Below are 42,000 nucleotides of genomic sequence, written 5' to 3'. Positions count from 1 at the left end.
CTCTCACGTCGGGAACGCGGGTTCGACTCCCGCTGGGATCATTCGAACTGTTAAGTCCTGCGCCCGAACGCTCACCAAGCTGCTGAATACTTTGTAATTCCTACCGGGTGCGGGTATCCCGCAGGCCCAGGTATGCTCGCTTGCGAAATATGCCTGCAATTTCACGGAAACCGTCTCGCTGAAATGGCGGAAAGATCGAACTGCCTTCCAGCCGCCGTATAGATTTTTCACTCGCTCGCTGATCTCCACCTCGAATACCGAAAGCGAAAACGCGGGGCATGGATTGTGCTCCCAAACCACCGTGTACGCATTAGGCGAGCAGGAACTAGGACAGGTCGCGGTAACTTCGGCCAATTGCCGAGAGACCTTGGGTCAGGGAGATGGGATGAATACCTCGTGCATCGATGCCGGCTCCCATCTCCCGCCCAGAATTGCGCGGCGCTCTAGCTATCGAGGAGGTCGCAGATATGAAAAGCAGGAGCGAAATGTTTCTCGATGCCATCGCGCTGTCGCTCGGCCTGGCAGTGGGCGTACTGCCTTTTGCGCAATACGACAGCCTGAGCGCGAGCCCGTCGGCCAACAAAGCGGGCGACTCGCTCGAGCATGCGGGCGCGAATACGACGGATGCGATCAAGCATGATATCGCGGCGCGATTACCGCATTGATCGGCGCGATCATTTGAACATGGAGGAGAGACAATGAAACGGAGCATCAGCATCATGGGTAGTGTTCTGCTTGCGGTTGCGCTTGGCTCGCCGGCTTGGGCGGGACATGGCAACGGTAAGGGCAACGGCGGCGGAGAATCGCAGAGCGGTGGGCTGCCGGCGCTCGAGGATCGGGTCGACGCAGATGAAGCGTTAATCACCACGCTGCAAGGACAGGTAGCCACGCTGCAGGCCAACGTCAGCACCCTGCTCGGACAGAACAACTGGGCGGTGGTCAATGCCGATGGCAGCATTGCGCGCGCCAGCAGCACCTCGGTCGTGGAGGGCGACGCGCATGTCGCCGGTTCGGGAGTATACGAGGTCAATTTCGGCAAGGACGTGAGCAAGTGCGCGTACCAGGCAACGATCGGTGGAACGGCGACGTTGCCGGTGCCCCAGGGCGAGATCGTCGTTGCCGGCGATACCGATGGCGACAGCCCCAATGACGTTACCGTCACGATCTTCAACGCGGCCGAGACGTTACCGATGGATTCGTCATTTCACCTGACCGTGACTTGCCCGTAAGGCCGCAACGTCCCGAGTCGTACGCAGACGACCCGGTGCGAGACCGATAGACCCGATCTGAGGCCCGGCTGGTGGTTGAGGCCGGCCGGGCTTCGTCGTCCTCCATGGAGCTCGACGATCAGCCAATGCCTGGTTTGCTTTTCCTGTCCCGGAGGGTGAGTGGCGTCGTTTGCCGTATTGGCGACAAAGTAGTAACTGCAAAATTGATACTGAGACGCGGCTGTCAGCACACCGGTTCCGAATACAGGAGGAACCATCGTGAGCAGGTCATCAGCCCGCTGGCTAATCGCATTCGCGATCGCAGCAATCTCGATTCTCAGCGCGCGCGCATCACTCGAGGCCGAAAATAACGGCACCTACTCCGACTCGAGCTTGAGCGGCACCTTCGTTTTTCGCACTCGCGGCAGCTCACTGTTCACGCTGCCCGGTGAACTGACCTCCAATCCCGTGTACCTCGCGTCAATCGGTCTGGTCACGTTTGACGGCCGCGGACTGTTACGAGGCTCGGTCTCGAACAGCGCCACTCGCACCGAGATGATTCCCGCCGGCAAGTACATCGCGCCCTACAGCAGCCAGATTTTGTGCGACGCGAAGATGTCTGGGACCTATGATGTCGATACCGACGGAATCGGCACGATGACCATCACCTTTACGCCCACCAACACCGCTGCCACCTGCGGCGCGAGCACCGGAGTCTTCAATATAGTGATACAGTCGTCGAGCGAGGTGGAACTGGTGTCGTCGGGCCAGATGATGGCGGACCCGTCGAAGGGCGAATTCAATTCCTACGTCGTCGAGGGCGAGTTGACGAAGCGGGCGGGCGTCGAATCGAGCGCCAGGCGGCGTTAAGGTTTCACCTGCAACGCGTTTGGCTCCCCCCTCTATCTTCGCATGCGAAAGTAGCGTATCCTTACTATCTAACGCTCGGATTGTTCCATTCTCTAAGCCCGGGAATTAGCCCGGGTTTTCTGTACGAGAGCTTCCCGGCAAATACTTACGGAGGGCAAAAATGCCCAGCAAATTGTACGTAGGCAATCTGGCCTACTCGGTGTCCAACAGCGACCTGGAAGAACTGTTTTCACAAGCAGGCCAGGTTCAGAGCGTAGCGGTGATCACGGATAAATTTTCCGGACAATCGAAGGGCTTCGGCTTCGTCGAGATGTCGAATGCGGAAGAGGCTTCCAAGGCCATCCAGACCCTGAATGATACGGATCTGAAGGGCAGAAACATCAAGGTTAGCGAGGCCAAGCCCCGCGAATCGAGCTTCGGCGGCGGTGGCGGTGGCAACCGGCGCGGCGGCGGCGACAATCGCGGCGGCGGAGGCGGCGGCCGCTGGTAAGTTGATCTGAGGACTGAGCGGGCACACGATGCCCGCTCAGTCGCTTTCAGGCGCGGCGAGCGTTCCGAGTTTGCTACCGCTCGAATTTTCCAATGTCTTCGAACTCCCGTCGCGGGAGACGAAAGGCATCTGTATGTCCCACTAGGAGGCCCGGTGCCCAGAATATATGTAGGAAATCTCGCCGAGTCAGTTACGCGCGACGATCTTCGGGCGCTGTTCTCCAAAATCGGCCGGGTCGGCGGTGCGCTGGTGATCACCGACAAGCTCACCGGCAAATCGCGCGGATTCGGATTCGTGGAAATGGTCGAAGTCGAGGACGCGATTAACGCGGCCGTCTACTTCAGGGGCACCGAACTCGAGGGCCGCAAGATTCACGTCGATCCTTTCCGTCCACCGCAGGAACGCGGCGCACAAAAATACCGCGGCGAACGCAAGCGTCGCGCACCCGTCAAGCGCACCACCAGCAATGGCACGGCGTAATTAGTTGAAGAGAACTTTCAGGAGGCGATATGCGCGATGAAGGGTTGACGCCGTGGAGAACACACGACTGGAAGGTTCGCACGATCGAATCGATTGCTCCGGGCGGCGGCTCGCGGCTCGCATTTACCTGCCGAAGCTGTGGCAGGATATTCAATCAGACCACGATCAACAGCCGGACCTGGGCGGTTGATGCGGGCGGGACTGCGCTAACCGACGTAGTAACGAATCGATGGCTCGCGGAAAGTTGCCTGCGCCGCCCGGCGGACGGCGACGAGGACGACCGCAAGCAATTCAAGAACGGACCCACGCTGCAAAACTAGGATTTTTCTCGAACGATGGTGCGATTGAATCTGAAACTGAGAACAGTCGCGCTCGGCGCGCTGATATTGGCTGCATTCACCGGCGTTGCTTCCGCTCAAGCGGTGGCCCAGGCGTCGGTTCCGCCCGCTGATGCGACTGCGTCGGTGAAATCGATCATCGATCAGTCAATCGTCGTGTTTAAGGATCAGCAGATCTCCGCGGGGGAGCGCGAGCAGAAACTTCGCGCAATTGCCGAGAGCCACTTCGATTTTGCCGAGATGTCACGATCGGCAATCGGTTATCATTGGAAGACTCTCACGCCCGCGCAGCAGAGCGAGTTCGTGCCGCTGTTCACCACTTTCATCGAGGACGCCTACCTGTCGCGCATCGAATCGTATTCAGTCGAGAAGATTAACCAGCAGATCAAATCCTCGATGATTCAATTCACCAAGCAGACCAGCGACGGCCCCGACTATGCCGAGGTTTACAGCACCGTCGTATTGCAGGACCAGAAAGATCCGATTCCTGTCAACTACATGATGCGCCTGGACGTCAACGAGTGGAAAATCTACGACATCACGATTGACGCGATCAGTGTAATCGCCAACTACCGCAACCAGTTCAACCGCGTCCTGAACACCGACGGCTACGACAAACTCGTAAGCCTGATCCGCCAGAAGACCGCCGGCCTCCAAACCAACTAGCGAAATTGAGAGGAAGACGCGCGGGCATTGCGAACGATGCTGGTTCCCGAAATCCCGCATCCGCGCAAATGCGCCTTGACGCCGCTCGCCCGCGCGGGTTAAGCAGGCTTCGCGTTGACGCACCCCGCGGTCCGTGACACCCCGCTCTATCGCGGCTAGTATCTCTTACGCTCGAACGCGCGCGCTTGAAGGATTTTCGTCATGGCTGATGGACCGCTGATTGGTTTTCGCATTCTTGATCTAACCGCCGTTATCTCAGGGCCGTTCTGCACCCAATTGCTGGGCGATCTCGGCGCCGACGTCATCAAGATCGAACCGCCCGAAGGCGACTCGATGCGCCGGAATGTCGGGCCGCAGCGCGGCAGCCTCACCGCGGCGTTTCTCAACTTCAACCGCAACAAACGCAGCATCGTGATCGACATCAAAAAGGAGCACGGCCGCGACCTCGTCCGCCGCCTCGCGGTGAAGGCCGACGCTCTCGTCGAGAACAATCGCCCCGGCGTCGCCGACCGCCTCGGCATCGGCTACGCCGACATTCGCCGCGCCAATCCCAAGGTCGTCTATTGCTCGATCTGCGGCTTTCCCCCCAAGGGCCGCCTCGCAAATTTTCCCGCCTACGATCCCGTCATCCAGGGCTACTCTGGGATGGCCTACGTTCAGGGGCTCAAAGCCGGCCAACCGACCGCCGTCAAGATGGCGCTGGCGGATAAAGTCAGCGGGATGACCGCGGCGCTTGCCGTGGTGAGCGCCTTGCATGCAGCGCGCGCCCGCGGCGTCGGCCAGTACATCAAGGTCCCGATGCTCGAGGCAATGATGGCCTTCACGGCCAACGATTCGATTTACGGCTACACGCTGCTGCCTGAAGACGAGTTCAAGCACCTCGCGCCCAAGAGCACCACGCTCGATCCGTTCAAAACGAAAGACGGATGGCTCACGATCGCGCCGTTCACCGACGCGCAATCAAAGCGGCTGGCCGAGGCGGTCGGGCATCCCGAATGGTGGCCTGAGACATTGGATCGCAACGAACGCGCCGAGCGCGGACGTAACCTGATGCGCGGGCTGGCAAAACTCTTCCCCGAAAAAACTACGGCCGAGTGGTTGCCGGTGCTGGAGAACGCCGACATTCCATGCGGCCCGGTCCACAACTACGAGACCCTCCTGAAAGATCCCGAAATCGTCGAGAACGAAAGCTTCTCCCTTTACGACCACCCAACCGCCGGCCGCGTACGCGCAGTGAACCCCGGCGCGAGATTCTCAGAAACGCCGGCGAAGATGTGGCGCGTCCCGCCTAAGCTCGGCGAGCATACCGACGAAATCCTCCGCGAAGCCGGAATAGAACGCAGCCAGGTGGAAGAACTCCGCGCCGCCAATGTGATCGTCTGATCCTAACGAAGCTGCTCTTTTCTTAACACTGGGTGCAGGGGTCACCCCTGCCTACGCGAACATCTCCGGTTCGCGCGATCTCAACCACACCAGTCCGCGATACATATAATGTACAAACGACGCCGCGGTAACCGCGACCGTCGCTATCAGCAGCGCGTTGAAATCTTCAGGCCAATAGTTTCCCGCTCGCGCCAGCACCGCGAGCACGCATCCGAGCTGCATGAAGGTGCTCATCTTGCCGAGATAACTCGGCCGGACCGGCACCCGCTCGCCGGTGAAGAACGAAATCATCAGATAGCCGACGACGATCACGATATCGCGGATCATCACGACGCTCAGCAGGTAGCCGGGCAGTTCGCCGTCGATCGTCAGCACGACGAACGCCGACACCAGCATCAACTTGTCCGCAAAAGGATCGAGGAACGCACCCAATTCGGTGCGTGAGTCGAACCATCTCGCGACCGCGCCATCGAGCCCGTCGGTCACCGCTGCCGCCGCGAACACATACAGCGCCGCCGCATACCGCTGGCGCGTCAGAAATGTCAGGAAAATTGGAATCGAGCCGAGCCGGCACAGCGTCAGAAAGTTCGGCAGATTCACCAGATGCCCGTAGGATCCCGCGGGCTGCGTGTCGCGATGTGTCCGAATGCTGCTGGGTGAAGGCGCTGCCACGTTAGTCGGCTTCAACGCGAGCTCAGATTGCGGCGTCCGCAGCCTTGCGCAGCCGCCCTGCTACCGGCGCACTGACGCGGGCCCGCACCGAAACCAGGCCGTCGCGGTACTCCTCGCTTAGCACTTCTCCATCCCGTCGCGCCATTGCCACCAGGTCGCCGCGCCGGGCCGGAAACGTGACCGACACTTCCTCGCGCGAGCCGCCAAGATGCCGCTCGATTGCCTTGAGCAAGTCGTCGAGGCCTTTGCCCTTCAGCGCCGAAATTGAGACCGCGTCATGCGCCCCGTTTCGATTCGCTCCGTGCTCCGCCAGGTCGGCCTTGTTCATGACCACGATCCGCGGCGCCGCGCCCGCGCCGATTTCCTGCAGCACTTCGTCGACGATCGTCATCCTCTCAGCCGCTAGCGGCGAGCTCGCATCGACGACGTGCAGCAGCATCGTTGCGGTGCGCACTTCCTCGAGCGTCGCCTTGAACGCGTCGATCAGCATGTGGGGCAGGCGATGGATAAACCCGACCGTATCGACCAGCATGACATTCATCCCGCCCGGCAGCTTGAGACGCCGAATCGTGGGATCGAGCGTCGAGAACGGGCGATTGGCCGCCTCGACGCCGGCGTCAGTCAGCGCGTTCATCAGCGTGGACTTGCCCGAGTTGGTGTAGCCGACCAGCGCAACGGTCGGAAACGGAACCTCGAGACGGCGCCGGCGCTGAATCGTGCGCGTACGTTCGACCTGTCCCAGCCGAGCTTTTAGGCGAATGAGCCGTTCGCGCAGCCGCCGCCGGTCAACTTCGAGCTGCGTTTCACCGGGTCCGCGCGTACCAACGCCGCCGCCGCCAGCGCCGCCGCCGCGAACGCGCGAAAGATGTGACCACTGGCGCGTCAGCCGCGGCTGCAAATAACTGAGCTGCGCGATCTCGACCTGCAGCTTGCCCTCGAGCGTATGCGCGCGTTGCGCAAAAATGTCGAGAATCAACTGGCTGCGATCGATCACGCGAATCTTGAGTTCATTTTCAAGATTGCGCGCCTGCGCCGGGCTGAGCGCGTCGTCGAAAATCGCCAGCGACGCGCCTTTCGATTGCGCCAGATCGCGCACTTCGCCGGCTTTTCCCTTGCCGATAAAAGTACGCGGGTCCGGCGCTTTCAGCCGCTGCCGAACGACTCCAGCAACTTCCGCGCCGGCACTCTCGGTCAAAGCTTTAAGTTCGTCGAGCGATTCTTCGCTGCCAATCCCCGCCTCGGAACCAAGTTCGATCCCAACCAGGACAGCGCTCTCATGATGCTCGTGAGCAACGTCGTAAGACTTAGCCAGGTGATTACCTCGATCGCAGAAAAATCCAGGATCTCAGCCTATCAGATACCAGCAACCCGAGGTACGCCACCTCCGCCCACTAGCTTCCTGACAGGGACGAAGTCCCGCATCTTTATCCTTGTCATTGGGTGCAGGAGTCACCCCTGCTCAAGGAAGTGCGAAACCCACGGTGGGTTTCACATTAAATCAAGTGAATCCGTCCTACTTCAGCTCCACAGATCCCGGCGCAAATATCTGCTCCATCTCGGCGACGAACGTCTCGGTCGGCGTGACGCGATAGCTGTCGCCCAGCAGCATCACCGCTTCACGGCCATCATCGAGCGCCAAGTGCAGATACGTCATCGACTTGCCGCGATACCGCGCGAGCATCGCCTTCAGCGCGTCGAGGCCGCCGTTCTCGAGCCGCCGCATGGGCGCCGTGATCCGCACCTCGCGGATCGAATCGAGCAGCGCCGAATCCAGCGGCACCAGCCCTTCGAGGATTATCTGCGCGCGCTCGTCGTCAACGTCCAGCTTGCCGCGCGCGACCACTGGCTCGTCGCCCATGATGATCGCCTCGAACTTCTGATACGTCTCCGACCACGCGATCGCCTCGACCGCGCCTTCGCGATCTTCGAGCGAGAACGTCGCGTAGCGCTTGCCTGACTTGTTGTTCTTCAGCTTCACCGCGTGGATCACGCCGGCAATCTGCACCGGGCTGCCGTCGGGGGCAGACGATAAATCCGCGGTCGTCACCTTGCTGATACGCGCGAGTTCGCGTTCGTATTTGTCCAGTGGATGAGCCGTGATGTAGAAGCCGAGCGCTTCTTTTTCGAATTTCAGTTTCTCCCGCGCATCCCATTCGGGAATCGGCTCGCGCGCGGCCAGCTTCGGCACTTTGACCGCGCCGCCAAACAGACCAATCTGATTTTTCTCCGCATCGCTCTGCGCTTTCTGCGCGAGTTTGATTGCCTGCTCCGCCTCGGCCATCAGGGCGGCGCGCACTGCGCTCACTGAGTCGAACGCGCCGCACTTGATCAGCGCGTCGAGCACGCGCCGGCTGATCAGTTGCGTGCCCACGCGCATGCAAAAATCCGCCATGCTCTCGAACCGGCCGTTGGCCTCCCGCTCCGCGATAATCGCCTCGGCCGGTTTGGCTCCGACGCCACGGATTGCGGCCAGCCCAATGCGAATCGCGCAATCCGTGACCGCGAACTTCACCCGGCTCTGATTTACGTCAGGCGGCAGGATCGCAATCTTCATGTCGCGCAGCGCCGCGATATTTTTGTAGGTCTTGTCGACGTCGTCCATGTCGAGCGACATCAGCGCCGCCATGAACTCGTGCGGATAGTGCGCCTTCAAGTAGCCAGTGGTGTAGGTGGTCAGCGCATACGCGGCGGCGTGCGAGCGGTTGAATCCGTACGACGCGAACGTTTCGATCTTTTCGAAGATCGAAGTGGCGAGCGCGGCGTTGACGCCATTTTTCTTCGCGCCGTCGATAAACCGCACGCGCTCTTTTTCCATCACGGCGTGGTTCTTCTTGCCCATCGCGGCGCGCAGGATGTCGGCCTGTTCGAGCGAATATCCCGCCAACGCCTGCGCTGCCTGCATTACCTGCTCCTGGTACACGATCACGCCGTAGGTTTCGCGTAGCACTGGCTCCAGGAGCGGATGATCGTACTCCACCGGCTCCTTGCCGTGCTTGCGATCGACGTAGTGCTGCACCATCGTTTTGCCGTCCTGGATCGCGTCCAGCGGGCCCGGCCGGAACAGCGATCCAGCGGCGATCACGTCGTCGAAGCAGGTCGGCTTGAGCTCGGTGATAAACCGGCGCATCCCCGAGCTTTCGAGCTGGAACACGCCGACCGTGTCGCCGCGCGAGAGCATCTTGTAGGTATCGGCGTCGTCCAGCCGCAGGCGGTTCAGGTCGGGCGCCTCCTTGCCGCCGGCCCTGATCAGCGCGAGCGTGTCGGTAATCAGCGTCAGGTTCTTCAGCGCGAGAAAGTCGAACTTGATAAGGCCGATTTCCTCGACGCCCTTCATCGAATACTGCGTGATCGACAGAGCGGCCTCGTCGCGTTCCTTATCGACGTACAGCGGCACCAGATCGGTGAGTGGCTGATCGGAAATTACGACGCCCGCCGCATGGCGCGACGCGTGGCGAAGGAGGCCTTCGAGCTTGAACGCGTAGTTGAAAAGATCGGGATGCAGTTTGCGCTCGGCCTTGAGCCGCGGCTCCATCTCGAGCGCGTCGGCGAGTGGGAAATCGCGGCCTTGCTTGGGCGCCGGATAGAGCTTGACGATTTTATCGGTTTCGGCGAAAGACAGCCCGAGCACGCGCCCGACGTCGCGAATCGCCTGCTTGCCCTTAATCGTGCCGAACGTGATTATCTGCGCGACGCGATCGTCGCCGTACTTCCTGCGCACGTATTCGAGCACCTCGTCGCGCCGCTCGAAGCAAAAATCCACGTCGATATCCGGCATCGACTTGCGCCCCGGATTCAGCCATCGCTCGAACAGCAGTCGATGCTCGACGGGATCGACTTCGGTGATTCCCAACGCGTACGAAACCAGGCTGCCGACCACCGAGCCGCGGCCCGGACCGACCGGAATTCCAAGCCTGCGAGCGTAGCTGATAAAGTCGGCGACGATCAGCATGTAGCCCGAGAAGCCCATGTCGCGAATCACCGGAATCTCGCGATCGATGCGCTCCTGATACTGCGATTCGTCGACGTCGGCGCGTCGCGCGCGAATTTCGGTCAGGCGAGCGGTCAATCCGTCGCGCGCGAGTGTTCCCATCTCGGCGTCGAGGTCAACGCCGGGGCCGGATTTGTAAACCGGAAAATGAAATTTGCCGAACTCGAATTCGAAATCGATTCGCCGCGCGATCTCGACGCTGTTGCGCACCTCTTCGGAGTCGCCGCCGAATGCGCTCGCCATCTCTGTGGGCGTCTTGACGTAAAGCTCGTCGGTATCGAAACGCCATCGCGTTTCATCCGCCATCGTCTTGCCGGTTTGGATGCAGAGCAGGACTTCGTGCGCCTTGGCATCTTCGCGATGCAGGTAATGGCAATCATTGGTCGCGACGAGCGGCAGTCCGACCTGCTTGCCGATTTCCCGCAGGGCATCGTTGTACGGCGAATGCAGTTTGTTGTCCTGCAGCTCGAGATAGTACCGCCCTGGAAACATTTTCGCGTACGACTCCGCCGTCTCGCGCGCCTTGTCCATCCGGTCCTGCCGCAGCCATCGCGCGATCTCGCCCGACAGGCAACCCGACAGCACGATCAATCCATCGGAAAGCTCGGCGAGAATTTCCTTGTCGATGCGCGGTTTGTAGTAGAGACCGTCCTGGTAGGCGGTCGTGAGCAGCTTGCAGAGATTGCGGTAGCCGTCGCGATTCTGCGCGAGAACTATCAGGTGGAAGTTACCGCCGCCGTCGAAGTCGTCGCTGCGCGGAACTTGAGTGCGATCGCTGCGCTTGCCCGGCGCGAGGTACACCTCGCATCCGATGATCGGCTTAATCCCGGCCGCTTTCGCCTTCTGATAAAACTCGACCGCGCCGAACATGTTACCATGGTCGGTCATTGCGATCGCTTCCATCCCCGATGCCTTGGCGTGATCGATGAGCGGCCCGATTTTGTTGGCGCCGTCGAGGAGGCTGTACTGCGTATGGACGTGAAGATGGACGAAACTCATAGCGGCCCCTCCCCCTGCACCGGACTCGCAGCATGCGCTGCCAGCCCATTCCCCTCACATCTTTATAGCTCGCGCGCGTCGATCGATTCGCGACGCGCGCGAGCACAACGGAAAAAACTACTTCTTTTTCTCGGCCGCCTCGGGCTTCTTGGCGGCGGCCTTTTCCGCTCCTTCTTTGGCCGCCGCACCCTCGACCGGAGCAGCCGCCGCGGCGCCTTCTGCCGGCGCAGCACCTTCAACCACCGCGCCTTCGACCGGTTCCGCCACTGCGGCGACCGCGACTTCCGCAACAGTCGGCGGCAGCACGGTGACCACAGGATAGTCGGTATCGAAAATCGCCTTCACCTTGTCGGGGAACTTGACCGCCGACACGTGAATGACGTTATGGATGTCGACTTCGGTAACGTCAACCTCGATTAAGTTGGGAATTTCCAGCGGCAGGCATTCCACCGTCGCGGTGCGCTCGAGCGGCGCCAGGATTCCGCCGTTGGCGACCCCCTTGGCCTTGCCGGTAAACTTGAACGGCACCTCGACGCGAATCGCGCGATTGAGATCCACCTCGTACAGATCGGCGTGCAGGATTTCACCCGACACCGGCGTGCGCTGCACGTCCTTGAGGATCACGTGCTTGCCGTCGAGCTCCGCGGTGCTCGACTTGAGCTTGATGATGCGCGTGTGCGCGGCGGCCGAAATCCTGGCCTTCAGCTCGAGGCGATCGATTGCCAGTGCCAACGGCGCCGTCGTGGGTCCGTACAATATTGCGGGCACGCGGCCGTTGCGCCGCAGCGCGTTGTTCTGACCCTTGGGGCGGGTCGCACGTTTTTCGCAGGCTAATTCACCGGTCTCCATTGTGTCCTCGCTTGATGGTACGCGCGCTCAGGCAAAGAGCGAGCTTACCGACTCCTCATTATGAATTCGCTTCATCGCTTCTGCCAGCAGGCTCGCGACCGACAGACTGTGCAGCTTGGTCAGCTCGGCCTGTGCCTTGGCGCGCAGCGGAATCGTGTTGGTCGTAACAATTTCAACGATGTTCGATTTGTTCAGGCGATCGCACGCCGGATCCGACAGGATCGGATGCGTCGCGACCGCGATCACTTCTGTCGCGCCCGCGTTGGCGACGACCTTCGCCGCCTCGGTGATTGTGCCCGCGGTGTCGATCATGTCGTCAACCAGCAACGCGATCGAGTCCTTCACTTCGCCGACCAGTTGCATCTCGGCAACTTCGCTCGCACGGCGCCGGCGCTTGTCGATGATCGCGAGGTTCGCGTTGAGCCGCCGCGCGTAGGCGCGCGCGCGTTCGACACCGCCGGCGTCGGGCGACACCACCGAGACCTTCTTGCCGTCGATTCGCTTGCGCAGGTAGGTGATCAACACCGGCATCGCGTACAGGTTGTCCACCGGGATATTGAAGAAGCCCTGGATTTGCCCGGCGTGGAGATCCACCGTCAGCACGCGATTCACGCCCGCCGTCGTGATCAAGTCGGCGACGACCTTTGCGCTGATCGGCACGCGCGGCGCGACCTTGCGATCCTGGCGCGAGTAGCCGAAGTACGGAATCACCGCCGTGATACGCCCGGCCGACGCGCGCCGGAGCGCATCGGTGAGCAGGATGAGTTCCATAAGGTTTTCGTTCGGCGGCGTGCATATCGACTGGATGATGAAGCAATCGCCGCCGCGCACGTTCTCGCGGATTTCAATCATCACCTCGCCGTCGGGAAAGCGGCCAACTTCGGCTTCACCCATCTTCACGCCGAGATGCTCCGTGACCTCGCGCGCGAGCGCGGGGTTGGAGTTCCCGGTGAAAACTTCGAGTTGGTCCTTGACCCTGTCCGACATTTCAATTTCCTCGCGTCGCGATCATCGTGCGATTCTTCAGTTGTCGCGAATCGCCGGCAGCTTGGCTGGGCGGGAAGGATTCGAACCTTCGAATGCCAGGTCCAAAGCCTGGTGCCTTACCAGCTTGGCGACCGCCCAGCGCATTTGGATTCAAAGGCGGCCTGCGCCCGCGCTCCTCCCTATCAACATCGTTAAAACTGACAGCCGGCGAAACGCCATATGGGCGCTCAGCCGGCGAATCGAGCAAAGCAATCTTTACGGACCGACCGCCGCGATACTGCTGCGCACAATCTCGCGGCGAACCTGCCCGGACTTTCGACTTTAGCAGCCTGCGTGCAGGAAATGCGATGTTATTGATGCGGTTTTTCGCTGTCAATCCGTCGCACGCGTAGCAATGCACAGTTGTGGATTCAGGCCACTTCGTCGTCGCATTCGCTATCCAGCGTGGTCGCCGCGAACACAGTTGCGAACGGCGCACGTTTGCGGATCCTCGTCGCGGCGGTTTCGGCCTTGTCGGTCGAGTCGAACACGCCAAAGATTGCGCCGCCACTGCCCGACATCTGCGCCGCGCGCGCACCTGAATCTTCAAGTAATCCTTTAAGGCGAAGAATCTCCGGAAACTGCGCGATGGCGACCGCAGCGAGGTCGTTTACCAAATGCTCCGGCGCGATTTTGCCGCGCGCGAGCGCTTCGAGATGTGCGGCGGGCGCTGCCCCGCTCCATCCGGCGGGCTCGAGCGCGCGAAAGATCGCGGCTGTGGAAACCTCGAACGGCGGCACGGCGATGACGATTGGGATGCGCGGGACTCCCTCGAGAGCCGCGATCCGCTCGCCGATTCCCGTCACCCGCGACGGCCGCGGATCGAGAAAGAACGGCACGTCGGCGCCGAGCGGCAGCGCAAGCCGGCGCAGCCGGCCGGCTGATTCGTCGTCGGTGAGCTGCGCCGCGGCCGCCATCATGCACAAGATCGTGGCGGCGTCGCTCGACCCGCCGCCGAGTCCCGCGCCGACCGGGATGTGTTTTTCGAGATTGATCAGCACTTTGGCGCTCAAATCGAATTCGCTCATGAACGCACGCGCAGCGCGCGCCGCCAGGTTGTTTTTGTTTCTGGCGAGTTCAGGGAGGTTGCAGTTGACGATGACGGAGGGTTCGCTCGCGGCGCGGATCTCGACGCGGATTTCGTCGGCGAGCGAGACCGGCAGAAAGACCGAATCGAGTTCGTGATAGCCGTCGCCGCGGCGCCCGGTCACGCGCAGGAACATATTAATCTTCGCGCACGCGCGCCCGATCAGCTCCGTTACCATCTTCGAGATTCTATTGAGGAGCCCGCGGCGCCCCGGGCAACCCGCGCGGAATCGGCGCGTCAGTGTCGGAGCGTCGAAAGGCGCGGCGCGAATCCTGCTGAATCACGCTGATGAAGCCAAGCAACGTGACCAACAACCCGAACAACACCATCGCTCGACCCGCCAGGAATGCCGCGTGATAAAAGTCCATTCTCGCTGTCGCGTATGATGCCTGCCGCTGTTCAGCGGTGAGCGGCTCGAGCACGGCGGCACCGCCCGCGTTCTCATCGAGTTCATCGAAGCTCCGATAGTCGGTCGCCGCGGCGGACGGTTGCTGATGCGCGACGATTATTCGGCTGTATATCTGCGTCCGTTCCACGCCGATGATCCAGTTGGCGGCGCCCAGCATGATAAGCCCGAGGCCGATCACGATCCTCCAGTCGGCATAGATGTCCGGAAGCTTCATTTCTTGAACCGAGACTAAGGCGCTCGTGCAAGGAAAACAATGCCGCCCAGCGCGATCTATTCACCGCCGAGGCATAAAGTTGCGCCACTCGATCGCAAGCCGCTATCATTACCGGACGATCTCTTATGCCTGCTGAATCCCGACATCATACTGCCGCGCCCGCCGCGAATCCTGAGACCAAAGACGCGCGGCTGGACGCTCTGCTCAAGCGTTTCGACGCGGGCGAGATGCGCGCGCTGGCGCAGCTAATCACGATGGTCGAGAATCGAGCGCCTGAGTCGAGCGCGATCATCGAGCGAATTTACGCGAAGACCGGTCATGCGCAGGTGGTTGGAATCACCGGGCCGCCGGGGGCCGGAAAATCGACGCTCGTCAATCGCCTGATCGCGAAGTATCGCGCGCTCGGGAAAAAAATCGCCATCCTCGCGATCGATCCGTCGAGTCCGTTTTCCGGTGGTGCCGTGCTCGGCGATCGCATTCGCATGACAGACCATTACAAGGACACCGGCGTGTACATCCGCAGCCTCGCGTCGCGCGGCAGCCACGGCGGGCTCAGCCGCGCCGCGCGCGAAATCGTCAAACTGCTCGACGCCTACGGCTCCGACGTGATCATTATCGAGACCGTTGGCGTGGGACAGACCGAACTTTCGATCATGGATCTCGCCGACACCACCGTGGTCGTTACCGTGCCTGAGTCGGGAGACAGCGTGCAGGTGATGAAGGCCGGGCTGAACGAAATCGCCGACGTGTTCGTGGTCAACAAGGCCGACCGCGAGGGCGCCGACCGCATCAAGGCCGAACTGGAACTCAGCGTGCATTTGCGCTCGGGGGACGGATGGCGCGCGCCGGTGCTGCTCACGCAGGCCGCGGTCGACAAGGGCGTGGACGCGGTCGTCGACGCAATCGCGAAGCACCGCGAATACCTGCGCGAGCACGTCGACGCGGCGCGCGAGTCCGAGCGCCGCACGCGCGAGTTCGTCGAGGTGCTGTCGGCGGAACTCGAGGAGCGCGCCGCGCGCGCCGTCGCCGACGGCGGTGCACCGGGCGTGCTCGGCGAAGTTCGCGCGGGCAAGCTGAATCCTTACAGCGCCGCGCGTCGTATAATTGAAGACCGCAAATCGTTGATCGATCTGCTCCACAACGGCAGCTCGAAGCCGCGCACCGACTGACCTCGGCTCCGCATCATCAATGACGGCAAAAGGAAAATCGAAAACCGACCCCCAAGGACGCCTGTTCGCGATCGGCGACGTCCACGGATGCCCCGACGAACTCGCAGCGATTCTCAAGTCGATCGCACCGGCGGCCGGAGACACAGTGGTGTTCGTCGGCGACTACGTCGATCGCGGCCCCTCGGCGCGTGACGTTATCGACCTCACGCTGGATCTCGAACGCGGCCAGGCTGAATGCGTGTTCCTGAAGGGCAATCACGAAGACATGATGATGTCGTTCCTCGGCATGCCGGGAAGTTACGGGGAGTCGTTCCTCTTCAACGGCGGCATCGCGACGCTCGACAGCTACGGCGTGCACGAGGAGGACCTCGAGGACGCCTTCGCGCGCCTGCCCGACGCGCACCTCGGCTTTCTGAATCGCCTCGCCACCAGCTACCTCCGCCCGCCCTACCTGTTCGTCCACGCCGGCATCATGCCGACCCGTCAGCTCGAGGAGCAGCAGACCGAGGACATGCTGTGGATTCGGCAGGAGTTCATTTTCAATCCGCACAAAATCGACGCGACGGTCGTCTTCGGCCACACTCCGATGCGCGGCGTGATGATCGATCTTCCGTACAAACTCGGCATCGACACCGGCCTGGTGTACGGCGGCAAGCTGACCTGCGTCGAATTCACCGAGGGCGTGCTCTACCAGGTCCAGCGCGGACATAAGGCGGTGAAGACCCGCAGCATCCCGCTGCGCTGAGGGGGGTTCACAGTCTTTCGCGGGTTGCGCGCTCACGCTACATTTGACGATTCCCGGTGGCGACGTAGCTCAGTTGGTCAGAGCATGCGGCTCATATCCGCAGTGTCGTAGGTTCGACTCCTACCGTCGCCACCAATCATACAGGTGACCTTTGAATTGAAAATGAAGCGCGTCCGATGTTCTCCGATCGCAATCCGCATGATGTTCGTCGCGGCGACACTCGCCTTCGCCCCGTCTGCCAATGCCCAGTGGAACGGCTTTGCGCGCGACGCTCAGCACAGCGCTGATTCTCCGGTCGCATCGCAGTCGCTGAACCGGGTCATCTGGTCGACGCCCGTCGATCTCGACCCGCAGACTGCTGGTGGCGAGCTCTTAGGTCACTACGGCTCTCCGCTGATAACCGCGGCAAACACCGTGATCGTGCCGGTCAAGACCGGCGCCAGCGGAGGCTTCCGCGTTGACGCCCGCAGCGGAATCGACGGCACCCTGATCTGGACGCTGCCCACTGACTTTGTCCGACCGCCGAGTACCGAGCTTCCGGTCTTCGGCCCGGTGCTGACTTCGCAACCGCGACTATATTTCCCCGGAATCGGCGGCACCGTGTATTTTCGCGACAGCCCGGACGCGGCTTGTTCGGGCTCCGGCAACTGTCGGAAGCAGCTCGCTTTCTTTGGGATGAAAAATTACAAAAAGCGGAAGAAGAAGTATAACGCGGGCGTGCTGATCAGCACCCCGCTCACCTCGGATTCCGCAGGCGACATTTACTTTGGTTTCATCGTGACCAAGCCGTCGGGCGCGTTGCGCGATGCCCACCACAAACAACTTACGAGCGGTATCGCCCGTATCGACAGCGGCGGGCAAGGGACATGGATTGCGGTTACGGCCGCGGCCGAGGATCAGACCATGACGGGAGTCGCGCTGAATTGCGCGCCTGCGCTGAGCCCGGACCTGACGACTCTTTATGTCGCCGTCAGCAACGGCAGCGCCGGATACCTCGTCGCACTCAATGGCACTACGCTGGCCCCGATCGCCCGGGTGCGGCTGAAAGATCCCGACTCCGGCAACGACGCGACCCTGCCAAGTGCCAGCTCGGCGTCACCAACCGTTGGTCCCGATAGCGACGTTTACTTCGGAGTGCTCGAGAATCCCTGCTGTGCCGAGAATCACGACCGCGGATGGTTGCTGCACTTCAACGCGACGCTGTCGCAACCGAAAACTCCCGGCGCTTTCGGCTGGGATACCACTGCGTCGGTAGTTCCGAGCTCGGCCATCCCGTCCTACAGCGGCGCGTCGAGTTATCTGCTGGCGACCAAGTACAACAACTACGCCGGCGCCGGCGGCGACGGAATGAACAAGGTCGCGGTGCTCGATCCCAATGCCATCGAAACGGATCCGGTGACGGGAGTCACGGTGATGAACGAAGTCCAGACCGTCGTGGGACCGACACCGGATGGCGATCTCCCTGGTGTCAAGGAATGGTGCATCAACTCGGCGGCGGTCGATACGGCCGGCGGCTCGATCATCGTCAATAGCGAAGACGGCAACCTGTACCGCTGGGATCTATCGGCCAATATGCTGTCGGCACCGGTGATGCTGACGACCGGTTATGACGAGGCGTACACGCCGACCGTCATCGGCATCGACGGCACAGCATACGCTATCCAGGACGGAATTCTTTTTGCGGTCGGGAACTGACGGCGAGCGCCGCACTACTTTCCGCCGCCCGCCAAAGCGGCGACGTCGCGGGGGCCGGTAGTCGCGCGACTCGCATCTGACGCCGGTCGCGGCTGCGCATGCGGGGCGGGCGAATCGAAAATCAAATCGCTCGTGCGAATCCAGAGGTACAGCGTGATCAGCACCATCATCGGCCCCTGCGATGCGACCGCGCGCACGTTCATCCATTCCGATTGAATCGGTAGGTACGCAATCGCGAACGCCAGATGGCTCATCACGACCTGCGCCATGTAGCAAAGCGCGAGCAACAGGCCCCATCGGCGATGCGTAAAAACTCCGAGCGCGATCATCGCGAATATTCCCGCCTCGATGATCAGCACGAGGCGCGCGTCGTCGCCGTTGAATCGCACGCCGGCGAAAATTGTCTCGATCGGGTCGACGACGTCAATCTCACCAACATGAACGAACGCCATTATCACCAGGCACAGCGCCCATAGTCCGGCAATTACGGCGAAGACACGAAGATCGAAAGGCCATGCAGCTTGCGATTGATCGGATTTGCGATCGGTCTTCATCGGTTTTTCGGAGGCTATCAGAGCTACACAAGACCTAACAAGAGTCGCTAAATGACCATCCAGCGACGCGCCTCGAGGAAGCAAAACATATTGCGGCTTGCTCGCATCGGCAAGCCTCAATAATAATCGCGGCGATGAACGGCGTACATGACATGGGCGGGATGGACGGTTTCGGACCGGTCGTAAGCGAACAGAATGAACCAGTCTTTCACGCCGCTTGGGAAGGGCGAATGTATGCGCTGGCGAACTTTGTGGTGGGCTCGGCGGGTTTCAATATCGACGAGCATCGCCACGCGATCGAGAGGATTCCGCCCGCGCGCTACCTCGCGTCGAGCTACTACGAACGATGGCTAGCGGCGATCGAGACTTTGCTTGTCGAGCATGGTGTCGTGACGCGCGAAGAACTGCTCGCGAAGCAGGATGCGTCGATCGATCCGGCTCTGATCGCGAATGCCGTCTCGACCAAGGGTCCGGCTCCCGTTAAAGAGAAACCCGGAGCCAAGGCGCCGCGCGCCCGCTATGCCAAAGGTTCGCGGGTGCGCGCTCGCAACCTGAATCCTTCCGGGCACACTCGCCTGCCGCGCTACGTGCGCGGCAAGGCCGGAGTCGTCGCGCGCGACTGGGGAGTGTTCGTCTTCCCCGACACCAACGCGCATCACGCAGGCACTAAGCCGCAACATTGTTATTCGGTCTCATTCGAAGCGCGCGAGCTGTGGGGCAAGTCGGCGAGCCGCGAGCGGCTGTATATAGATTTGTGGGAAGACTACCTTGAACCGCTCGCGTCGAAGTCAAAGGCTAAGGCCTCGAAACGCAAGATGGTGGGAAAGGTGGGTGGAAGGTAAAAAGAGAATGAGCGGGGATCATAATACTGATGACAGCGGGCCGGCCGCGCGCGTGAAGGCTCTGGAAGCGCTCCTCACGGAGAAGGGACTGATCGATCCGGCGGCTATCGACGCGATCGTCGACACCTACGAGACCCGCGTCGGTCCGCGCAACGGCGCGCGTGTCGTCGCAAAGGCATGGACTGATCTCACTTATCGCAAGCGCTTGCTCGCGGATGCGACAAGCGCCGTCGCGGAACTGGGATTTGCGGGACCCGAGGGCGGCCACCTGGTCGCCGTCGAGAACACCGACCGCGTGCACAATCTCGTCGTATGCACTCTGTGCTCATGCTACCCGTGGCCGGTGCTGGGCTTGCCGCCCGTCTGGTACAAGAGCTTCGCCTATCGCTCGCGCGCAGTCAGCGATCCGCGCGGCGTGCTCCAAGATTTCGGTCTCGAATTGCCTCGTGACGCCGAAGTGCGGGTGTGGGATTCGAGCGCGGAGATTCGTTACCTCGTAATTCCGCAGCGGCCGAAGGGAACCGCGCGGATGAGCGAGGACGAACTGGCCACGATTGTAACGCGAGACTCGATGGTCGGCGTGGCGAAGGTCGAGGCTCCGCGCGCATGAGTGACGCGGCACTCGACAAACTGATCGACGCCGCGCGCCTCGACCCCGACCACGTTTTCAGCGCGCCATGGGAGGCGCGCGCGTTTGCAATCGCGCTGCAACTTTCCGGGTCCGGGCATTTCACCTGGGACGAATTCCGCGACCGCCTGATCGCCGAAGTCCGCGAGTCCGACAGAATCCGCGCCCGCGACGGCACCTCCGATCACGGCGAGTACTACGATCATTTCCTGCACGCGCTGGAGAAGCTGCTCGAAGAAAAGGGCATCGTGGACGTTTTCTAGGCGTTCTTGCCCTGCTTGCCCTCGATCCACTGGAACATCAGTGATTGGTAGTACTCCATGTTCTGGCCGAGCAGGAACACTTTGGGGATTCCTTCGATTTGCGCGTAGATCGCGGTATGCGTCGGGTTCTCATTTCCGAACGCTATCTTGATTGGCTGCAGCTGGCCGGGAGCTTCGATAGTCACTACCGACTTCGGATGATCGAGTCCGAACTGCGCGAGGTCGGTTGAATTGTCCGCCACAACTTCGACTGACTTTGCACTCGTCAGCAACGACACCATCGCGTCCATCAGGTCATGCGGCACGAATTTTCCCTGCGGCGCGACGAGTTCGTAAAGTTTGCCGTCCTTGGTCTTCTGAAAGCGCAGCGATTCCGATCTGCTCGCCACGGTAATCGCGTCGATACCGCCGCCGAGCTTCAGCAGGCTCTCCTCTTTCTGCTCCAGCGCGGTGGCAGGCTTGGTGCTCGGCTGAATCCAGAAATAGGTCGGCAGCAGGATGAAAAAAACGATCGTATAGAAAATTGCAGGACGCGCGCTCACGCGAAAAACCTCCTGCGTACCAGCACCGTGATCGCGATCAAGAACAGGATCGCGGGTTCGACGACCGATCCATAAGCCAGCAGATGGCGCGCCTCCTGGTCGCTGATATAGAACGCCGCGGTTTCGCTTTTGTTGAGCCGTTCGCGGCTCGCGATCAGCATCTCGTCGCCCGCCAGCTCGTTGATCAGGCTTACTGCGAGGTCGCGATTTCCGAGCATCTCGATAAACTGGTTCGACGCGAACGCGCTGCTCCCGATCCCAACCAGCCGCGTCATCTGCTGCAGTGGAATGTGCGGATTCGACGCGGGCGCGAAGTCAATTTCGGAGGCTACCGGAATCGGCCCCTTGAGATCGCGGCCGGCCTGGTACTCGGTGATTCCGGTCGTCAACGCGTTGGGATCGCCCGATCCCCAGCTCTCATGCGACGACGAGAGGAACTTGTCCTCATCGGCGATCTTCAGATCGCCCGGCGCGATTGCGCCGACCGCGCCGGTCACCATCACGCCGCGTCCCAGCGAGAACACTGCCGGCGCGGTCATCGAGCGGCTCATCGGATTTTCTTCCGAGCGCAGCGGAATCTGCGTCGTAAGAATTTCGCCGGCCGTCAGCCGATACGCGGGATCGACGACCACCTGCGGAATAAAATCGAGGTAGTACTTTTTCAGGAAATCGACCAGCGTCGGCGATCCGTACGGGTCGATGATCGCGACGTAGTGGCCGCCGTGGCCGAGGTACTTAGCGAGCGCCGCCAGTTCCTCGGGCAGGAAGTCCTTTTGCGGCCCGAGCGAAACGACAACCCTGGCGTCGTCGGGCACCCCGCTGGCGAACAGCGACACGTTATCGATCTGATAGTTGTTCTGTTCGAGCTGCCCGCGCCATTGCGAGTAGCCCAGGCTGCGATCGGAATTGAACAGGTCGCGCTCGCCGTGCCCGATCGTGAAGTAGATGTGCTTGTTAGCGGCCGCGGAGATTTGCAGAATAGCCGGAATCAGCTCGTCCGAGCGCGCGTTGTCGAAATCGCGGCGCCGCCCCTGCGATTCCACGATCACCTCGCCGTAACTCGACACGCCGTACTCGCGCGCCATCCCGGGCGCCTTGTTGACGTCGATCACCTGGTAGGTCAGGCGCGGTGTGAACGCGGCCGCCTGGAACAGCAGGTCCGCGAGTTCGAGGTAGGCGGGATCCTCTGTGCGCACGAACGCCATCACCTTGACGTCGTGCGTCAGTCCGCCGAGCACGCGCTTGTCGAAATCCGAAAGCGAGAATTGTTTCTGCGGCGTCAGGTCCCAGCGGATGTCGAAGGTCGAAATTATCGCGTTGGCGACGAACAGCACGGCGCCGAACGCGATCACGGTGTAGAGCAGCACCCCGTAGTTCAGCCAGATCGAGCGGCGCTCGGCCGCCGCCGAATCCTTTAGCGCCGGCCCGTCCACTTGCGTGCTTCCATCGAGCGCTGCGTCAGAAACAGAAAAAAGACAATGAAGAAAATGAAGTAGGTCACGTGACCGAGATCGATCACGCCCTTGGCGAAGCCGCCGAACTGATCGAACAGCGAAAATGCGCGCATCAGTTCGAGCCACCAGTTGGTAAACGCCGCCTCGTTCCAGTTTAGAATCCAGAAAAACAGCAGCAGCGTAATCGTACCCATCCCCGCCATCACCTGGCTCTCGCACAGCGACGAAATGAACACGCCGCACGCGATGAACGCGCATCCGATCAGCAGCAAGCCCAGGTAGCCCGCCATCAGCGGGAACAGCGGAAACCAGTGGATGCTGTAAATGTAAACCGGGTAGAGGATCGTCAGCGCGAGCATCATGACGAAAATCGCCACCGACGCCAGGTACTTGCCGCCGAGTATTTCGCCGTCGCGCAGCGGATAGGTGTAGAGCAACTCGATCGTGCCGAGCTTCCGCTCTTCCGCGAACAGCCGCATCGTGATGAACGGCAGCGTCAGCAGCATGCACAGCCGGATATCCGAGAACAGCAACTGCCAGTAGTTCTGCATGATATCGTGGGCAAACGCGATCGTGACGAAAAAAACCATGTCGGTATACGCGTAGTATCCCGCCAGCACCAGGAAGATGCCCGACAGCACGTACACCAGGGGAAAGGCGAAATACGAGCGCAATTCCTTGCGCGTCACCGCGAGCATCCGGCCCAGGGAAAAGCCAGTCCCCGCGGCGCGAATCGCGGCGCGGCGCGATTCGGTCGCCGCTCCCGCGACATCAATCGTGGCTGCACCGTTAGACATTAAACCCGCTCTTCCTTAGTGACGAGCCGCATGAACAGATCTTCAAGACTCAGCGCCATCGGTTTGACTTCGAGCAGACTCCATCCGTGCTGCACGACGCATGCCGCCAGCGCCGAGCGGACTTCCTCGCCATGCCCGCTCGAGTACGCCACGAACGAGCACAGGCCATTCGAGCCGGCGTCCACCGGCCGGTCTTCGAGCCGCTGCACGAACTTGACGGCCGTCAATGCTTCGCGCACGGCCGGCGACGGACCCGCCACCGTGATCAGCGTCTGGTCGGTACCCTGCAGTTTCGCCGTCAGTTGCTCGGGCGTGTCCTGCGCGACGATTCGTCCGCGATCGATAATCACGACGCGCCGGCATGTCATGTTGACCTCGGGCAGGATGTGCGTCGAAAGCAGCACGGTCGAATGCCCCGCCAGCGAACGTATCAGCTCGCGGATTTCCACCACCTGCCGCGGATCGAGTCCGACCGTGGGCTCGTCGAGAATCAGTACTTCGGGATCGCTCAGGATTGCCTGCGCGATTCCGACGCGCTGGCGATAACCCTTCGAGAGTTTGCCGATAAGCTTGCGCCGCACGTCCTTCAGCCCGCACGTCTCGAGCGAGTACTCGATTCGGTCGTGCGTCGTCCGCGGATCGATCTCGCGCACCCGCGCGCCGAACTCCAGCAGCGCGTCGACGCTGAGGTCGGGATACAGCACCATGTTTTCCGGCAGGTAGCCGACGCGGCGGCGCGTCTCCAGCGAATGCTCGGCGACGTCGAGCCCGCCGATCATCGCGCGCCCGGAAGTGGCCGGGAAAAATCCCGTCAGGATCCGCATGATCGTCGTCTTGCCCGAACCGTTGGGGCCCAGCAAGCCGATGATCTCGCCCTTCTCGACTTTGAACGAAACGTGGTTTACGGCAAGCGTGGCGCCGAAATATTTAGTTAGCTCCTGGACCTCTATCATGAAGCCTGCTTTAGCCCATCCCGCGTGCGAAATTCCGCGAGCCCGCGTTCAATAGCGCCGGGGTATCGTGCATACTTCTCAATGTAGTGCAAATGGCGCCCGAAAGCAGGAGTGCGATCCAGGACATTCTAGAGACGGCTGGCCGGGGAAGTCAATTCACTTTTTCCGGGAGTGCGGTGCGTTATTCTTACGAAGGAACGGTGCATAGATGGGACGATTGCTGATAGGCGGATTGATTGTCGCGATAGTCGCGGCGCTGCTCTTCTATTTCTATTCGAGCGGCTATCGCACGCAAATCGACCAGCAGACCCAGCAGATCTCGCAGCTCAACGATCAACTGCTCAAGCTTCAAAGTGAAAACGAGCAGTTAAAAGCCCAACTCTCGAAAGTCCAGAACGAGCAAAACATCCTGGCTGCTCAGAACGAAGAGCTCCGCAAGGCGATCGCGGAGTTCAAGGCCACCGGCAAGATGCCGCTGGTTCTGCCGCCGCCGAAGTGAGCACGTCTCGATCCAATTTCGGTCTCCTTCCTATTCCCTCGCCCGTTTGTCGGGAGAGGGCTAGGGTGAGGGACAATTTGTGCGGCGCGATTGTCTGTTGCGCCGCATATCCGGAATTTCGGAAACTTCGGTCCCTCATCCGCCGCGCGCGGAAGCGCGTCGGCCTCTCCCGACAAACGGGCGAGGCAAAGAGATTCGCTTCGATCAGAATGACACAAAAAACAGACACCACTCCGCGCCCAGGTTCACTCCTTCTTCTCCGGCTCCGGCTTCAGCATGTATCTTTGCCATTCTTGCAAAAATCCCAGCGCGCGCATGTCCGGCATTCTGTCGAGGTATACTTCGCCCTTCAGATGATCCGTCTCATGCTGTATCACACGCGCGTGGAAGTCCGACGCGACGATCTCGACCGGCTCCGCATCGCGGCCCAGCGCCGTCACGCGAAGCTGCTTGAATCGCGGCGCACGCCCGCGAAGGTCAGGCACGCTGAGGCACCCCTCCCACTCTTCGACGAGCGTCCGGTCGAGAATCGTCACGATGGGGTTGACGAGAACCGTGAGCGGCACCTCGGGCATCTCCGGGTACCGCGGATGGTCGTGCACCTCGAGCACTGCCAGTTGAATCGGCAGATGCACCTGCGGGGCGGCGAGCCCGACGCCACTGTACTCGTACATCGTCTCGATCATGTCGTCGATCAACTGCTGAAATTCTTTGGTTTTGATGCGGTCGGGGGGTACCTGGCTGGAGGCGGTCCTGAGTGAAGGAAATCCGAGACGTGCAACTTTCAAAATCATCGCGTACCCTCACTTCGCAGTGCATTTGAGCGAAAAAGTTGATTGTAGCAGTGCCCCGCTCTCGCATACATTATATCGGCGCTTGGTAGCAGATGAGTGTTCGTAGAAGATTTGTTGTGACGCCCCGACGCGCCGTTGCGGCGTTCGCAATAGTGCTTTTTTTCGCCTCCGTCGCATCATGGACTTCACTTCCCGCACGGGCCGGAGGCGCCGCGGGAACTCAGTCCACTGCGGCACCGCGACCGCTGCATACCTTTGCCGTACGAACCGGGATTGTCGATCCAATGAAACTCCCGCCGGCCGCTGCGATCCCGGCTCGGCACTTCAAGCCATTGCGGGTCGCCAACCCGGTCGCCTATCTCCAGCGCAAAGCCGCGATGTCGGGCGCAACGCTCCCCGAAGTACCATCGTTCGCGACGCTCGCACTGACCACCACGCCCACCGTATCGACCAGTTTCCTGGGTCTGGCGTTTCCGGACTCCCAATGCGGCCCCGGATGCGAGCCGCCGGATACCCAAGTGGCGGTGGGACCGAACAATGTTGTCGAAGTGACCAACATCGTCGCACGGATCTTCGACAAGAGCGGAACTCTAATCTCGACCTTGAACCTCAACAGCTTGTTCGATGTTGACCCTTCCATATTCTCCAGCGATCCAAGAATCCGATACGACACGATTTCCAATAGATGGTTTATTTCGTTTTTGATCTTCGACAACGCCGATATCAACATGGCCCAAAATGGCTCTTTCTATCTTGCGGTCTCGAGCAGTTCGGATCCGACGCAGCCCTTCTATATCTATAACTTTGAGACGCTGGGCGCCTTTCCGGATCAACCGTCGCTCGGATTCAACGACGACAAGGTCGTCACCGGCGGTAACTCATTTTCGTGCTCTCCAACCAACTGCGGCGACGTGACTTTGCCGTACCTCGGCATGGAGTTTATCGTCTGGAGCAAGGCGGATCTCGTCGCCGGCGTGGGCGCCCCGGCGATGGATTTCTACCCTGCAGACGAGGATCCCAGCGATTTTGGGGTTCAGCCAGCTACGAGCCGCTCGTCAACTTCCACGCTCTTCATGCTCTCGGATGATGAATACTCGACGCAGAACCACGTGACGGTTTGGTCGGTCACTGGCGTTCCCGGTCCCGACGCCGGCTCGAGCGTCGCGACGACGGTGCTGCCGATCGCGACGTACTCCGATGCTCCTCTTGCGCCGCAGAAGGGCAACTCGACGAATCCGATCGACACCGGCGATGCGCGTCTGGAAAACGCGATCTTCCGCGATGGCCTCCTATGGGGGACCGGGACCGCGGCGTGCACGCCGTTGGAAGACTCGGTTACCCGCAGTTGCCTCCAATAGATAGAGGTGCTGACCGGCGGCGCTAACCCGACCGTCCACCAGGATTTCACCTTCGGCACGAACAGCTTTTACGACTACTACCCTTCGCTCGATCTCGACAGCTCCGACGACCTGATCACGTCGTTCACTCAATCGTCGTCCGCCGAATTCCCGTCGGCTTACGTTGATGGGCGCAAAGCGGGTGATTCGCCCGACTCTCTCGGAACCCCGGTGCTCATTCACGCTGGGGCCGCCACCAACAAAAGCACAAATCCCGAGACCGACAACTCGAACGCGTACCCGTGGGGCGACTATTCCGGCGCCGGCGTTGACCCCGCCGATGAAACTTCGATCTGGGTCGCGGCGGAATACGCGACCAGCGGGTCGACCCCGAACTGGGGTACCTGGATAGCCGACGCGCGCGTCATTCCTCCGCCGTCGCCTACAGCGACTGCCACTTCGACGCCAACTGCGACCGCAACTGCCACGACTACCGCAACCGCGACCTCCACCGTCACCGCAACGCCGACCGCATCCGGAACCCCGACACCTTCTCCATCGCCAACCGCGACCGCATCGGGAACTCCGACAGTCAGCGCCACTCCGACCGCGACCGCCACCGCCGCGGCGACTTCAAGCCCGACGGCGACTGCGAGCGACCCAGCAACGCCGACTGCGACCGCCACCGCCACCGCAACTCAGATGGCGACGCCAACTGCCACTCCGTCGCCGCTGGCTGGCACGCTCAGCGTCTCCGGCAACCTGAGTTTCGGCACGGTGAAGGTCAACTCGACCAAGACCAAAAGCCTCAAGATCAAAAACAAGGGCAAGTTCCCTCTTCAGGTGACGGTCGGAGCCCTCGTACCGCCGTTCGCTGTGACGGCAGGCAGCGGCGTCCTCGACCTGCCCAAGGGCAAGACCGCAAAGGTAACCGTCCAATTCAGGCCAACCGCCACGGGCGCCGCTCCGCTACAAATCCTGGGCATTACCAGCGACGACCCCAGCCATCCGTCACGTGACACGACCGCCTCCGGCTCAGGAAAGTAATCGACGCAAGCTTTGTTCTGATTTGCTGCGCTTCCCTGGACGAGGGAAGGGCACATTTCGCATGAATCAGCCGGCTGCGTCAGTTCGCGGGAGGCTTCGGGACGGTCATGCCGAAGGCGACTTTCAGGTCGTCGCCATTAAACGGGTAGACGTGGACCATCCAGCCGAATGCCTGCTTGAGCATGTGCCCGCCCGCGGCTTCGCACTGGGCGGGGTCGGCAATTTTGCCGGTGAAACCGAAGCGTCCGTCGGCCAGGAAGCCGAGGCGCTGGTTGATTGCGGGCGCGGACGGACTCGACGACACTGGCAGCATGCCGGGCATGTCGAGATGCGACGCGCCGACGTCGCCGCGCAAAACGTCGTTGAGCGTGACGCCGTTGGGCAGGCAGATGTTGGTGTGAGCGTGCCAGTGGGCGACGCTCAGCGGAATGATCGCGTCGAGCTGATCGTAGGTGTAATCGGCGGGCGCGCTATACATCGCGCCGACGAGGACGTAATCGCCGCTCGCGCCTTTCACGTACAGCAGCGAGCCGGGACGGGCCGGATCGAAATGGCCCATGTATTCTTGCTGCGCGGCGCCGTAGTCGGTGAAGTGATAAACATCCTGCGGAACCGTCGGCAGAAAAATCTGGTAGCCCTCGGATAGTGGCACCCGGTAGTCGTGATACTTGACGAGCGTGCGGCGCAGCGTGTCCATCACGTCGCGCGCGCGCTCGACGTCCTGCGGCGTCTGCGGACGCGACGGCGTCATCACCATATGCGCGCCCATACCCATCTGACCGCCCATCGCGTTGGGCGCCGAGTCGCCATCCATATCGCCCATCGCGGCCATGTCGTGCGCGAAGGCTGGCGTGCTGATCGAAAGAGCGAGCATGACCGTTAGAAGTGCGAGCTTGTTCATTTGATCACCCGCCCTTGAGGCGCGCGTGCTTCAACGCCGGCAGTTCGCCTCGCACGCGGTCCTGGTATTCGAGATCGATCGGTGCGACGACGACGCCTTCCTGGTCCGCGGCGCGCGCGAGGACGCGTCCCCATGGATCGACGATCATCGAATTCCCGTAGTCGCTGTAGCCGTAGATGGTGGGACCGAACTGCGCGGGCGCGATCATGTAGGCCTGGTTCTCGATCGCGCGGGCGCGCAGCAGCGGCTCCCAGTGCGCCTCGCCGGTAGGGAACGTGAACGCGCTCGGCACCGCGATAATTTGCGCGCCGGCAAAAGTGAGGCGGCGATAGAGTTCCGGGAAGCGCAGGTCGTAGCAGATGGTGAGGCCAATCGCGCCAAGCGGAGTCTCCGCCGTAACGACGTCGGCGCCGGCGAGCTTCGCATCGGATTCGCGCGCCGTCACGCGGCCGGGAAGATCGACGTCGAAGAGATGAATCTTGCGATACACGGCAATTCTGCCGCCGTCGGGACCGAGCAGCACGGACGTGTTGTAGCATCGCGAGTCGCCGGCGGCCCCCTCGGTGATCGAGCCGGCGACGATGTGGATTTGCAGCTCGTGCGCGAGGCGCGACATCAACGTCAGCGATTGACCGTCTAGCGTTTCCGCCGCAGTCGCCTGTTCGTTACGCTTGCCACGCCAGTTGAAGACCTCGGGCAGTGCTACGAGGTTTGCGCCGCGCGCCGCGCCGACGCGGACCAGCCGTTCGGCGCGTTCCAGGTTCGCCGCCTTGTCAGGTCCGGCGGTCATCTGGATGGCGGCTGCGAGGTAAGTCATCGCGGGATTTCCTTTCCATTCGGCATTATGGCGCGTTGGTCGGCCGGTTAGTAGCGAGGCGTTGTTGGATCCGCGTCCTCGGACCACGCGTCGATTCCACCTGACAGATTGAGTACGTGCTCGAAACCCATCCGCGCCAGGTACATCGCGACCTGCGCGCTGCGGACGCCATGATGACATACGACGACGGTCTCGCGGTCCGGGTCGAGTTCGGCCAGGCGCGACGGGATGTCGCCCATCGGGATGTGGCTCGCGCCGCGGAAGGGCGCCAGCGAAATTTCGAACGGCTCGCGGACGTCGAGGATGAAGACGCGGTCGCCTCGATCGAGGCGGGCCTTGAGCGCGGTCGGGTCGATTGCGCCGATATCAGGCATCAGGCAACCGCACCGAGCGCCGCGCTACTGTTTGATGTCGTTTGAGAACAGCTCGACCTTCGAGAACATCGGCAGCTCGGTGCATGAAATCGAAAATCCGAACGTGTCGCTCTGCCCGGGCAGGATCGGAACATAGTGCGGCTTCTCGTTCAGGATTTTCTGCATGTACTCACTATCGGACAGGCTTTCGGCATGGTGGTTGTAGAGGCTCTCGCCGTGAAGGATCTTGCCGTCCCGGTCCTCGAAGGCGAAGTGTAGGCGGACGTAATCGATCGGATGGTCGCTGACGTTGGTCATTTTGCCGGAGACTACGAGGCTCGGCGGCATGCAGCACGAATGCATAATCACGTCGCGCGTGACCACGACCTGGAGCTGGTCGTTGGGAACGACCTCGGTTTTCGGATGATCGTAGCGACGGTGCATATCGGCTTCCGCGGCGGCTTGTTCGCTGTCCTTAATCTCGACGCGAGTACCGGCGAACGTGATGCTGGCCGAGCCAAAGGCCAGGAAAATAGCGACTACGATGAGCTTTTTCATGTCCCCGATCCCCATCCGCCGATCTTGGTGCGGGGCTTCGCCAATGTCAATCTGCTAATTGAATGGCGACCGCTGAACACCTGCAGTTTATGGCCGAGGCTATTGCCGAAGCCCGTCGCGCCGAGGCGGAGGGCGAGGTTCCGGTCGGCGCAGTCGCGGTTGCCGATGGGCAGATCGTCGGCGCGGGGCACAACCAGCCAATCGGGCTCTGCGATCCGACGGCGCATGCGGAAATCCTGGCGATTCGCGCGGCCGCCTCGACGCTCAAAACGTACCGGCTGACGGAGGTTTCGATCTACGTGACGCTCGAGCCGTGTGTCATGTGCGTCGGCGCGATGCTGAATGCGCGAATCGCACGAGTCGTTTACGGCGCGCGCGACGACAAGGCGGGTGCGCTCGGCTCGGTTTACGACATCGGCAGAGACGGCAGGCTGAACCATCGATTTGAAGTGGTCGGCTCGGTGATGGAGTCCGAGTGCGCGGAGTTGATGCGCGAATTTTTTCGGAAGCGACGCGGCGGGATATAACGAGGAGAGGAGGGGGGCAATGGGCAACTTCAGATTTTATCGGCGCGTTTCGATCTTTCCGGGATTGTCGGTCAACGTGTCGAAGTCGGGACCGAGCCTGACGGTCGGGATGCGCGGCGCGCACGTCACGGTTGGCAGCAAGGGAATTCGCAAGACGGTCGGCATCCCAGGCACCGGCATCTACTACACGTCGCACAGCGGATACCATACGGGGGCGCATTCGGCGCACGTCGAGCAGCCGATTTCGGAGACTCAGCAGACGACCGCGCATGTGATCGCGCAGGTGATCGCGTTGATGGTCATCATCGGCGCCGTGGCGTTCGCGATCGCGCTCGTCGGGTCGGTCGCGGGAGGTAAGTGATCGGCTGTTACGACGCTCTTGGATTGCGAGATGCGTTGGCGGCGGTCGGGCTGATACGAATGAAGAGCGTGCCCTCACCGTAGGTTTCCCCGCCCAAGGCAAAAGTGTCGCCGTTCCCGAGCTTCAAATCGGCCGTCATCGTCGGCCGTTTGCCATCGAACAGGATGACCTCCATCGCAATCATGCCGCCATCGATTGCGCGCGGCTGGACGTGCAGAGTCTTGCCGTCCGGCAGCCTGAACACGAGCATTTTGCCCGATTCCGTCCGCCCGTTCGTATGACTGAAAGAGCTGGAGGCCAGGTCGGCGACGAAAGCCGAATCAACTCGCACGTCAACCATACTGATCGATCCCTTGACGCTTGATGAAGCGGCGGGCTTGCTGGCTAGTACCTCAGGCACGGATCGCGCGACGTTCACGGTGTTCGCATTGCCGAGCAGCCCGATCGCGAAAATCACGACGACGACAAGTGCCGCGATTACGGCCAGTACCGATTCGGTGAATCCCTCGAGCGAGGGTATTACCGCGATGGCCCTGAGTTCGCGGCCGATTTTGGAATAGTCAGAAACCTCGCCCGTGCAGGAGGCGCACCGCTCAAGATGATGCGCGACTTGCCGCAGGTCGCCTGGCTCGAGCTCGCCGTCTCCGGCAGCGCCGAGCAGCAAGCCTATTTCGCCGCATTCAGGCATTTGACCGTTGATGGTCGCCCAGACCAATAGACGAGACCGGCGTGTCGAAATTCACCCGCTGTTGCGGCGAATCATATCGAAAAGCTAGAGCGTCAAGCCGCCGTCGACGACCACCTCGGCGCCGGTGATGTATTGAACCTCATCGGAGGCGAGGAAAAGTGCCGCGTGTGCCGCGTCCCATGCAGTGCCCTGCCGGCCCATCGGGCAGTGCGCGTCGCGCTGGCGCATGATCTTGGCGACTTCGTCGGATGGCAAGTCGCGGTAATAGGTGCGGATGTGCGGCGTGTCCATCATGCCGAGCAAAATCACGTTGCAGCGGATTTTCTTCGCGGCGTACTGGCGCGCGATGACACGGGTCATGTGATTAAGCGCGGCCTTGGACGTGTGATACGAGAAGTACGGCACCGGGCTCCATCGGATGCTCGCGACTGAGGATACGTTTATAATCGCACCGCCGCGGGCTTCCATGTGCGGGATCGCATACTTGCACATCATGAAGACGCTCTTCAGATTGACCGCGTGCACGCGGTCCCAATCCTCCTCGGTGGTTGAGACCGGATCGCCCGCGATCTCGATTCCCACGTTGTTGTGAATGACGTCGATGCGGCCGAAGCGTGTGACGGTCTGATCGACAATCGCGCGGACATCTTCTGAGCGGCTGACGTCGGCGGCGATCGCGATTACGCGCCCGCCCTCAGCTTCAATCGCGTGCACAGTTTGCTGCGCGGCGTCGAGATTCAAGTCCACTGCGACGATGGATGCGCCCTCGCGCGCGAACAGCATCGCGGTGGCTTTGCCGTTGCCCATGCCCTCGCCGGAGGTGCCGGCGCCGGTGACGATCGCCACTTTGTCTTTGAGGCGAGTGCCCATTGCGACTCTCCGCTCGATTGCTTCGTTCAGGCTGTCGCCGCCGGCCGCACTGCAAGCCGTTCGGGCGCTTGCGGGATGGTCTTCCACAGGTCGGGATCGTGTCCCGTGATGATCATCGCGCCGCCGTCGCGTAGTGCGCGCAGCCGCCGGATCGACTCGAGCATCTGCTCGCGATTGTACATCGCGGTTGGCAGATGGAAGTTATCGAGCGTGCGGCGCAGGTAGCAGGCGTCGCCCGTCATCACGACTTCGCCGGCGCCGATTCGCACGCGGATAGACTGATGACCGGGAGTGTGGCCGGGAGTGGGTATGCATACCACCGAGCCGTCGCCGAAGACGTCGTGCTCGCCGTCGATCATTTTCACCTCGTGTCCGTGGTCGTAGTCGTGTGGATCGTAATAGACGCTTTCGATCAGCTCGGCGTTGTGGCCGGCCTCCCACTCGCGGCGCTGAATCAGCAGGGTCGCGTTTGGCAATTGCTCGTTGCCGCCGCAGTGGTCGAAATGAAGATGCGAATTGATGATAAAATCGATCTTTGATGGCGCCACGCCGAGCGATTCGAGGCGCGCTGCGATTTCCTCGCCGGGCTTGAATCCTACCGTGTGAAACGCCGCGAGCCGCCCCAGGCGGCGGTTCGGATCGGTTTGCGTCTCTACGTGGAGGCCGCTGTCGAAAATTGCGCGCCCCTTCGGATGCTCGATCAGATAGGCAGGCACGGGCACGGTGAGGCTTCCCTTTTCGCCCGCGAGCAGAAGCGCGGCAGGAAGCGTCAGCCATCCACACGTGAACGCGTAGACGTTGAGCGACATATAGTCCAACCTCGTTTGTGATTGCCGGCGCGAGCCGGGCGAGCCGATTTACAGTCTCGCAAAATTCCTTTACACCAAACAGCGGTCCGGCGCGATCAATTGTGCCGGGGCCGAGGCCAAACGCTCTCTCGCAGGAGGTTGTCATGAGCCTGGTCGCGTATCCCGATATTGCGAGCCTGCCCGAAGAAGTGCGCACTGCGATAGCGCATGCTCCCGTTCAGCTCAACATCTTCAAGATGATGGCGAACGCGGAGACCTGCTTCATTCCGCTGACCCGGTTGGGCGGCACGATTCTCAGCCCCCAGAAGCTCGACGCGAAGTTGCGCGAACTGGTCATCTTGATGGTCGCGAAGATCGAAGGCGGCGAGTACGAATGGATTCAGCACGTGCCGATCGCGATTTCTGTTGGCGCCATGCAGGAGCAGGTCGATGCAATCGCGCGCAATGCGATCGATGCGCCGTGCTTCAGCGATGTCGAGCGCGCAGCGCTGCGCTTCACTGAGGAAGTCGTGAATCGTGTCAAGGCCGATGAGGCGACCGTCAGGGAGCTGATGAAATTTTTATCGCCGCGCGAAATCGTCGAGCTGATCCTCGCGATCGGGTTCTACATGACGATGGCGCGGCTCACTGAAACGACGAGAACCGATCTCGATCCGCCGGCCGGCACAAAAGTCGTTGACGCATTGCGTTGCTAGTGGTGTCAGCGCCTTCGCCGCCCCGTCCAATACTGTTCGGAAGCGGCTGAGGTTAGTAGAGCGTCGTTGCTCCTGGGGGCACGATCATCGCTTTCTGCCGGGGAGAGCGTTGCTTTCGTATTCCCTTGATCGGAAAGCCCCGGACCCGCGACTGCGACCACTACCGCCACCGTGATCACGAGAACTCCGACCGAGAACAGCGCGAGCGGCATCCGCGTCATATCGGTGCATGTGTTGAAGGTCCAATGAATCAGGACAGCAGCCAGCACGCTGCCGCTGGTGCCCTTGTAGGCCCAAGTCATGAGAACCGAGAGCGCGACGATACCGATCATGAAAAGCGGAAAAGACATATTGTTCTGCGGTGTGCCGGCAAGGATGAACGCAGGCAGATGCCACACGCCCCAGATAACGCCGAGGATGACACCGGCCGAAAGTGCACTTCGATTCTCGAGCAGCCGTGGAAGTGCGAATCCCCGCCATCCCAGTTCTTCTCCGAGTGGTCCCGGATCAGCCAAAAATGATCCGAGGACGGCGGGAATCACGCTCCATACTCCACCGGCCCCGGCTGCTCGCACGATCTGCTTGCCTGAGGGCCCGAGCAGAAAAAGTTGGTACCAGGGATCGACAACGAGCGGCGTCCGCGTAAGCGCCGCGCTGAGCACCATCGCGATCGCACTCAGCATCGGGATTCCGACGAATATCGCAACGTACCATTGGATGCCGATTCGCCAGCGCAGAAATCCGCCAAGCAGTCGCCTGACTCCCGCAGGCCCATCGACTAAGCCGCTCACGATAATGGCCGAAATACTGGGCGCGTATACTGCCAGGATGAACAACGGATTTGTCACGGACAGCTTTCCGAAGACGGCGGTCAACTGAACCGAAAACATCGCAAAGCAAGCGCCCAAGCCCCACGTGAGGCCGAATGTCAACGCGAAGTACGCAAGTAGCGGGTGTCGTTTCATTGCGATTGTTTCATCGAAGGGGGCAAACGACCCACGCGAGGAGTGGATCGATTACAGCCCGAGGCTGTCGTGTCGAGAACATCAAAGTCAACGCGTCGAATTCACTGCGTATGCAATGTGCTCACTGCATCAGTTTGCACAGCTCGAACCATTGGTCTGTCACCGCGTACGTAGCGCCTCACCAATCGTGGCGCGCGCGGGTTGGTTCGTTCAGCGCTCGTCGGCGTGTTACATTTTCAGCGATGAGCGCTGCAGATTCGATTGTCATCGATTGCGACTCGCACGTGATGGAGCCGCCGGACCTCTGGGAGAAATACCTCGAGCCGAAGTTTCGCGATCGCGCCATTCGCATCATCAAGGATCCCGGCGACGGTCTCGAAGTCCTGATGGTGGACAATCAGCCGCTCTTGAAGGGGATGCTGGCGGGGTTGGGCGGCGCCAATCAGCCGCGCCAGGAACTCTTTATCCCAGGCAAGCTGGGTTACCTGGACGGATGTCCGCCCGCGAGTTACCTGCCCGCCGATCGGGTCAAGCTGCTCGACGAATGGGGCGTCGACGCGGGCGTGCTGTTCCCGACAGTCGGAATTCTGTGGGACGTCGAGGATCACGAACTGGCGGCGGCCTACGCGCGCGCCTACAACAACTGGATCAATGACTTCGCGAGTTCGGTGCGCAGCCGCGTAATCCCGATCGCGCACATCGCGTTGCAGGACGTCGATGCGGCGCTGGTCGAGCTCAGGCGATGCGTCAAGCTGGGCTTCAAGGGAATCTTCCTCGCGCCGGAAAATGTCGGCGGCCGGCGCTTCTCGCATCCCGACTTCGATCCGATTTGGCGCGAGTGCGAGGAAGCGGGCATCCCCGCATGCCTGCACGTGATCGTGCGCTTCAACCGCGCGCCCGGCATAATCGGGCAGTTCTACCAGCCCGGCGAGTTTCGCACCGTCTTCGGATTCGCGCTTGGCGGATTCGCGCAGGTGGTGCCGGCCGCGATGACGATGGTGGCCGACGGTCTATTCGATCGCTTTCCGCGGCTCAAGGTCTTGTGCGTCGAGGCGGGATGCGGTTGGGCGCCGTACATTATGGACAGGATGGATCAGAACTATGAGTTGCTCGGCTGGACCTATCCGACCAAGTTGAAGCCGTCGGATTACTTCCGGCGCAACCTCTGGGTAGTCGCGGAGCCTGAGGAGCGGACGATTGGCGCGGTGATGGATCTGCACGGCGAGGATCGAGTCCTGTGGGGCTCGGACTTTCCGCACGTCGATTCCAACCTCGAAGCGCCGCATCTGATTCGAAATTCAATCTCGAATCTGAGTGCAGCCCGCCAGCGCAAATTGCTTGGTGAGAACGCGCGAGCCGTGTTCCCGGCGTAGCTCATGAAATCTCAAGGAAACTGGTGCGGACGCGATGCCGAGTGAAAAGGCCATGCAGAACAAGGCGCTAACTGCGACTTGCGTCGCGTGCAACCAGCCGGTTTCGACAGAGCTCGCGGTCGCGCTGACAGGCGTCGAGGACGGGCATCACAAACAGTACGTCGTGTGCAACGCCTGCGCGAACAAGGGATGGCGTCCGCCGGGCTTCGTGGGCATGCTGTCGTTCCGCCGCGAGTGATTTGAGCGGTCTGCGACGCTCGCCGAAACTCTCAAACTCAGCCACCAGCCAAAATCCTCGCGACTCCTCGCTCCGGGATTCAGGCCAAACTTGGGGATGAACTATTCAGCCTGACGCCACCAAAACCTGGTGTGATAACATGTGCGGCATGGACTACTGTCACGATGCCCCACCTTCACGCGTTCACCTTTCAGGCGCCCAGACCTTCCGGCGAAAAAACAACTTTTGACGGAACGAAACTACCAATGGTGGTGGACCCAGCCAAAGACCGCAACATATGGTATAAATCGCTGTTTTCGGCATTAGACGATCACTCAAAATCGCGCCGGTCGCCACCTGATTCTTCTCGCTGCGGGCGCTTTTCTATTGATCTTGATGCTCGTGGCGTCCGCGATCGTTGCGCTACGCAGGCAATCTCGATTGCTCAGACCTTGTACAGCCGTTTAGCTTCCGCGCGGAGTTCAGATCTGAAGTCCGGGTGCGCGATCGCCACCAACTCGTTGATGCGCTCGCGGATCGATTTGCCCTTGAGATTTGCAATGCCGTATTCGGTCACCACGTGATGCACGAAGCCGCGCGGCGACGTTACCACGCTGCCGGAGTCGAGCACCGGCACGATGCGCGAGATGCGCCTGCCCTGGACCCTCGAGCTCGACGGCACGACGATCACGGTCTTGCCGCCCGCCAGGCATGCGGCGACGACGAACGCCGTCTGTCCGCCGGTGCCGGTGTACATCAGCGGTCCGATCGACTCGCCGTTGGTCTGCCCAGTCAAATCAACCGCCATCGCGTTGTTGATCGAGATGAGCCCCTCTTCCTGCGCGACGAAACGGATGTCGTCGGTGGTGTTGAAATCGTAGAGCGCGAACGCGGGATTGCCGTCGATGAAATCCAGTTCCTCGCGGGGGGTCAGCGGCGCGATGCCGGCGCCAACCACCAATCCCGGAAACAGCTGCTTGTGTTTGCCGGTCAGCACGCCCGCCTCGACCAGCGGCGCGGTGTGCAACGGAATGATCTCGGTCTGCATCCCGAGCTCGTGATGATTGAGCAGATGATTGCACAGCATCCCCGACATCGAGCCGACGCCTATCTGCACCGTCGCCCGGTCGGGGATGAGTTCCTTCGCGACCATCCCGCAGACAGTCGCGATATTTCGAGCTTCTTCCTCGCCCGGCTGCGGCAATTTGATCTCGGGCAGCTCAGTCGTACGCTCGACGAAATAGTCGATCTCCGAAATATGAATCGAGTTGTCGCCGCCGACGCGAATCGAGTTCTTGTCGATCTCCGCTATCACCAGGTCGGCGTTGCGCGCGAGCAGCTTCGACATGATCTGCGCTTCGCCGAAATTGCAGTAGCCATGCTCGTCGGGCGGCGACACGGTCATCAGGTACACGTTGAAATTGTCGAGCGCGGGCGGCAGATGCCCGGCGCGGTAGTACACAATTGGCGTGAAGTCCGCGGCGCCGCGATGGTAAATCGCGCGGTCGTAGGGCGACAGGTACATCGACTCGAGGCGGAAGCGCTCGCCGAGTCCCGGCAAATCCCAATTCATTACGGCGGCGCCGTGATTGACGACGACATTTTCCAGTTCCATCAAGCGGCCCGCGAGCGCAGGGCAGAGCTCGAACGGCGTCTGCTGTGCGATCGAAAGACAGACGCGGTCGCCCGACTTGATATGCGCGACGGCCTCGTCCGCGGCGACCAGCTTCGCACCCAGTTGCGCGCGCCAATCGATCCCGGATTTCTCGCCGCGATGCTGGCTCGGAGCGGTGGCCATCTCAGGCGGCAGCCGCGAGCGTGGTGTTGATTCCCATCTCGCGCATGAAGGCCGACGTGCGCTCGTTGAGCAACCCCACCTTCTGCATGTTGCTGACGACGGTCTGATGCATCTCGCGGCGGAAGAGTTTGCGAAACAGCGCGTACTCGCTGCCAAGCGCGATTTCCTTGCGCGCCTTTTGGACAGCCTCGATATCGGCCGCGCTCATGCCCACCGTTTCGTAGGCTTCGCGCGGGAACTGCCCGGTCATCACGAGAATCAGCGCCTCGCGCGTGAAGTCTTCGAGCTCATGCAGGTCGCATGCGCTCAGCCCGCGAATCTCGTCGGGCAGGCTGAGGATCGAAAATCCCATGTGCCGCGATTCGTCGGCCAGGATGCGCTTGCAAATTCCGCGCAGCAGGGGATCCTTCGCGGTTTCCGTCAGCATCCGGAACAGCGACACGGCAAAGGTCTCGGCCAGCAATTGCAGACCGACCGTTTTGATGAACCATTTGCCGTTGCCGAGGATGTAGTCGAAGAGCGTTTTGATATTTCCCGTCATCGGATAAATTTTGCCGCCGCATTTTTCAAGCAGGTAGCGGCTAAGCACTTCGGCGTGGCGCGCTTCATCGACGACCTGCGTCGCCTGGAAGAACTTCGCATCGTTGCCAGGCACCATGTCAACGAGCTGGCTGCACGCGAGCATCGCGCCTTCCTCGCCGTGGAGCAGTTGCGAAAGGCGCCAGCATGAGAATTCGACGTTGAGGCGCTGAAACTCACGCGGGTCGAGCCGGTCGAGCGTGGGAGTGCCGTGGCCGTCGACTAACTCGTCGGCAAAGATGCCGCGCTCGAGGTCAACCTCGGCCGTCCAGTCGACGTCGGTGGACGCGTTCCACTGGTCGCGCTTGGCGTTTTCGTAGAGGCGGCGCAGATCGGGAGCCTCGACCGCGTAGTAGCGCTGGAAAGTGGTGTCGAAGGAAGTCGTGATTCGGTGGGCGATCGAATTCGATGGCATAGACGCGCTCCTCGGCTCGCTAAAAGAATCTAAACCACCGTAGCAAATTCCGATATGATCGGAAAATCGACGCGGGCAATGTCAGCTTGACTGCGCAGGAGCAAACATCGATCCTCGTCTGTCGCGGAGAGGTTCGGGAGTCTGGTTTAACCGGCCTGACTCGAAATCAGGTGAGCCTAACGGCTCCGGGGGTTCGAATCCCTCCCTCTCCGCCACACAGTCTGGCATGTTTCCATACATTTTGGAGAAGCGATGAAATCGGCGCGTAAGGCGCGATTCACGCGCGGTCGTGGACCCGGAGAATGCCGACGGCCGCGGCTGACGGCAAAAATCGCTCAAAATTCTCTGTTCGCGATTTTGGCATGTCCATCTGAAGCGGCCGACATCTTGCGGGGAAGCATCCTCGGGAAGACCGCCTGACGCAAGGAACTACGCCCGCGTGGATTCTATCGGGGTTCCAAAGCTTGCTGTTGCGCGCTCCAGAGCGGGGGGAGTTCGATTCTTTGGGTCATCGCTAGATTCCTGAGGTCCGCGCGGCACAAAACCGACCTAGAACCTTGCACAGGTAGGCCGTCGGGTTCATAGGGAGCTGCAATTGGCGACTCAAAACGAAAATCCCGGCGAAAGCCCCTTCATCGCAGGTCCTGCCCTTGTCGCCTATGTCAGCGCTCTTGAACTAGCACTGCATCTGCCTAACCCCGGCGGCTACGGTTTGTTCACCGACGAACTCTACTTCCTTGCTTGCGGTGAGCATCTGAGCTGCGGATACGTCGATATGCCGCCGCTCACTGCGCTGCAGGCGTGGATTGTGCGCCACTTCCTCGGCGATTCGATGCTGGCTATTCGGCTCATCCCGGCGCTCGCCGGCGTTGGGCTTGTTCTTCTTACCGGTGCAATCGTCAGGCAACTTGGCGGCGGACGATTCGCGCAGGCGCTCGCCGCCGTGGCCGTCCTGATTGCGCCATTCTATCTGGCTGTCGACAGTTACCTCTCTATGAACTCCGTCGAACCGCTCTTGTGGACGGGCTGTGTGCTGATACTGATCCGCATGATCAAGACCGGCGACACGAGACTTTGGCTCTGGTTCGGAGTGATTGCCGGTATCGGTCTCGAGAACAAGGACACGATGGCGATGTTCGGTTTCGCTCTCATCGTAGGCCTGCTGATGAGGCCCGAGCGCCGGCTGATGAACAGCCGATGGTTCTTGATCGGCGGGATGATGGCGATGCTGATCTTCCTCCCCAATTTGATCTGGATGGTTCAGCATCACTTTCCCCACCTAGAGATGCTCGCCAACATCAAGCGCAACCGGCGCAATGTTGCACTCAGCCCGCTGGGGTTCTTCGGCCAGCAAGTCCTCGGCATGCAGCCAGTGGCGCTTCCAATCTGGATTTGCGGTTTGTGGGCATTCCTCTTCAGCGCCCAGGGCAAACCTTTCAGGGCACTTGGGCTCGCATACGTCTTAGCGTTCCTGACGCTGTTGCTGATGGAAGGCAGATTCTACTACCTGGCGCCCGCGTATCCGATGCTGCTGGCCGGGGGAACTGTCGCGATTGAGCGCTGGCTCACGTCGCCGCGATTGCGCTGGATGCGCCCCGCATATCTCGGCTTGCTCGCGGTGACCGGGGGGATAACTGCGTTGGTCGTGCTTCCCCTGCTGCCGCCCGAGAGGTACATCCTCTACACGCACTTCATTGGTATCTCCGAGCCGAAGTTTGAACATCGCCAAGCCAGCGCACTGCCTCAGTTATTGGCGGACAGGTTTGGATGGCCCGAGATGGCTACGGCCGTCGCGAAGGTCTACAACAGCCTACCCCCCGATGAACGAGCGCGGACGGCGATATTCGGGCAGAACTACGGCGAGGCCGGAGCGATCGACTTCTACGGGCCAAAGCTCGGCCTGCCTAAAGCGATCAGCGGCCACGTGAACTACTGGTATTGGGGTCCGCGCGACTACACCGGCGAGACGATGATTGTTCTCGGCGACACACCACCCGAGCAGCTCGAGCAATATTATGCTCGCGTCGAAGCGCGCGGCTCGGTCGGTCATCCATACGCGATGGCTTCAGAGCACTT

The 42,000-nt window shown here is 61.1% G+C and carries 46 protein-coding genes and 3 tRNA genes; 25 read left to right on the top strand and 24 right to left on the bottom strand.

Annotated elements, in window-relative coordinates; genetic code table 11:
- Positions 1–467 precede the first annotated feature (467 nt).
- The 8 genes from VJX68_RS15405 (at position 468) to VJX68_RS15370 (ending at position 5,435) form a co-directional block, all read left to right on the top strand.
- Complete coding sequence (locus tag VJX68_RS15405; RefSeq protein ID WP_324096600.1) at positions 468–665, top strand: hypothetical protein; 198 nt, start codon at positions 468–470, stop codon at positions 663–665.
- Between the two features lie 33 nt (positions 666–698).
- Positions 699–1,229 (top strand): hypothetical protein, encoded by a 531-nt coding sequence (locus VJX68_RS15400; RefSeq protein WP_324096599.1) that lies wholly within the window; start codon positions 699–701, stop codon positions 1,227–1,229.
- Between the two features lie 258 nt (positions 1,230–1,487).
- The gene (locus VJX68_RS15395; protein ID WP_324096598.1) at positions 1,488–2,078 is read left to right on the top strand and encodes a hypothetical protein; all 591 of its coding nucleotides are present in this window, start codon (positions 1,488–1,490) and stop codon (positions 2,076–2,078) included.
- Positions 2,079–2,238: 160 nt separating this feature from the next.
- Complete coding sequence (locus VJX68_RS15390; RefSeq protein WP_324096597.1) at positions 2,239–2,568, top strand: RNA recognition motif domain-containing protein; 330 nt, start codon at positions 2,239–2,241, stop codon at positions 2,566–2,568.
- A gap of 153 nt (positions 2,569–2,721) precedes the next feature.
- Positions 2,722–3,048, top strand: coding sequence for an RNA recognition motif domain-containing protein (locus VJX68_RS15385; protein ID WP_324096596.1), 327 nt, complete (start codon positions 2,722–2,724; stop codon positions 3,046–3,048).
- A 44-nt stretch (positions 3,049–3,092) separates the two neighbouring features.
- Positions 3,093–3,368: a hypothetical protein gene (locus tag VJX68_RS15380; protein ID WP_324096595.1), complete on the top strand. Its 276-nt coding sequence runs from the start codon at positions 3,093–3,095 to the stop codon at positions 3,366–3,368.
- Between the two features lie 24 nt (positions 3,369–3,392).
- Entirely contained in the window at positions 3,393–4,052 is a 660-nt protein-coding gene (locus VJX68_RS15375) for an MlaC/ttg2D family ABC transporter substrate-binding protein (RefSeq protein ID WP_324096594.1), read from the top strand.
- A gap of 201 nt (positions 4,053–4,253) precedes the next feature.
- Positions 4,254–5,435, top strand: coding sequence for a CaiB/BaiF CoA transferase family protein (locus VJX68_RS15370; RefSeq protein ID WP_324096593.1), 1,182 nt, complete (start codon positions 4,254–4,256; stop codon positions 5,433–5,435).
- A gap of 51 nt (positions 5,436–5,486) precedes the next feature.
- On the opposite strand, the gene VJX68_RS15365 is transcribed toward VJX68_RS15370, so the two are convergent.
- The 8 genes from VJX68_RS15365 to VJX68_RS15330 all read right to left on the bottom strand — a co-directional run bounded on the left by VJX68_RS15365 (position 5,487) and on the right by VJX68_RS15330 (position 14,679).
- Entirely contained in the window at positions 5,487–6,035 is a 549-nt protein-coding gene (locus tag VJX68_RS15365; RefSeq protein WP_324096592.1) for a CDP-alcohol phosphatidyltransferase family protein, read from the bottom strand.
- Positions 6,036–6,129: 94 nt separating this feature from the next.
- A complete protein-coding gene (gene hflX, locus VJX68_RS15360) occupies positions 6,130–7,371 on the bottom strand; it encodes a GTPase HflX (RefSeq protein WP_324096601.1) in 1,242 nt (413 codons plus the stop codon).
- Between the two features lie 249 nt (positions 7,372–7,620).
- On the bottom strand, positions 7,621–11,094 hold the full coding sequence (gene dnaE, locus VJX68_RS15355; RefSeq protein ID WP_324096591.1) for a DNA polymerase III subunit alpha: 3,474 nt from the start codon (positions 11,092–11,094) through the stop codon (positions 7,621–7,623).
- Between the two features lie 117 nt (positions 11,095–11,211).
- Positions 11,212–11,943, bottom strand: a complete 732-nt coding sequence (locus VJX68_RS15350) for a 50S ribosomal protein L25 (RefSeq protein ID WP_324096590.1) — start codon at positions 11,941–11,943, stop codon at positions 11,212–11,214.
- Between the two features lie 27 nt (positions 11,944–11,970).
- On the bottom strand, positions 11,971–12,930 hold the full coding sequence (locus tag VJX68_RS15345) for a ribose-phosphate diphosphokinase (protein WP_324096589.1): 960 nt from the start codon (positions 12,928–12,930) through the stop codon (positions 11,971–11,973).
- Positions 12,931–12,992: 62 nt separating this feature from the next.
- Positions 12,993–13,068: transfer RNA gene (locus VJX68_RS15340), tRNA-Gln, on the bottom strand.
- 272 nt (positions 13,069–13,340) lie between these two features.
- A complete protein-coding gene (locus tag VJX68_RS15335) occupies positions 13,341–14,234 on the bottom strand; it encodes a 4-(cytidine 5'-diphospho)-2-C-methyl-D-erythritol kinase (RefSeq protein ID WP_324096588.1) in 894 nt (297 codons plus the stop codon).
- Between the two features lie 10 nt (positions 14,235–14,244).
- Complete coding sequence (locus VJX68_RS15330; protein ID WP_324096587.1) at positions 14,245–14,679, bottom strand: hypothetical protein; 435 nt, start codon at positions 14,677–14,679, stop codon at positions 14,245–14,247.
- A gap of 125 nt (positions 14,680–14,804) precedes the next feature.
- On the opposite strand from VJX68_RS15330, the gene meaB reads away from it, so the two are divergent.
- From meaB to VJX68_RS15310, 4 genes are all read left to right on the top strand, one after another.
- Positions 14,805–15,848, top strand: a complete 1,044-nt coding sequence (gene meaB / locus VJX68_RS15325; RefSeq protein ID WP_324096586.1) for a methylmalonyl Co-A mutase-associated GTPase MeaB — start codon at positions 14,805–14,807, stop codon at positions 15,846–15,848.
- A gap of 19 nt (positions 15,849–15,867) precedes the next feature.
- Positions 15,868–16,593 carry a metallophosphoesterase family protein gene (locus VJX68_RS15320; protein WP_324096585.1) on the top strand — a complete coding sequence of 242 codons (726 nt, stop codon included), beginning with the start codon at positions 15,868–15,870 and terminating at the stop codon, positions 16,591–16,593.
- Positions 16,594–16,651: 58 nt separating this feature from the next.
- Positions 16,652–16,728, top strand: a tRNA-Met gene (locus VJX68_RS15315).
- A 27-nt stretch (positions 16,729–16,755) separates the two neighbouring features.
- Complete coding sequence (locus VJX68_RS15310; RefSeq protein WP_324096584.1) at positions 16,756–18,288, top strand: hypothetical protein; 1,533 nt, start codon at positions 16,756–16,758, stop codon at positions 18,286–18,288.
- A 14-nt stretch (positions 18,289–18,302) separates the two neighbouring features.
- Here VJX68_RS15310 and VJX68_RS15305 read toward each other — a convergent pair whose 3' ends face one another.
- Entirely contained in the window at positions 18,303–18,842 is a 540-nt protein-coding gene (locus tag VJX68_RS15305) for a hypothetical protein (RefSeq protein WP_324096583.1), read from the bottom strand.
- A 134-nt stretch (positions 18,843–18,976) separates the two neighbouring features.
- On the opposite strand from VJX68_RS15305, the gene nthB reads away from it, so the two are divergent.
- From nthB to VJX68_RS15290, 3 genes are read left to right on the top strand one after another with little or no spacing between them, the layout of a single operon-like run.
- Positions 18,977–19,684 (top strand): nitrile hydratase subunit beta, encoded by a 708-nt coding sequence (gene nthB, locus VJX68_RS15300; protein ID WP_324096582.1) that lies wholly within the window; start codon positions 18,977–18,979, stop codon positions 19,682–19,684.
- A gap of 7 nt (positions 19,685–19,691) precedes the next feature.
- The gene (gene nthA, locus VJX68_RS15295) at positions 19,692–20,294 is read left to right on the top strand and encodes a nitrile hydratase subunit alpha (protein ID WP_324096581.1); all 603 of its coding nucleotides are present in this window, start codon (positions 19,692–19,694) and stop codon (positions 20,292–20,294) included.
- On the top strand, positions 20,291–20,575 hold the full coding sequence (locus tag VJX68_RS15290; protein ID WP_324096580.1) for a nitrile hydratase accessory protein: 285 nt from the start codon (positions 20,291–20,293) through the stop codon (positions 20,573–20,575). The genes nthA and VJX68_RS15290 overlap by 4 nt, the downstream gene beginning before the upstream one ends.
- On the opposite strand, the gene VJX68_RS15285 is transcribed toward VJX68_RS15290, so the two are convergent.
- From VJX68_RS15285 to VJX68_RS15270, 4 genes are read right to left on the bottom strand one after another with little or no spacing between them, the layout of a single operon-like run.
- Positions 20,572–21,117, bottom strand: coding sequence for a DUF4340 domain-containing protein (locus VJX68_RS15285; RefSeq protein WP_324096579.1), 546 nt, complete (start codon positions 21,115–21,117; stop codon positions 20,572–20,574). The genes VJX68_RS15290 and VJX68_RS15285 overlap by 4 nt on opposite strands.
- Positions 21,114–22,550 carry a Gldg family protein gene (locus VJX68_RS15280; protein WP_324096578.1) on the bottom strand — a complete coding sequence of 479 codons (1,437 nt, stop codon included), beginning with the start codon at positions 22,548–22,550 and terminating at the stop codon, positions 21,114–21,116. The genes VJX68_RS15285 and VJX68_RS15280 overlap by 4 nt, the downstream gene beginning before the upstream one ends.
- A complete protein-coding gene (locus tag VJX68_RS15275; protein WP_324096577.1) occupies positions 22,532–23,368 on the bottom strand; it encodes an ABC transporter permease subunit in 837 nt (278 codons plus the stop codon). Before VJX68_RS15275 ends, VJX68_RS15280 begins: the two co-directional genes overlap by 19 nt.
- The gene (locus VJX68_RS15270; protein ID WP_324096576.1) at positions 23,368–24,321 is read right to left on the bottom strand and encodes an ABC transporter ATP-binding protein; all 954 of its coding nucleotides are present in this window, start codon (positions 24,319–24,321) and stop codon (positions 23,368–23,370) included. The genes VJX68_RS15275 and VJX68_RS15270 overlap by 1 nt, the downstream gene beginning before the upstream one ends.
- A gap of 208 nt (positions 24,322–24,529) precedes the next feature.
- Between VJX68_RS15270 and VJX68_RS15265 the strand changes: the two genes are divergently transcribed.
- Positions 24,530–24,820, top strand: a complete 291-nt coding sequence (locus VJX68_RS15265; protein ID WP_324096575.1) for a hypothetical protein — start codon at positions 24,530–24,532, stop codon at positions 24,818–24,820.
- Between the two features lie 245 nt (positions 24,821–25,065).
- Here the strand turns inward: VJX68_RS15265 and def are convergent, their stop codons facing one another.
- Positions 25,066–25,614, bottom strand: a complete 549-nt coding sequence (gene def / locus VJX68_RS15260; protein ID WP_324096574.1) for a peptide deformylase — start codon at positions 25,612–25,614, stop codon at positions 25,066–25,068.
- Positions 25,615–25,898: 284 nt separating this feature from the next.
- Between def and VJX68_RS15255 the strand changes: the two genes are divergently transcribed.
- Both VJX68_RS15255 and VJX68_RS15250 read left to right on the top strand, forming a co-directional pair.
- Positions 25,899–26,972, top strand: a complete 1,074-nt coding sequence (locus VJX68_RS15255) for a hypothetical protein (RefSeq protein WP_324096573.1) — start codon at positions 25,899–25,901, stop codon at positions 26,970–26,972.
- A gap of 6 nt (positions 26,973–26,978) precedes the next feature.
- Positions 26,979–27,998, top strand: coding sequence for an Ig-like domain-containing protein (locus tag VJX68_RS15250; protein ID WP_324096572.1), 1,020 nt, complete (start codon positions 26,979–26,981; stop codon positions 27,996–27,998).
- A 79-nt stretch (positions 27,999–28,077) separates the two neighbouring features.
- On the opposite strand, the gene VJX68_RS15245 is transcribed toward VJX68_RS15250, so the two are convergent.
- Genes VJX68_RS15245 through VJX68_RS15230 form a run of 4 tightly spaced genes read right to left on the bottom strand, consistent with a single transcriptional unit; the run spans position 28,078 to position 30,627 of the window.
- The gene (locus tag VJX68_RS15245; protein ID WP_324096571.1) at positions 28,078–28,899 is read right to left on the bottom strand and encodes a hypothetical protein; all 822 of its coding nucleotides are present in this window, start codon (positions 28,897–28,899) and stop codon (positions 28,078–28,080) included.
- Positions 28,900–28,903: 4 nt separating this feature from the next.
- Complete coding sequence (locus tag VJX68_RS15240) at positions 28,904–29,716, bottom strand: carbon-nitrogen hydrolase family protein (protein WP_324096570.1); 813 nt, start codon at positions 29,714–29,716, stop codon at positions 28,904–28,906.
- Positions 29,717–29,763: 47 nt separating this feature from the next.
- Entirely contained in the window at positions 29,764–30,090 is a 327-nt protein-coding gene (locus VJX68_RS15235; RefSeq protein ID WP_324096569.1) for a rhodanese-like domain-containing protein, read from the bottom strand.
- A 24-nt stretch (positions 30,091–30,114) separates the two neighbouring features.
- A complete protein-coding gene (locus tag VJX68_RS15230; protein WP_324096568.1) occupies positions 30,115–30,627 on the bottom strand; it encodes an FxLYD domain-containing protein in 513 nt (170 codons plus the stop codon).
- A gap of 62 nt (positions 30,628–30,689) precedes the next feature.
- On the opposite strand from VJX68_RS15230, the gene tadA reads away from it, so the two are divergent.
- The gene (gene tadA, locus VJX68_RS15225; protein ID WP_324096567.1) at positions 30,690–31,154 is read left to right on the top strand and encodes a tRNA adenosine(34) deaminase TadA; all 465 of its coding nucleotides are present in this window, start codon (positions 30,690–30,692) and stop codon (positions 31,152–31,154) included.
- A 19-nt stretch (positions 31,155–31,173) separates the two neighbouring features.
- A complete protein-coding gene (locus VJX68_RS15220; RefSeq protein ID WP_324096566.1) occupies positions 31,174–31,515 on the top strand; it encodes a DUF4236 domain-containing protein in 342 nt (113 codons plus the stop codon).
- 7 nt (positions 31,516–31,522) lie between these two features.
- Here VJX68_RS15220 and VJX68_RS15215 read toward each other — a convergent pair whose 3' ends face one another.
- From VJX68_RS15215 to VJX68_RS15205, 3 genes are all read right to left on the bottom strand, one after another.
- Entirely contained in the window at positions 31,523–32,203 is a 681-nt protein-coding gene (locus VJX68_RS15215) for a zf-HC2 domain-containing protein (RefSeq protein WP_324096565.1), read from the bottom strand.
- A gap of 84 nt (positions 32,204–32,287) precedes the next feature.
- Positions 32,288–33,073 carry an SDR family NAD(P)-dependent oxidoreductase gene (locus tag VJX68_RS15210; RefSeq protein WP_324096564.1) on the bottom strand — a complete coding sequence of 262 codons (786 nt, stop codon included), beginning with the start codon at positions 33,071–33,073 and terminating at the stop codon, positions 32,288–32,290.
- A 26-nt stretch (positions 33,074–33,099) separates the two neighbouring features.
- Positions 33,100–33,882 carry an N-acyl homoserine lactonase family protein gene (locus VJX68_RS15205; RefSeq protein WP_324096563.1) on the bottom strand — a complete coding sequence of 261 codons (783 nt, stop codon included), beginning with the start codon at positions 33,880–33,882 and terminating at the stop codon, positions 33,100–33,102.
- A 143-nt stretch (positions 33,883–34,025) separates the two neighbouring features.
- Here VJX68_RS15205 and VJX68_RS15200 point away from each other — a divergent pair, with 143 nt between their 5' ends.
- Positions 34,026–34,577, top strand: a complete 552-nt coding sequence (locus VJX68_RS15200; protein ID WP_324096562.1) for a carboxymuconolactone decarboxylase family protein — start codon at positions 34,026–34,028, stop codon at positions 34,575–34,577.
- 5 nt (positions 34,578–34,582) lie between these two features.
- On the opposite strand, the gene VJX68_RS15195 is transcribed toward VJX68_RS15200, so the two are convergent.
- On the bottom strand, positions 34,583–35,542 hold the full coding sequence (locus VJX68_RS15195) for a CPBP family intramembrane glutamic endopeptidase (protein WP_324096561.1): 960 nt from the start codon (positions 35,540–35,542) through the stop codon (positions 34,583–34,585).
- 242 nt (positions 35,543–35,784) lie between these two features.
- Here VJX68_RS15195 and VJX68_RS15190 point away from each other — a divergent pair, with 242 nt between their 5' ends.
- A complete protein-coding gene (locus tag VJX68_RS15190) occupies positions 35,785–36,915 on the top strand; it encodes an amidohydrolase family protein (RefSeq protein WP_324096560.1) in 1,131 nt (376 codons plus the stop codon).
- 34 nt (positions 36,916–36,949) lie between these two features.
- Entirely contained in the window at positions 36,950–37,153 is a 204-nt protein-coding gene (locus tag VJX68_RS15185; RefSeq protein ID WP_324096559.1) for a hypothetical protein, read from the top strand.
- A gap of 424 nt (positions 37,154–37,577) precedes the next feature.
- Here the strand turns inward: VJX68_RS15185 and VJX68_RS15180 are convergent, their stop codons facing one another.
- Both VJX68_RS15180 and VJX68_RS15175 read right to left on the bottom strand, forming a co-directional pair.
- A complete protein-coding gene (locus VJX68_RS15180; RefSeq protein WP_324096557.1) occupies positions 37,578–38,930 on the bottom strand; it encodes an acetyl-CoA hydrolase/transferase family protein in 1,353 nt (450 codons plus the stop codon).
- A gap of 1 nt (position 38,931) precedes the next feature.
- Positions 38,932–39,924, bottom strand: coding sequence for a ferritin-like domain-containing protein (locus tag VJX68_RS15175; RefSeq protein WP_324096556.1), 993 nt, complete (start codon positions 39,922–39,924; stop codon positions 38,932–38,934).
- A gap of 125 nt (positions 39,925–40,049) precedes the next feature.
- Between VJX68_RS15175 and VJX68_RS15170 the strand changes: the two genes are divergently transcribed.
- Both VJX68_RS15170 and VJX68_RS15165 read left to right on the top strand, forming a co-directional pair.
- Positions 40,050–40,139, top strand: a tRNA-Ser gene (locus VJX68_RS15170).
- A gap of 380 nt (positions 40,140–40,519) precedes the next feature.
- A partial coding sequence (locus VJX68_RS15165; RefSeq protein WP_324096555.1) for a glycosyltransferase family 39 protein occupies positions 40,520–42,000 on the top strand: 1,481 nt, incomplete at its 3' end.

The organism is Binatus sp. (SeqCode), assembly GCF_035272065.1.
GTDB lineage: Bacteria > Desulfobacterota > Binatia > Binatales > Binataceae > Binatus.
This window is presented reverse-complemented; position numbering and strand designations above follow the sequence as displayed.

Bases quoted from the DNA above. Each gene is read 5' to 3' on its own strand.
- VJX68_RS15405 (WP_324096600.1), top strand. From the start codon at position 468: ATGAAAAGCAGGAGCGAAATGTTTCTCGATGCCATCGCGCTGTCGCTC.
- VJX68_RS15400 (WP_324096599.1), top strand. From the start codon at position 699: ATGAAACGGAGCATCAGCATCATGGGTAGTGTTCTGCTTGCGGTTGCG.
- VJX68_RS15390 (WP_324096597.1), top strand. From the start codon at position 2,239: ATGCCCAGCAAATTGTACGTAGGCAATCTGGCCTACTCGGTGTCCAAC.
- VJX68_RS15370 (WP_324096593.1), top strand. From the start codon at position 4,254: ATGGCTGATGGACCGCTGATTGGTTTTCGCATTCTTGATCTAACCGCC.
- dnaE (WP_324096591.1), bottom strand. From the start codon at position 11,094: ATGAGTTTCGTCCATCTTCACGTCCATACGCAGTACAGCCTCCTCGAC.
- VJX68_RS15350 (WP_324096590.1), bottom strand. From the start codon at position 11,943: ATGGAGACCGGTGAATTAGCCTGCGAAAAACGTGCGACCCGCCCCAAG.
- VJX68_RS15345 (WP_324096589.1), bottom strand. From the start codon at position 12,930: ATGTCGGACAGGGTCAAGGACCAACTCGAAGTTTTCACCGGGAACTCC.
- VJX68_RS15335 (WP_324096588.1), bottom strand. From the start codon at position 14,234: ATGGTAACGGAGCTGATCGGGCGCGCGTGCGCGAAGATTAATATGTTC.
- VJX68_RS15330 (WP_324096587.1), bottom strand. From the start codon at position 14,679: ATGAAGCTTCCGGACATCTATGCCGACTGGAGGATCGTGATCGGCCTC.
- meaB (WP_324096586.1), top strand. From the start codon at position 14,805: ATGCCTGCTGAATCCCGACATCATACTGCCGCGCCCGCCGCGAATCCT.
- VJX68_RS15320 (WP_324096585.1), top strand. From the start codon at position 15,868: ATGACGGCAAAAGGAAAATCGAAAACCGACCCCCAAGGACGCCTGTTC.
- VJX68_RS15310 (WP_324096584.1), top strand. From the start codon at position 16,756: ATGAAGCGCGTCCGATGTTCTCCGATCGCAATCCGCATGATGTTCGTC.
- VJX68_RS15305 (WP_324096583.1), bottom strand. From the start codon at position 18,842: ATGAAGACCGATCGCAAATCCGATCAATCGCAAGCTGCATGGCCTTTC.
- nthB (WP_324096582.1), top strand. From the start codon at position 18,977: ATGAACGGCGTACATGACATGGGCGGGATGGACGGTTTCGGACCGGTC.
- nthA (WP_324096581.1), top strand. From the start codon at position 19,692: ATGAGCGGGGATCATAATACTGATGACAGCGGGCCGGCCGCGCGCGTG.
- VJX68_RS15290 (WP_324096580.1), top strand. From the start codon at position 20,291: ATGAGTGACGCGGCACTCGACAAACTGATCGACGCCGCGCGCCTCGAC.
- VJX68_RS15275 (WP_324096577.1), bottom strand. From the start codon at position 23,368: ATGTCTAACGGTGCAGCCACGATTGATGTCGCGGGAGCGGCGACCGAA.
- VJX68_RS15270 (WP_324096576.1), bottom strand. From the start codon at position 24,321: ATGATAGAGGTCCAGGAGCTAACTAAATATTTCGGCGCCACGCTTGCC.
- VJX68_RS15265 (WP_324096575.1), top strand. From the start codon at position 24,530: ATGGGACGATTGCTGATAGGCGGATTGATTGTCGCGATAGTCGCGGCG.
- def (WP_324096574.1), bottom strand. From the start codon at position 25,614: ATGATTTTGAAAGTTGCACGTCTCGGATTTCCTTCACTCAGGACCGCC.
- VJX68_RS15255 (WP_324096573.1), top strand. From the start codon at position 25,899: ATGAAACTCCCGCCGGCCGCTGCGATCCCGGCTCGGCACTTCAAGCCA.
- VJX68_RS15245 (WP_324096571.1), bottom strand. From the start codon at position 28,899: ATGAACAAGCTCGCACTTCTAACGGTCATGCTCGCTCTTTCGATCAGC.
- VJX68_RS15240 (WP_324096570.1), bottom strand. From the start codon at position 29,716: ATGACTTACCTCGCAGCCGCCATCCAGATGACCGCCGGACCTGACAAG.
- VJX68_RS15235 (WP_324096569.1), bottom strand. From the start codon at position 30,090: ATGCCTGATATCGGCGCAATCGACCCGACCGCGCTCAAGGCCCGCCTC.
- VJX68_RS15230 (WP_324096568.1), bottom strand. From the start codon at position 30,627: ATGAAAAAGCTCATCGTAGTCGCTATTTTCCTGGCCTTTGGCTCGGCC.
- tadA (WP_324096567.1), top strand. From the start codon at position 30,690: ATGGCGACCGCTGAACACCTGCAGTTTATGGCCGAGGCTATTGCCGAA.
- VJX68_RS15220 (WP_324096566.1), top strand. From the start codon at position 31,174: ATGGGCAACTTCAGATTTTATCGGCGCGTTTCGATCTTTCCGGGATTG.
- VJX68_RS15215 (WP_324096565.1), bottom strand. From the start codon at position 32,203: ATGCCTGAATGCGGCGAAATAGGCTTGCTGCTCGGCGCTGCCGGAGAC.
- VJX68_RS15210 (WP_324096564.1), bottom strand. From the start codon at position 33,073: ATGGGCACTCGCCTCAAAGACAAAGTGGCGATCGTCACCGGCGCCGGC.
- VJX68_RS15205 (WP_324096563.1), bottom strand. From the start codon at position 33,882: ATGTCGCTCAACGTCTACGCGTTCACGTGTGGATGGCTGACGCTTCCT.
- VJX68_RS15200 (WP_324096562.1), top strand. From the start codon at position 34,026: ATGAGCCTGGTCGCGTATCCCGATATTGCGAGCCTGCCCGAAGAAGTG.
- VJX68_RS15195 (WP_324096561.1), bottom strand. From the start codon at position 35,542: ATGAAACGACACCCGCTACTTGCGTACTTCGCGTTGACATTCGGCCTC.
- VJX68_RS15190 (WP_324096560.1), top strand. From the start codon at position 35,785: ATGAGCGCTGCAGATTCGATTGTCATCGATTGCGACTCGCACGTGATG.
- VJX68_RS15185 (WP_324096559.1), top strand. From the start codon at position 36,950: ATGCCGAGTGAAAAGGCCATGCAGAACAAGGCGCTAACTGCGACTTGC.
- VJX68_RS15180 (WP_324096557.1), bottom strand. From the start codon at position 38,930: ATGGCCACCGCTCCGAGCCAGCATCGCGGCGAGAAATCCGGGATCGAT.
- VJX68_RS15175 (WP_324096556.1), bottom strand. From the start codon at position 39,924: ATGCCATCGAATTCGATCGCCCACCGAATCACGACTTCCTTCGACACC.